This is a genomic window from Nocardioides sp. InS609-2, assembly GCF_023208195.1.
In the GTDB taxonomy this organism is placed as follows: Bacteria; Actinomycetota; Actinomycetes; order Propionibacteriales; family Nocardioidaceae; genus Nocardioides.
In genome coordinates this window covers 3,190,644-3,246,258 of the sequence record NZ_CP060034.1, presented here as the reverse complement: position 1 = coordinate 3,246,258, position 55,615 = coordinate 3,190,644, and the positions used below count along the sequence as shown (strand labels likewise).

Sequence of the window (55,615 nt, the reverse complement as noted above, 5' to 3'; positions counted from 1 at the left end):
CGGTGGAGGCCCGGGCCATCAGCACCGGCAGCGTGGGGACGCCTTCGCGCAGGTCGGTGCCCGGGGTCTTGCCGGAGTCGGCCGACTCGGACGCGATGTCGAGGATGTCGTCACTGAGCTGGAAGGACGCGCCGACGATCTCGCCGTACTGCGTCAGGGCTTCCTCGACCTCGGGGGTCGCACCACCGAAGCGGGCGCCGTAGCGCGCGGACGTCGCGATCAGGGCGCCGGTCTTGCCCGCGACCACCTCGAGGTAGTGGGCGAGCGGGTCCTCGCCCGGGCCGGGCTGGACCGTCTCGAGGATCTGGCCCTCGACGAGCTGGGTGAAGGTCTGCGCCTGGATGCGTACGGCGTCCGCGCCGAGGTCGGCGGTCAGCTCGGATGACTTCGAGAACAGGAAGTCCCCGGTGAGGATCGCGACGTGGTTGTCCCAGCGGGCATTGGCGGAGTCGGCGCCGCGGCGTAGGTCGGCCTCGTCCATCACGTCGTCGTGGTAGAGCGAGGCCAGGTGGGTCAGCTCGACCACGCAGGCCGCGCGGATCACCTCGTCGGACTCGGCGGTGTCGCCCGCTTCGGCCGCGAGCAGCACCAGCAGCGGCCGGAACCGCTTGCCGCCGGCCGCCATCAGGTGGCTGGCTGCCTCCGTGATGAACGGCGCTCGGCTGCGGACGTGCCCGGCCAGCGCCTCCTCGACCTCGGTCATGCGGGCCGCGAGCCGCTCGGCCAGGCCTGGGTCGGTGACGGGAAGGGCGAGGCCGGGAGCGGTTTCGAGCGATGGGTCGGTGGTCACCTGATGAATTCTCCAGCACGTGCCGCGAGATCCAGCAGCGGACCCGGGAGTACGCCGAGCATCAGGGTCGCAGCAGCCCCGACCGCGATGGTCGTGGCGGTGAGAACCGAGGGGTGCGCAACCGACGGACCGTCCCCGACCGGGTCGGCGAAGTACATCAGCACGATGACGCGGACGTAGAGGTAGACGGCGATGATGCTGGACACGATCGCGGCAACCACCACCGGCCACGCCCCGGCGGCCAGGGCGACGGAGAAGACCGCCCACTTGCCGACGAAGCCCGACGTCAGGGGGATGCCGGCCATGGCGAGCAGGAAGAACGCGAAGACGCCGGCGACCACGGGTGACTCCTTGCCGAGACCGGCCCAGCGGCTCAGCGCGGTGGCCTCACCCGCGGAGTCGCGCACCAGCCCGACCACCGCGAAGGCGCCGAGGGTCGAGAGGCCGTAGGTGGCGAGGTAGAACAGCACGGCCTGAAGCGAGGTGATCTCGCCCCGGCTGATGGCGGTGCTCGCCTGCACACCGAGGACGCCGGTGAGGATGAAGCCGGTGTGCGCAACCGACGAGTAGGCCAGCAGTCGCTTGATGTCGGTCTGCGTCAGCGCCAGCACGGCACCGACGAGCATCGTGAGGATCGCGATGACCCACATCATCGGCTGCCATGACCAGCGGTCGGCGCCGAACGCGACGTAGAAGAGTCGCAGGATCGCACCGAACGCGGCGACCTTGGTGCCGGCCGCCATGAACGCGGTGACCGGTGTGGGCGCGCCCTGGTAGACGTCGGGGGTCCAGGCCTGGAAGGGCGCAGCGCCGACCTTGAAGAGCAGGCCGACGGCCAGCAGTCCGAGGCCAACGAGCAGCATCGCGCGGTTGTCGACGTCGTTGCGGACGGCCTCGCTGATCTGGCCGAACTGCATGGAGCCGGTGTAGCCGTAGATCAGCGCCGCGCCGTACAGGAAGAAGCCGGAGGAGAAGGCGCCGAGCAGGAAGTACTTGAGCGCGGCCTCCTGGCTCAGCAGCCGGCGGCGGCGCGCCAGCCCGGTGAGCAGGTAAAGCGGAAGCGACAGCACCTCGAGCGCCACGAACATCGTCAGCAGGTCGTTGGCCGCCGGGAACAGCAGCATGCCGAACACCGCGAACATCAGCAGCGGGTAGACCTCGGTGTGGTCGAGACCTCTGGTCGAGGCGGTGCGCTCGGCCTCGGTGCCGGGCAGAGCGGCTGCCTGGCCGGCGAAGGCGGAGACGCCGCCGTCGAGGTGGCGCTCGGCGAACAGCAGTCCGCCGAGGATCGCCAGCACCAGGATCAGGCCCCAGAGAAACAGCGTGGGACCGTCGAGGGCGAGCGTGCCCCCGACAGCCAGAACGCCACGGGCCGAGCCGTCGGCGTACGTCGGCACCTCACGGGCCACGAACACGACCATGACCAGCGCGGCAGCGAGACCACCGACGGCGAGCACGCTCTGGGAGACGTAGCGGTGTGCACGAGTCACGAACGCCTCGATGAGTACGCCGGCGCACGCGACACCGAAGACGATCAGCAGCGGCGTGAGCTCGAAGTAGTCGACGGTTGGCTTGACGAAGTCGTTCACGGGTGAGCTCCCTCGGCGACGTCGTCGTCAGCGGCGGGCACGGTCGGCGCCTCGTCGTTGACCCCGACGTGTGTCAGCGTCGTCTCGACGTTGGGGTTGATGATGTCGAGCAGCGGCATCGGGTAGAAGCCGAAGAGCACGAGCGCCAGCATCAGCGGCGCGAGTGTGCCCACCTCACGGCGGTCGAGGTCGGTGACGGCCTCGCCCTCGGGCAGCACCGGGCCGGTGAAGGCGCGTTGGTACAGCCACAGCACGTAGACCGCGGACAGCACGATCGCGGTGACGGCGACTGCGCCCGCCCACCAGCTGTGTCCGAACGCGGCGATGATCACCAGCATCTCGGACACGAACGGCGAGAGACCCGGCAGACCGCACGCGGCGAGACCGGCGATGAGGAACAGCCCGGCCAGGACCGGTGCCTTCTTCTCGATGCCGCCCATCTGGCTGATCAGCGAGGTGCCGCGACGACGGATCAGGTAGCCCGCCACGATGAACAGCGCCGCGGTGGCGATGCCGTGGTTGACCATGTAGAGGATCGCGCCGGTGCCGCCCTGCGTGGAGAACACGAAGATGCCGAGCACGATGAAGCCGAAGTGCGACAGCGACGTGAGACCGATCAGGCGCAGGAGGTCGTCCTGGCCGATGGCCACCAGCGCGCCGTACACGATGGAGATCAGGGCGAGCACGACGACGACCGGCGTGGCCCACCGCGACGCGTCGGGCAGCAGCCCGAGGCAGAACCGCAGCATGCCGAACGTGCCGATCTTGTCGAGGATGCAGACAAGCAGCACCGACGTGCCGGTGGTCGCCTTCTCGGTCGTGTCGGCCAGCCAGGTGTGCACCGGGAACATCGGCGCCTTGATCGCGAACGCGATGAAGAACCCGACGAACAGCCACTTCTGCGTGTCGCCGGAGATGTCGAGGGCGGCCAGGTCGGTGATCAGGTAGGACGGCGTGCCCTGGTTGGCGGAGACGACGTACAGGCCGATCACCGAACCGAGCATCACCAGTCCGCCGGCGAGCTGGTAGATCAGGAACTTCGTGGCGGCGCGGCCGCGACCCGTGCGGCCGAACCCCCCGATCAGGAAGTACGCCGGGATCAGCGTCGCCTCGAAGACGACGTAGAAGAGGAACACGTCGGTCGCGGTGAACACCGCGAGGCTCATCGCCTCGAGCGCGAGGGTCCAGGCGAAGAACGTCTTGGTGTTGCCCTCGTCGGAGTCACGCCATGACGCGAGCATCACGATCGGGATGAGTACGACGGTCAGCAGCACCATCAGCAGGCCAAGGCCGTCGACACCGACGGCGTAGTTGGCGCCGAACGCGCCGATCCACTCGTGCTGCTCCGTCGACTGGAAGCCGCCGCCGGCCGAGAAGTCGGCGGCCACGATCACGGCCGGCACCAGCGCCAGCACGGCGAAGCCGAGGCCGACCTGCTTGGCCAGCGGCTCGCGCGGGCCGCTCGGCAGGAACGCCGTGACGACAGCACCGACCAACGGGATCAGGATCAGTGTTGTCAACCAGGGAAAGTCGTTCATGCGAGGTTCACCGCCAGCAGTGCGAGTACGACGAGCAGGACGCCGCCGAGCAGGGAGAGTGCGTAGGACCGGACGTAGCCGTTCTGGACCCGGCGGAGCACGCCCGAGAGCCCGCCGAGCGTTGCGGCACCACCCTCGACGGCACCGTCGATGCCGACCCGGTCCATGGTGGTGAGCCCACTGACGAGACGTGAGCCAGGCTGCACCACGAACGCGTCATTGATCGCGTCGCCGTAGATGTCGGCGCGGGCGGCCCGGGTGGCGAAGGAGACGTCCTGCGGAGCAGTGCGCGGCACGTCGCGGCGACCGACGAGCAGCCAGGCGACGGCCACGCCGACGGCCACGACGGCGACGGCCAGCAGGGTGATGACGAGTGCGGGCAGCGGCGGCTCGTGGTGCTCGGCGACTCCGGTCACCGGGCTGAGCCAGTCGACGATCCACTCACCGAGCAGCAGCACACCGCCCAGCACGGACAGCGCGGCGAGCACCATGAGCGGGACCGTCATGACGCGCGGCGACTCGTGCGGGTGCACGCCATTCTCCCAGCGCTTCTCGCCGAAGAAGGTCATCAGCATCAACCGGGTCATGTAGAACGCGGTGATGCCGGCACCGGCCAGGGCGCACAGCCCGACGACCCAGTTGTCGGCGAGCGCGGTCTCGATGATCTTGTCCTTCGACCAGAAGCCTGAGAAGCCCGGGAAGCCGATGATGGCGAGGTAGCCCATCGAGAACGTCAGGAACGTCACCGGCATCGCCTTGCTGAGCGCGCCGTAGTGCCGCATGTCGACGTCGTCGTTCATGCCGTGCATGACCGAGCCGGCGCCGAGGAACATGTTGGCCTTGAAGAAGCCATGCGTCAGCAGGTGGAAGATCGCGAACGGGTAGCCCGCGGTGCCGAGGCCAGCGGCCAGCATCATGTAGCCGATCTGGCTCATGGTCGAGCCGGCCAGCGCCTTCTTGATGTCGTCCTTGGCACAACCGATGACCGCACCCCACAGCAGCGTGACGACACCTACGACGACGACCGCGGTCTGCGCCGTGGGCGCGAGCTCGAAGATGAAGTTGGAGCGGGTGACGAGGTAGACGCCGGCGGTGACCATCGTCGCGGCGTGGATGAGCGCCGACACCGGGGTCGGGCCCTCCATGGCGTCGAGGAGCCAGGACTGCAGCGGGACCTGGGCCGACTTGCCGCACGCGCCGAGCAGGAGCAGCAGGCCGATCGCGGTGAGGGTGCCTTCGGAGGCGCCACCCGCAGCTGCGCTGATGCCGGAGAAGTCGGTGGTGCCGAACGTCGCGAACATCAGCGCGATCGCCAGCGACAGGCCGATGTCACCGACGCGGTTGACGACGAACGCCTTCTTGGCTGCGGCAGCGGCGGAGTGCTTGTGCTGCCAGAAGCCGATCAGCAGGTACGACGCGAGGCCGACCCCCTCCCAGCCGAGGAACAGGCCGAGGAAATTGGCCGACAGCACCAGCATCAGCATGGCGGCGACGAACAGGTTGAGGTAGCCGAAGAATCGGCGACGACGCTCGTCGTGCTCCATGTAGCCGACGGAGTAGACGTGGATCAGCGAGCCCACACCGGTGATCAGCAGCAGGAACACCGCCGAGAGCGGGTCGTAGAGCAGGTCCATGCCGACGTCCAGGCCGCCCGCCTGGAACCAGGTGTAGAGGTGCTGGCCGACCTGCCGCTCCTCCTCACCCCGGCCCAGCAGCGTGACGAACAACGCCAGGCTGAGCAGGAAGGATCCGACGGCGGTGGCGGTGCCGAGCAGGTGCCCCCAGCGGTCGAGGGCGCTCTTGCCCGTCGACCGGGTGAGGGGTCCGCCGACGAGGAGGATCACGGCGCCGGCAAGCGGGAGCGCGATCACCAGCCACAGCAGGGAGAAGATCCCGTCAGCTGCGGTCGGGTCGACCACAGGGATGGTCTCTTGGAGTGCGATGGACATGTGCGCAGACCCCTCAGTACTTCAGCAGGCTGGCGTCGTCGACCGAGGCCGAGCGACGGGTCCGGAAGATGGTCATGATGATCGCGAGCCCGATGACGACCTCGGCCGCAGCGACCACCATCACGAAGAAGGCGGCGATCTGGCCGTCGAGGTTGCCGTGCTGCTTGGCGAAGGTGACGAAGGCCAGGTTGCTGGCGTTGAGCATCAGCTCGACGCACATGAACACCACGATGGCGTTGCGCCGGGTGAGCACCCCGATGCAGCCGATCGTGAACAGGATGGCCGAGAGGACGACGTACTCGTTCATCGCTCGTCCTCCTCGGTGTTGGCAGGGGCGCCGGTCTTGCCACCGGTCTCGGGCATCCTCTTCGAGTCGATGCCGAGCTGGCGCTGCACCTCGGTGATGTCGTCGACCATGGCGGGCGCCGAGCGCACCGTGCCCCGGGCCGCGAGCACGCGGGAGATCGAGATCTCCGACGCGGTGCCGTCGGGCAGCAGAGCCGGGGTGTCGACGGCGTTGTGACGCGCGTAGACACCGGGCGAGGGCAGCGGGCCAGGGTGCTTGCCGGTGGTGGCGTAGTCCTGCATCCGGCGGGCCGCCATCGAGGCCTGCGTGGCCTTCGGCTCGAGGCGCTCGCGGTGGGCGAGCACCATCGCGCCGATGGCGGCGGTGATGAGCAGCGCGCTGGTGGCCTCGAACGCGAAGACGTAGCGACCGAACAGGATGTTGGCTAGCGACTGGATGTTGCCACCCTCGTTGGCGTCGTCGAGACCGACGACCGTGCCGAGCGAGATCTGGCCCAGGCCGATGACCAGGACGAGTCCGAGCACCAGGCCGGCCACGATGGCCATCACCCGCTGGCCCCTGATCGTCTCGACCACCGAGTCGGAGGCGTCGACGCCGACGAGCATCAGCACGAAGAGGAACAGCATCAAGATGGCGCCGGTGTAGACGATGATCTGCACGGCGAAGAGGAACGGCGCGTCGAGTACGGCGTACAGGATGGCGAGGCTGATCATCACGACGGCCAGCAGCAGCGCGGCGTGCACCGCCTTGCGGACGAACAGGATGCCGAGAGCGGCGATCACCATGATCGGGGCGAGGATCCAGAAGGCCATCAGTGCGCACCTCCCACCGGGGCGCCCGGCTCGGGTGCGGACCCGGGACCGGAGAAGTTGCCGCGGTAGTAGTCGCCCTCGTCGGTGCCCAGGCGCATCGCGTGCGGAGGCTGCTCCATGCCGGGAAGCAGCGGGGCCAGTAGGTCGCTCTTCTCGTAGATCAGGTCGGCCCGGTTGTTGTCGGCCAGCTCGTACTCGTTGGTCATCGTCAGCGCACGGGTCGGGCACGCCTCGATGCACAGGCCGCAGAGGATGCAGCGCAGGTAGTTGATCTGGTAGACGGCGCCGTAGCGCTCACCGGGGCTGTACCGCTCGCCGTCGGGGGCGTCGGAGTTGGACCCGCCCTCGACGTAGATCGCGTCGGCCGGGCAGGCCCAGGCGCACAGCTCGCAGCCGATGCACTTCTCGAGGCCGTCGGGCCAGCGGTTCAGCTGGTGCCGGCCGTGGAAGCGCGGTGCCGTCGGCATCTTCTCGAAGGGGTACTGCTCGGTGACGACCTTCTTGAACATCGTCCGGAACGTCACGCCGAAACCCGCAACGGGGTCCCAGAACTGCTCCTTCAGGGTCTTCGACTCAGGCTCGGCCATCAGATCTCCTCACCATCGGCGGTCACAGAGGCCGCCGTCGTGGTCGTGCGGAAGGTGAGCGGGACGGCAGCGCCGCGAACGGGGCCGCCTTCGGGCATCGGCGGCACCGGGAAGCCACCGGCGTACGGGTCGACCGGGGCAGCCGGCTCGTCGTCGAGGTCGGCGTCCTTCCGCTTGTCGAGCACGTCGCCGACGAAGAACATCACCAGGAAGATCGCGAACAGCACGCCGATGACACCCAGCACGTAGCGCTGGTCGAGGTCCTCGGAGCCCGAGAGCACGCGGATGGTCGCGACCGCGACGATCCACAGCAGGGAGGCCGGGATGAGCACCTTCCATCCGAACGCCATGAACTGGTCGTAGCGCAGCCGCGGCAGCGAGCCACGCAGCCAGATGAAGAAGAAGATGAAGGCGAGGACCTTGCCGAAGAACCACAGCACGGGCCAGTAGCCCTCGTTGGCGCCGTCCCAGATCGAGATCGGCCACGGCGCGCGCCAGCCGCCCAGGAACAAGGTGGTGGCCAGCGCGGAGACGGTCGCCATGTTGATGTACTCGGCCAGGAAGAACAGCGCGAACTTCAGGCTGGAGTATTCAGTGTGGAAGCCGCCCACCAGCTCGCCCTCGGCCTCGGGGAGGTCGAAGGGCGCGCGGTTGGTCTCGCCCACCATCGAGATGACGTAGATGACGAACGACGGCAGCAGGACGAACGCGAACCAGCCCGGGACGGGGATGTCGAGCCCGAACACGTCGAGCGTGTTGTTGCTCGTCTGCGCCTCGACGATGCCGGACGTCGACATCGACCCGGCGTAGAGGAACACCGCGACGAGCGCGAGACCCATGGCGACCTCGTAGGAGATCATCTGGGCGCTCGAACGCAGGCCACCGAGGAGGGAGTACGTCGACCCGGAGGACCAGCCGCCGAGCACGATGCCGTAGATGCCGATGGAGGCGATCGCCATCACGAAGAGCACTGCGACCGGCATGTCGGTGAGCTGGAGAGGCGTGGTGCGGTCGGTGAACGGCAGCCCGACCTCGGGCCCGAACGGGATCACCGAGAACGTCACGAACGCGGGGATCACCGCGATCACCGGCGCGAGCAGGAAGACCACCTTGTCGGCAGCCTTGGGGATGATGTCCTCCTTCAGCGCGAGCTTCACGCCGTCGGCGAGCGACTGCAGCAGACCGAAGGGGCCGTGCACGTTGGGGCCGATGCGGTGTTGCATCCGGGCCACGACCCGGCGCTCCCACCAGATGTTGAAGAGGGTCAGCACGACCAGGACGATGAAGATGACGACGGCCTTGATGATGACCAGCCACCACGGGTCCTTGCCGAAGGCCGACAGGTCGTCGACCATCGGCAGCAGCGCCGGGACAACACTCAGTGACGAGCTCATGCGCGGACTCCCTTCACCAGGACCGTGCTGCCAGGTGAGGCCAGGTCAGCCAGCACACCGTTGCCGAACGAGTTGGCAGGCACCCAGACGACCCCGTCGGGCAGGTCGGCGACCTCGACCGGGAGGGTGACCGCGCCGCGGTCGCCGGTGAGGGTCGCCTGCGGGACGGTGCCGGGGTCGAGCATGCCGAAGAGGTCGTCGTACGCCGTCTGGCCGAGGCGCGCGACCGGCCTGCGCGCGGTGGCGCGGAGGTGCTCGTCGCCGTCCTGGAGGGAGCCGTTGTCGATCATCTGCTTCCAGGTGGCCAACTTGAGCGAGCCGGCCTTGGCGCGCGTCGTCTTCGGCGGCTTGCCCTGGTCGAACGCCGGGCTGGCGCCGTCCCACGGGCCGAAGGCGACCATCTCGTCCCAGACCTCGGCGACCGTGCGGAAGCCGAGCGGCGTGCCCAGCTCGTCGGCGATGCCGGCGAGGACGCGCAGGTCGGGCAGCGACGCGGGGTTGGCGAACACCGCGTCGAAGCCGCGGGTGAGGGCGTCCCAGGTGACGAACGTGCCGGACTTGTCGGTGACCGGTGCGACCGGGAACACCACGTCGGCGGCCCGCGTCACGTCGGTCTCGCGCAGCTCGAGGGCGACCACGAACGCGGCGTTCTCGATGGCCGCGCGGGTGGCGGCCGGGTCACGGGTGTCGTCGGGGTCGACGCCGCCGATGACGAGGCCCTGCACGTCACCGGAGGAGAGCCCGGCCACGATGGCGTCGGCGTCACGGCCGACCTTGTCGGGCAGTGAGTCGACGCCCCACGCGGCAGCCGCGTCGACGCGGGCGCCGGCATCGGCGACCGGCCGGCCACCGGGCAGCAGGTTGGGCAGGCAGCCGTTCTCGACCGCACCGCGGTCGCCGGCGCGACGCGGCACCCAGACGAGCCGGGCACCGGTGGTGGCGGCCAGGTCGAGAGCCGCGGCCAGCGCACCGGGCGAGGTGGCGAGGCGCTCGCCGACCAGGATCACGCCGCCGCCGTCGAGGGCGACTTCGCCGTCGTTGGCGAGCGCGGCCAGCGCCGCTCCTTCGTCACCGGGCGCGGTCGGCACCAGCCTGCCGTTCATCTTGCTCAGGCCGCGCGTGGTGAAGGGCGCGATGGAAACGACGCGGGTCGTCTTCTTCGACGCCTTGCGGAGCCGCAGGAAGAGCGTGCCGGCTTCGTCCTCGGGCTCGAACCCGGCGAGCACGACGACCGACGCCTTCTCGAGGTCGGCATAGGTGACACCACCCGACAGCGCGACGTGGGCGGCGAGGAACGACGTCTCCTCGACCGAAAGCGGCCGGGAGCGGAAGTCGATGTCGTTGGTGCCGAGCGCGATGCGGGCGAACTTCGAGTAGGCGTAGGCGTCCTCGGCGGTGACACGTCCACCGGTGAGTACGGCGCTCGCACCGGCCGCACGCAGGCCGCGTGCTGCAACGGCGAATGCCTCGGGCCACGACGCGGGCCGGAGCTCACCTGTCTCGTCGTCGCGCACCTGCGGGTGGGTGAGCCGGTCGGTGGCGCGGGCGTAGCCGAACGCGAAACGGTCCTTGTCGGTGATCCACTCCTCGTTGACCTCGGGGTCATTGCCCGCGAGGCGCCGCATGACCTTGCCGCGACGGTGGTCGATGCGGATCGATGCACCACACGCGTCGTGCTCCGCGATCGAGGGACTGGAGACCAGGTCGAACGGGCGCGAGCGGAATCGGTACTCGGCCGAGGTGAGCGCGCCCACCGGGCAGATCTGGATCGCGTTGCCCGAGAAGTAGGACTCGAACGGCTGCTTCTCGTAGATGCCGACCTGCTGGAGGGCACCCCGCTCGATCAGCTCGATGAACGGGTCGCCGGCGATCTCGTTGGAGAAACGGGTGCAGCGGGCACACAGCACGCACCGCTCGCGGTCGAGCAGCACCTGCGGCGAGATGTGGATCGGCTTGGGGAACGTGCGCTTCACGCCGTCGTACCGGGACTCGCCGCGGCCGTTGGACATCGCCTGGTTCTGCAGCGGGCACTCACCGCCCTTGTCGCAGACCGGGCAGTCGAGCGGGTGGTTGACCAGCAGGAACTCCATGATCCCCTGCTGGGCCTTGTCGGCACCCTCGGAGGAGAGCTGGGTCTTCACCTCCATGCCCTCGGTGGCGACCAGGGTGCAGGAGGCCTGCGGCTTCATGCGTCCGGGCGGGCCCTGCATCTGGCGAAGCGAGCCGTCGGGGCCGGGCATCGCCACCTCGACGAGGCACTGGCGGCACGCGCCGACCGGCGCGAGCAGCGGGTGGTCGCAGAACCTCGGGATCTGCACCCCGACCTGCTCGGCCGCCCGGATGACCAGAGTGCCCGGAGGAACGCTGACCGAGACGCCGTCGATCGTCAGCGAGACCAGCGTCGTCTTATCAGGCGTGGTCGTCATCAGGCGTTCGCTCCTGCCGGCGCGAAGAGGGTCGAGGCCGCGGGGTCGAACGGGCAGCCACCGTGGTTGAAGTGCTCGATGAACTCGTCGCGGAAGTATTGGATCGACGACTGGATCGGGCTGACCGCGCCATCGGCGAGCGCGCAGAACGAGCGGCCCAGGATGTTGTCGCACTGGTCGAGCATCGTGTCGAGGTCTTCCTCGGTGCCCTGGCCCTTGTCGAGCCGGGCCAGCGTCTGCACGAGCCACCACGTGCCTTCGCGGCACGGGGTGCACTTGCCGCAGGACTCGTGCTTGTAGAACTCGGTCCAGCGCAGCGTCGCGCGCACGACGCACACCGTCTCGTCGAAGATCTGCAGGGCCCGGGTGCCGAGCATCGAGCCGGCAGCGCCGACGCCTTCGAAGTCAAGGGGTACGTCGAGGTGCTCGGCCGTGAGCAGCGGGGTCGAAGAGCCGCCGGGCGTCCAGAACTTCAGCTCTCGACCGTTGCGCATGCCACCGGCCAGCTCGATCAGCTTGCGCAGGGTGATGCCCAGCGGGGCTTCGTACTGGCCGGGGTTGGTGACGTGGCCCGAAAGGCTGAAGATGCCGAAGCCCTTGGAGCGCTCGGTGCCCATCGAGGAGAACCAGGCCGCGCCGTTGTCGATGATGCTCGGCACCGAGGCGATGGACTCGACGTTGTTGATGACCGTCGGGCTGGCGTAGAGACCGGCCACGGCGGGGAACGGCGGACGCAGGCGAGGCTGGCCGCGGCGACCCTCGAGGCCCTCGAGCAGCGCGGTCTCCTCGCCACAGATGTAGGCGCCGGCACCGGCGTGCACCACGACGTCGAGGTCGAACCCCGAGCCGTGGATGTTCTTGCCGAGGTGACCGGCCAGGTAGGCCTCCTGCACCGCACGCTGCACGCGACGGATGACGTGGAGGACCTCGCCGCGGATGTAGATGAAAGCCGTGTTGGCACGGATCGCGAACGAGCTGATGATGACGCCCTCGACGAGGGTGTGTGGGGTCGCCATCATGAGCGGGATGTCCTTGCAGGTGCCCGGCTCGGACTCGTCCGCGTTGACCACGAGGTACTTGGGCTTGGGGTTGTCCTGAGGGATGAACCCCCACTTCAGGCCCGTGGGGAAGCCGGCGCCGCCGCGGCCGCGCAGACCGGAGTCCTTGACGGCGGAAATTATCGCGTCGGGCCCTCCGAATTCAGGCGAGAGCGCCTTCTTCAGCGCGCCGTAGCCGCCCTGCGCCTCGTAGGAGGCAAGGGTCCAGCTGCGGTCCTGGTCCCAGTTGTTGGTGAGGACCGGGGTGAGTACGTCGGTCACTTCGAGCCGCCTTCCTGCGCAGGTGCGGACTGGGTGGCTGCCGGTTCGGGCGCCGTCCAGCCTCGTTCGCGGGCGATGGCCAGGCCGACCAGCGAGGCCGGTCCGGCGGCTGGGCCCTCGTCAGCCAGGCCGTCGGTGTAACCGGCGAGCACCCGCTCGGCTTCGCGCCACGTGCAGAGCTTCGGGCCCCGGGTGGAGTGCACCTCGGTCCCGGCGCGCAGGTCGTCGACCAGCTGCGTCGCGGACTCCGGGGTCTGGTTGTCCATGAACTCCCAGTTGACCATCACGACCGGGGCGTAGTCGCAGGCCGCGTTGCACTCGACGTGCTCCAAAGTGATGGTCTTGCCGGCTCCGTCATCTGGGGTCGTCTCGTCGTTGCCGACGTCGAGGTGATCCTTGAGCCGCTCGAAGATGACGTCGCCACCCATGACCGCGCACAGCGTGTTGGTGCAGACGCCGACGTGGTAGTCGCCGACCGGCTTGCGCTTGTACATCGTGTAGAACGTCGCGACGCCGCTGACCTCGGCCGCGGTGATGCCGAGGATCTCGGCACAGGCCTCGATGCCCTCGGGGGTGATGCGCCCGGCTGCCGACTGCACGAGGTGCAGCATCGGCAGCAGGCCGGACCGTTTCTGCGGGTAGCGGGCCGCGATCTCCACCAGCTCGGCGTACGTCGTCTCGTCGAGACGCGCTTCGGGCAGAGCAGTCATCGGTCAACGCCTCCCATCACGGGGTCGAGGGACGCGATCGCCACGATCACGTCGGCCACCATGCCGCCTTCACTCATCACACTGGTGGCCTGCAGGTTGGTGAACGACGGGTCGCGGAAGTGCGCGCGGAACGGGCGGGTGCCGCCATCGGAGACGACGTGCGCGCCCAGCTCGCCACGCGGCGACTCGATCGGCACGTAGGCCTGACCGGCGGGCACCCGGAAGCCCTCAGTCACCAGCTTGAAGTGGTGGATCAGGGCCTCCATGGACTCGCCCATGATGTGCTTGATGTGGTCGAGGCTGTTGCCCATGCCGTCGCTGCCGATCGCGAGCTGGCTGGGCCAGGCGATCTTCTTGTCGCCGACCATGACCGGCGCACCCTCGAGGCCAGCCAGCCGTTCGACGGCCTGCTCGATGATCTTGAGCGACTCGTGCATCTCGGCCAGGCGCACCCGGAAGCGGCCGTAGGCGTCGGCGGTGTCCCACGTCTGCACGTCGAAGTCGTAGGTCTCGTAGCCGGAGTAGGGCTCGGTCTTGCGGAGGTCCCAGGCGTAGCCCGTGGCGCGCACCGGCGGGCCCGACAGGCCGAGCGCCAGGCAGCCGGCGAGGTCGAGGTGACCCACGCCGTCGAGGCGGGCCTTGAAGATCGGGTTGGCGTTGCAGAGGGCGGCGTACTCGGGCAGGCGCTTCTTCATCAACACGACGAAGTCGCGGATCTCGTCGAGCGCGCCTGGCGGGATGTCCTGGGCGACGCCGCCCGGGCGGATGAACGCGTGGTTCATGCGCAGGCCGGTGATCAGCTCGAACAGGTCGAGCACGAGCTCACGCTCGCGGAAGCCGATCGTCATCACGGTGAGGGCGCCGATCTCCATGCCACCGGTGGCGATGCAGACCAGATGGGAGGAGATCCGGTTGAGCTCCATGAGCAGGACCCGCATGACCTGAGCCTTCTCGGGGATGTCGTCCTCGATGTCGAGGAGCCGCTCCACGCCGAGCGCGTAGGTCATCTCGTTGTAGAACGGGGAGAGGTAGTCCATCCGCGTGCAGAACGTCGTGCCCTGCACCCAGGTGCGGAACTCCATGTTCTTCTCGATGCCGGTGTGGAGGTAGCCGATGCCGCACCGGGCCTCGGTGACCGTCTCACCCTCGAGCTCGAGGATCAGCCGGAGTACGCCGTGGGTCGAGGGGTGCTGCGGGCCCATGTTGACCACGACGCGCTCGTCGGCGGAGTCGCCCAGGCCCTCGGTGATGGAGTCCCAGTCCTGGCCGGTGACGGTGAACACCTTGCCCTGGCTGGTCTCCGAGGGGTCGGCGTACAAGTCTTCGTTCGTTGCCATTAGTTGTATGACCTCCGCTGGTCGGGCGGCGGGATGCTGCCGCCCTTGTACTCCACGGGAATGCCGCCCAAGGGGTAGTCCTTGCGCTGCGGGTGCCCCGGCCAGTCGTCGGGCATGAGGATCCGGGTAAGGGCGGGGTGGCCGTCGAAGATGATGCCGAACATGTCCCACGTCTCGCGCTCGTGCCAGTCGTTGGTGGGGTAGATGCTCACCAGCGACGGGATGTGCGGGTCGGCGTCAGGGGCGCTGACCTCGAGCCGGATGCGGCGGTTGTGGGTCATCGAGAGCAGGTGGTAGACCGCGTGCAGCTCGCGCCCGGCGTCGTCGGGGTAGTGCACGCCGCTGACGCCGGCGCAGAACTCGAAGCGCAGCTTGTCGTCGTCACGCAGCATCTGCGCGACGAACGCCAGGTCGTCGCGGCGTACGTGGAAGGTGATCTCGCCACGGTGTACGACGACCCGCTCGATCGCGGCGTCGAGCTCGGTCATCTTCAACCGGGCCTCGAGTGCGTCGGCGACCTCGTCGAACCAGCCGCCGTACGGACGCTGGGTCGCACCGGGGTAGACGATCGGGGCGACCAGGCCGCCATAGCCGCTGGTGTCACCAGTGCCGCGGGTGCCGAACATGCCGCGGCGTACGCCGACAGCCTGCTCGACGGTGGCGTCTTCGGGGACCAGGTCGCCCGCCCGCGTTCGGTCTTCGCGAGCCGGGCTCCTCTGCGCGCCGTCCTGCCTGACGGTGGGCGAGTCCTTGGTCGGGACGACGGCCACGGGCTGCTCGTTCGACTTGTCGTCCAACTTCTCGTCGCTCAACGGAGCAGGCCCTTCATGTGCGAGGTGGGCAGCGCCTTGAGGGCCGCGGTCTCGAGCTCCTCGATCTCGGCCCGGCGGTTCGCGCCGAGCTTGGTGGCCTGCACCTGGTCGTGGAGCTTGAGGATCGCGTCGATCAGCATCTCCGGGCGGGGCGGACAGCCGGGGAGATACATGTCGACGGGCACGACGTGGTCGACGCCCTGGACGATCGCGTAGTTGTTGAACATGCCGCCCGAGCTCGCGCAGACACCCATGGCGAGGACGTACTTGGGCTCGGCCATCTGGTCGTAGATCTGGCGCAGGACGGGAGCCATCTTCTGGCTCACGCGGCCGGCGACGATCATCAGGTCGGCCTGACGCGGGCTGGCGCGGAAGACCTCCATGCCGAAGCGGGCCAGGTCGTACTTCGGGCCGCCGGACGTCATCATCTCGATGGCGCAGCAGGCCAGGCCGAACGTGGCGGGCCAGAACGACGCCTTGCGCATGTAGCCGGCGACGCCTTCGACCGTGGTCAGGAGTACGCCGCTCGGCAGCTTCTCTTCGATACCCATCTGTTCAGTCCCATTCCAGTCCGCCGCGGCGCCACACATAGGTGTAGGCCACGAACACGGTGGCGATGAAGAGCACCATCTCGATGAGCCCGAAGAACCCCATCGCGTCGAACTGCACGGCCCACGGGTACAGGAAGATGATCTCGATGTCGAAGACGATGAAGAGCATCGCGGTGATGTAGTACTTGACCGGGAACCGGCCGCCACCGACGGGCTGCGGCGTGGGTTCGATGCCGCACTCGTAGGAGTCGAGCTTGGCCCGGTTGTAGCGCTTTGGCCCGATGACGGCGCTCATGATCACCGAGAAGATCGCGAAGCCCGCCGCGAGGAGGGCCAACGCCAGGACTGGCGTGTAGAGCTCCATGCCGTGCGTTCCCTTCCGTCGAACAGCCCTCGTCTGAGACCCGGGTCATGTGACCTTGTGAAAGTCTTCACGAGTGGCGCAACGCACAGTCTAGGGGGCACCCCCGGTTCCGTCATCCCGGGGTGCCGCGGGCCCGAAAGGCCCGCTGACCTGCGCATTTAACCCATGCTGGTGTTGCGTAATTACAGGCGAAGTCAGGCGGTTGCGCGGTGCAGCGCGACGACGCCGCCGGTGAGGTTGCGCCACTGGGGGTCCTGCCAGCCGGCGTCGGCGATCAGGGCGGCGAGGCCGGCCTGGTCGGGCCAGGCCCGGATCGACTCGGCGAGGTAGACGTACGCGTCGGGGCTCGAGGAGACGGCGCGGGCGACGGGAGGCAGGGCCTTCATCAGGTACTCGATGTAGACGGTGCGAAACGGCGTCCAGGTCGGGTGGCTGAACTCGCACACGACGAGCCGGCCGCCGGGTCGCGTCACCCGGCGCATCTCGCGCAGGCCCGCCAGCGGGTCGACGATGTTGCGCAGGCCGAACGAGATGGTCACCGCGTCGAACGTGTCGTCGGCGAACGGGAGCTCGGTGCCGTCGCCGGCAGCGAACGGGAGGTCAGGGCGCGCGGACTTGCCGACCTGCAGCATGCCGAGCGAGAAGTCGCACGGCACCACATAGGCGCCTTCGTCGGCGAACGGCTGACTCGACGTACCGGTGCCGGCGGCGAGGTCGAGGACCCGCTGCCCCGGCCTCGGGGCGACGGCGTCGATCACGTCGCGGCGCCAGCGCCGGTCCTGGCCCAGGGAGAGCACGTCGTTGGTGACGTCGTACCGCTTGGCGACGGCGTCGAACATGCGACGTACGTCGGTCGGTTTCTTGTCCAGTTCTGCGCGAGCCACGAGCGGGAGCCTACGACCCTCGGGACGGCGACCTCCGGGCAGCAACGCTCGGCAACCCAAATGCGCGGGAAGTGAGTCCTCCTCAGTGACACTGGAACGCTCACGAACCCGGAGGAATGCCATGAAGGCGCTGCGCGCCCTGACGGTGACCGTGTTGACCATCGCGGTGCTCGTTGCCACGACGATCGGCACGGCCTTCGCCGTGCGCTGGTACGCCGACCGGCAGGCCCAGCCGGCTGCCGCAGGTGCCGTCGCGCCGACTCCCACTCCGACGCCGACCAGGCCGGTCCAGACCGGCACCCCGACGACCGCACCCACGCCGAGCGAGCCGCCGGCACCGGAGTTCGTGCTGTCGCAGGGTGACGACGGCGGGCAGGTGCGCGAGCTGCAGCACCGGCTCTTCCAGCTGGCGTGGTGGCCCGAGCTGACGACCGGCACGTACGACGGCGCGACCCGCGAGGCCGTGCGCGGCTTCCAGACGAAGCGTGGCCTCGAGGCCACCGGCCAGGTGGACGACAAGACGTGGAAGCGGCTGACGGCGATGACCGAGACGCCGACGCACGACGAGAAGTTCAACGTGCTCAGGCCCGGCCCTGCGCTGTACGCGACCGGCGCCGAGGGCGAGGAGGTGCGCGGTGTGCAGGCGCGGCTCAAGCAGATCGCGTGGCTCTTCGGCGAGGTGACCGGCAGCTACGACGCCGCGACCGTGGACGCGGTGCGCGGGTTCCAGGGGAAGCGTGAGATCCCGGTGACCGGCGAGGTCGACCAGCGCACGTTCGACCGGCTCGTCGCGATGACCTACACCCCGGCGTACGAAGAGATGCACAACATCGAGCCCAAGCCGGCTGCCCTGGACCCGCGCTGCAAGACCGGGCGGGTGCTCTGCATCGACAAGAGCTCGCAGAGCCTGCGCTGGGTGATCGACGGCAAGGTGCAGGAGACCTTCGAGGTGCGGTTCGGCTCCGACGAGCTCCCCACGCGGGAGGGCGCGTTCTCGGTGTTCTCCAAGTCCCGTGACCACGTCTCGAGCCTGTACGACACGTCGATGCCCTTCGCGATGTTCTTCTCGGGTGGCCAGGCCGTGCACTACTCGCCCGACTTCGCCGCCCACGGCTACGCCGGTGCGTCGCACGGCTGCGTCAACGTGCGCGACTACGACGGGGTCGCGCGGCTCTTCGACCAGGTGCAGATCGGCGACCGGGTCATCGTCTACCGCTCCTGATCGGCGCTCACGAGGCGCGGCGTAGGCTCTGCCCTCGTGACGAGCAGTGTGACCCCCGGCGGCTCCGGCGACCTCGCGGCCAAGCCACTCGTCGTACGCACCGTCCGGATCGACTCGGCCTCGGTGCCCGATCTGCTGGACCGGCTCCCCCAGGGCGACGCCTGCACGTGGCTGCGCAAGGGCGAGGGCCTGGTGGGCTGGGGCATCGCGGCTCGGATCCGCACCACCGGCCCGACGCGTTTCGCCGACGCCGACAAGTGGTGGAGTGAGCAGGTGGGTCGCGCCCACGTGACCGACGAGGTCGGCGAGCCCGGGTCCGGACTGGTCTGCTTCGGCTCCTTCGCGTTCGCCGACGAGCCGGGCGACTCGGTGCTCACCGTGCCGCAGGTCGTGTTCGGCCGACGCGGCGAGACGACGTGGCTGACGACCGTCGGGCCGGGCGACCTCGACCCGTTCGCTCCTGTCGATGCCGCCAGCCCGCCTACCGAGGTGAGCTTCGCCGACGGCGCGCTCAACGGTGAGCAGTGGATGACCGTGGTCGCCGACGCGGTGGCCCGCATCAACCGTGGCGACCTCGAGAAGGTCGTGCTCGCGCGCGACCTCGTCGCGACCGCCACCGAGGCCATCGACGTGCGCTGGCCGCTGCGCCGGCTCGCCACCGACTACCCGATGTGCTGGACCTTCCACGTCGACGGCCTGTTCGGCGCCACCCCCGAGATGCTCGTCCGCCGCGAGCGCGGGCTGGTCACCTCCCGCGTGCTGGCCGGCACCATCCGCCGCACCGGCCACGACGACCGCGACCTCGCCCTGGCCGCGACGCTGGCCCGCAGCAGCAAGGACCTCGAGGAGCACGAGTACGCCGTCCGCTCGGTCGCCGACGCCCTCGACCCGCACTGCTCGTCGATGAACGTGCCCGAGACGCCGTTCGTGCTGCACCTCCCCAACGTCATGCACCTGGCCACCGACGTGGCCGGCGTCGCCCAGGATGCCGACACCGTCTCGAGCCTCCGGCTGGCCGAGGCGCTGCACCCCTCGGCTGCCGTCGGCGGCACGCCCACCATGGCCGCCGTCGCGCTCATCGCCGAGATCGAGGGCATGGACCGCGGCCGCTACGCCGGCGCGGTCGGCTGGATGGACGCCACCGGCGACGGCGAGTGGGGCATCGCGCTGCGCTCGGCCCTGCTCGACGGCGACACCGTGCGACTGTTCGCCGGCTGCGGCATCGTCGGCGACTCCGATCCCGAGGCCGAGCTGGCCGAGTCACAGGCCAAGCTCGTGCCGGTGCGCGACGCGCTCACCACCAGCTGAGATGCGGGTCGCCGTTGCGGCGGTCGCCACCCTGCTCTGGTGCGCTTTCGGCCTGGCCTTCGGCAGCTCCGGGCTCAGCTCCGAACGGCTGGGCTGGCTCTGGATGGCGCTCGTGTACGCCGCGGGGCTGGCGCTCGAGGACGGCGGCTGGTCCGCCAGCGGCGACAACACGTGGAAGCACGGGATCTACCAGGCGACGATGACGCAGAACACCTCGCTCGACGAGGTCGGGTTGTCGGTGAGCTACAGCGGGAGGTCGTGACCGTCCTCGGGGCGGGCGTACTCCTGGTCGGCCTCGCTGAGGAATCGGGCCAGGTGGGTGTCGAGGATGCCGAGCCCCTCGGGCGAGTAGACCTTGTCGTGGATGGCCAGGTTGCGCGGCGCCCCGACTGCGAGGGCGAAGTCGATCGCCTCGGAGACCTTCTGCCACGGCGCACAGATCGGCGCGCACAGCACGTCGACGTCCTCGTCGGGCGGCGTCAGCGCGTCGCCGGGGTGATAGACGCGCTGGTCGCCGAGCGTCAGCACGTAGCCGGAGTTGAAGAAGCGCGGCAGGTCGGGATGGATCACCGCGTGCAGCTCGCCGACCGCACGGACCGGCACACCTGCCACCTCGAACCGCTCATCGGGTGACACGACGGTCACCCGCTCGAGCAGGTCGGGGGCGTCCTCCCGGATCCGCGCCGCCACCGCGTCGATCGTGAAGATCGGCGCATCGCACGCGCGGAGGTGGTCGGGCAGGTAGTGGTCGGGGTGCTCGTGGGTGATGAGCACTCCGTCGGCGCCGTCGGTCGCACCGGCCGCGGTGAACACTCCGGGATCCAGCACCAGCGAGCGGCCGCCGTACTCGAGGCGCACACAGGAGTGGCCGAACTTGATGATCCGCATGCTCCAGACTAGGCGCGTGCTCATTCCTCCGCCCGGCGTCAGCCTGCGCCTCGCGACGCTCGACGACGTGGCCGCGCTCGCCCTGCTCCACCAGCAGTGCTGGCGTGAGGCCTACTCCCCCATCGTCGACGGAGAACTGCTCGAGGCCCAGCTCGACCTGAAGCGGTCCGAGGACAACTGGCGGACCCAGATCGAGAACGGCCGCAAGCGGCTGATCGCGGTGCGCGACGGCGTACCGATCGGCTTCGCCGCCTCGGGACCGGGCCGAGACGACGACCTACCGACGCCGCGCGAGCTCTACGCGTTGTACGTCGCCGAGGCCGAGTGGGGAAGCGGTGTCGGGCGCCTGCTGCTCGCCGAGGAGCTGCGCGGCGAGTCCGCGTCGCTGTGGGTGCTGGAGGACAACGAGCGGGCCCGTGACTTCTACGCCCGGCACGGATTCGAGCGGGACGGGGCGCGCAAGAAGTACGACGAGCTCGATGTGTGGGAGATCCGCATGGTGCGTCGGGTCGACCATCCGGTGCGCGCCTGACCGATCGGACGGACGCCTCGCGCAACGACGACCAAAGCAATGGGATTCCGACTCGCCGGCTATGGTGGATGCGTCGCCGCCACCGTTCTTGGGGCTGGCGGCTTGACCCACACCCAACGCCCGAACAGGACTCATTCATGTCTGGACGCCGACTCATCGTCGGGAGCATGGCCGCATTGTTGATGCCCGCCTCTCTGCTCCTGGCCTCCCAAGCCAACTCCGAGACGCAGGTCTCTGCCTCGTCTCTGCCCACCAAGGCCCAGGTCACAAAGGCCAAGACCCGCATCTCGATCCAGGTGCTGCCGCAGATCTCGCAGTACGGCAAGAAGGTCTCGAACCCCAACTCGGCCAAGGCCGCCGTCGCCGTCAAGGTGAGGGGCGCGCGCACGGGCTCCAAGGTCCTGCTGCAGGTCAAGTCGGGATCGGCCTGGAAGAAGGCCGGCAAGGCCTTCACCGACCGCAAGGGTCTCGCCGAGTTCACCACCGCCGCGACTCGCAGCGGCAAGGCCGTCGAGCTCCGCGCCAAGGTCGGCAAGGTCACGAGCAAGTCCGTGAGCAACGAGAAGTGGCTCGACCCGATGTACACCGACGAGTTCAGCGGCTCCACGCTCAGCGACCAGTGGAAGCACCGCATCCCCGACTACAACACCGAGGGATTCCGCGCCTGCTCGAAGGGTGGCCCCGAGGCAGTCAACGTCGGCGGCGGCTCCGTCCGGCTCAGCGTCATCAAGGACCCCTACCGGTCCGACCTGTGCACCGCGAAGCAGGACGGCAGGGTCCTCGGCAAGTACGCCTACCGCCTCAACGGCCACATCGCCACCGAGGACAAGGTCTCCTTCAAGTACGGCGTCGCAGCCGCTCGCATGAAGTTCCAGCAGATGCGCGGCCAGCACGCCAGCTTCTGGCTGCAGCCCGACTCCGACGAGCCGGGTGGCGCGGAGATCGACGTCATCGAGTACTTCGGCAAGGGTGCTGCCAAGGGCGGCCTCACCAGCTTCACCTACCACCGCGACAGCAAGAACAAGCTCGTCAAGACCGGTGACTGGCTCAAGGACTCCGACCGCTTCCTCGCCAACAAGAGGGACGCCTGGTACAAGGCGTACCACGTCTTCTCGGTCGAGTGGACGCCCCGCGCCTACATCTTCCGCATTGACGGCAAGGAGAGCTACCGCAGCACCAAGGGCATCTCCAACCAGCCCGAGTTCCCGATCCTGTCCCTGCTCAGCTCGGACTACGAGATCCCGAACATCGGCAGCGACAAGAAGCTCCCCCAGCACTCGTACGTCGACTGGGTGCGCATCTGGCAGTCCTGAGCCCCGGCTCAGCCTTCGCAACATCCGCACATCGCGTCGTACCTTCGGGTGCGGCGCGATGCTGCATTTGCCCTGTGTCGTTCCGTTCGCGCTGCTACGTTGCGGCAGCCACTATCGGACTTCACGGGGGACGGTCATGACGAGTCAGGCAGTTGCGGGTACGGCGCTGACGTTGATCCTGTTGGGCAGTACGGCGGTGTCGTGTGGCGCCGAGACGGCGGCACCGGCCAGCGCCACTGGGAAAGCGAGCTCCAGCACAGCCCGGCTGGTGCACACGGACCAGGAACTGGCTCACCTCACGGACTCCGCACAGCTGACGACGCCCATTCTCGCCGAGGGACGGGTCGTAGACGCGTCCGGGGCGCCCGCCGCCGACGTCAGGCTCGTTGTCCTGGGCTGGCCCGCCATGACCGACGCAGCGGACGGCGAAGAGTTCACGCTCCCGCCCGTTGCGTATGCGTCGGCGGGCGAGGACGGGAGGTTCGCCCTCCACATCAGCGACCCCGACCTCCTGGCTCCGCTCGCGGACGATGACTCAGGCCTCGTCGATGTGGAGATCTTGGTGGAGGACTCGCGCATCGAGCTGCCGTTCAACTTCACCGTCGCACTGGTGGACGCAACCGACGGCACGACCACGATCGAGCTACCCGACGAGTCCGAGGAACTCCCGGTCGTCGTGGAGCTGAGCCCGGGCGGCTCCGTCACCCCGGCGGACAACGGCGAGCTCTTCATGGAGGCACCGGCCATCGGCTGAGGTCAGAGCTCAGTCGCGAGCACGTGGATCGGCACTCCGCTGTCGGCGACCGTCCGCTTCCAGACGGAGAGACCGACCTTCTCCGCCACCCGCTGTGACGGGACGTTGTCGGGGTTCGTAATCGCGATCAGCCAGTCGACGCCGCGCGACCGCGCGAAGTCACGGCACGCGGTGGCCGCCTCGGTGGCGAGCCCTTCGCCCTGGCGCGCGGGCAGCACGTGGTAACCGATCTCGAGGTGTTGCTCGCCGTCCACGCTCTGCCAAGTCAGCCCACAGTCACCGACGAAGCCGCCGTCGGCGTCGTGAAGGATCCACAGCCCGAAGCCGTCCCGGGCGTAGTTGTCCTCGTTCCAGCGGATCCAGTCCGCCGTTTCGTCCCGGGTCTTGGGGTGCGGGTAGAAGGTCATCACGGCTGGATCGCCCAGCAACTGGGCCATCTCGTCGAGGTCGCCGGCGTGCATCCGCCGGAAGGTCAGGCGGGGCGAGGTGGGGACGTGCTCAGGCATCGCAGCACCCTAGGCGCAGCAGCAGGAGGTCTGTCCGACGCAAGGCTCCCGCTTGGTTACGCCGTCTGGTGGTGCACGTAGCACCAGCGCCAGTTCTCGCCGCGCTCGGCGGTCTGCATCACCGGGTGGCGGGTCTGGTGGAAGTGACCGGTGGCGTGCTGGGCGGGCGAGGAGTCGCAGCACCCGATCTGGCCGCATTCCAGGCACTGGCGCAGCGCGACCCACGTCGCGCCGTCGGCGAGACACTGGGCGCACACGGGCGAGGGCTCGGTCTCGGCGGGTTGGTACGCCGATAGCTCGGGGCACTCCTCGGAGTGGATGCCGCCGCCCTGCGCGCCCTTGAGCTCGTTGCGGGACTCGGTGGCGACGTCGAGCATCGACTCCTCGATGTCGAGCATCGACAAGACCTCCGAGACCACCTCCGAGGCGACCGTGCCGCCGGATCGGATCTCCAGCACCCGCGCTCGCTCGGCGTCGATCATCTCCAGGCGCACCCGGGCGTAGAGCTCGCTCGGTGTCTCCGTCTCGGCCATGGTCGAGAGTCGTTCCCACGCGGCGAAGTTGCGCTGGTCGACGCGCTGGCGGATCAGCGCGATGACCTCGTGCGGGTCGTCGTACTCGAGCTCCTCGAGCTTCTCGAAGCCGGCCTTGGACGCCTGCTGCAGCAGCGTCGCGCGGGCCAGCGCGTCGGAGGCGGGATCGGGCGGGGGGACGTTGAGTCGCCTGGCCAGCCAGGGCAGCGAGAGGCCCTGGATGAACAGCGTGCCGGCCACCACCGTGAACGCGACGATGAGCAGCACCTCGCGGTGCTCGACATCGTCCGGGATGACGAAGGCCGCGGCCAGTGTCACGACGCCGCGCATGCCGGCCCAGCCGAGGATGAACGTGTAGGTCCACGGCGGCCGGTTGCCGTCGCGGTCGGCGCCGGGACGCACGAGCAGGTAGCGCGCGGGAAAGACCCAGGCCAGCCGCAGCACGATCACGGCGGCCAGCGTCGTACCGCAGATCAGGGCCACGCGACCCCACCCAACCCCGCCGGCGTCGACGTCCTCGAAGATCCAGCGGGCCTGCAGGCCGATGAGCAGGAACACGGCGTTCTCGAGCATGAAGGCGACGGTGCGCCAGTTCATCCGCTCGGCGATCCGGCTCTGCGCGGTCTGGATGATCGGCGCCTTGTGGCCCAGCAGCAGGCCCGCGACCACCACCGCGATGACGCCGGAGGCGTGCACCCGCTCGGCGCTGATGTAGGCGGCGAACGGCACCACGAACGAGATGGCGGTGTCGAGCACCGGGTCCTCGACCCGCTTGCGTACCCGCGCGACCACGATGAAGAGCAGGATGCCGATGGCGGCGCCGCCGACAGCCGCGATGACGAAGTCCCCGCCCACCTCGAAAGCCGTGACGCCGCCGGTTCCCGCCGCGATGGCGGTACGCAAGGCGACCAGGGCCGTCGCGTCGTTCATCAGCGACTCGCCCTCGAGGATCGTGACGATCCGGCGCGGCAGGCCGATGCTGCGGCCGATCGCCGTCGCGGCCACCGCGTCGGGCGGCGCGACGACCGCCCCGATCGCGAACGCGGCCCACCAGCTCACGTCGGGCAGGAGCGAGTGGACGAGCACGGCGACGCCGACCGTCGTGAAGACCACCAGCCCGACCGAGAGCAGCGTGATCGCCCGGCGGTTGGCGTTGAAGTCGACGAGAGACGTCTGTACGGCGGCGGCGTAGAGCAACGGCGGCAGCAACCCCAGCAGCACGACCTCGTGGCCGAGCTGGATCTCCGGCAGCATCGGCAGGTAGGAGCCCGCGACGCCCACCGCGATCAGCAGTAGGGGTGCCGGCAGCGAGAGTCGGCTCGCGACCGCCGTCCCGGTCAGGACGACGACGGCAAGGGCCACCAGCAGGAAGGCGATTTCCACGGGTCCAGTGTGACGGACGACCAGCGGGGGTCTCGATACGCTCGCTGCGCTCGCTACTCGACCGACGAACGTTCGGCCACCCAGAGCATCGGATCTCCCCAGCCGAGCTCGCCGACCCCGTGCTTGCCGAAGGCCAGCACCACGAGCGTGCGGCGATGGGCGGCGAAGGTGAGGACGTGCGCGATCATCCCGCCGTACGTGAAGACCGTCGCGGGCTCGCACAGCGCGTCGACGAACGTGTCGTCGAGCCGCGCTGCGTCGACGACCTCGTGCACGTGGGCGAGGTACGCCGGTCCTTCGTCGGCGAGCCGCTGCCGCAGCGACGAGAGCGACTCGTGCTCCTCGACCGACCAGTCGTAGTCACGGGTCGCCATCGCGGCGTTCCACATGCCCATCTGGCCGACCAGCCGCGACAGCAGCGAGCGGATCGTCTGCTCGTCGTCGTCGACGCTCACCGCGATCGGCTCGTCGAGCTGCTCGTCGGTGAGGCGCTCGGCCAGCCGGATCATCTCGCCCGTCAGCCAGATGTGGTGCTCGACCATCTTCGTCATCAGTTCCATGGCAGTGACCTCGTCTCGCGCGGGCAGCCGCAGGCTGCCGGGTGGATGGAAGTGGACATCGCTCGGTGCCTCGATCTGGATGTGTCCCGGCCTCTTGCGCCACGTCGCCGGCGGCACGGTGTACACCTTGGTGAACGCCCGCGTGAACGCCTCGTGCGATCCGTAGCCCGCCTCGACGGCGATGTCGATCAGGGGCGCGGAGGTGGTGATCATCCGGTACGCCGCCCGCTCGAGGAGGATGCGCCGGCGGAACGCCGCCGGCGGCTCTCCCGCGACCGAGCGGATCATCCGGTCGAAGTGGAACCGCGAGAAACCCAGTCGAGCGGCCCATTCGTCGCCCGACGCGGTCGCCGCGTCTTCGTCGGTCCCGGTCGAGGAGAGCGCCTCGGTCAGGTGGTCAACGAACCCGGCGAAGGTGTCGGTGGCAACGCTCATGGCACGAGGATGTCGGCTCCCGCGCGAGCCGTCTTGATCACGCTTGCGGACCAGGGTCGGGCGTCAGCGTGCCGACGCCCGTGTTGTAGTGCGTCTCGTATCTGAAGCGCAGGTCCTGGCCCGACGGGGGCAGCAGGAGCGAGGCCACCTGGCCGACGATGTCGCCCTCGAGGTGCACGCTGAGGTGCACGTTGCGGTCGGCCGGCGCCTCGAACGTCACCGGCCCCCACACCACGACGTACTGCCGGCCGTCGACGCTGACGATCGGCCGGTACTTCTTCCCGACCACCGAGTTGCCGGTGGTCAGGCCGACGGTGAGAGTACGCCGCGGGCCGGTGTGCCACTCGACGTACGGGATCACGCCAGGGGTGGAGGAGAGGGACGGGGAGCCGGTTTCGGTCATGGGGCCATGATGCCCAGACATCCGGAGATCATGTCGTCATGGCTTCGTAAGGGTTCCCGGCCACTACGCTGGTCGCCGGCATCTAGGTTGGGGGCGTGACCTCCACCGACCTGATCCTCCCCTGCCGCGACGAGGGTCCGGCGCTGCGCGCGCTGCTGCCGAGGGTGCCGGCTGGGTTCTCGGTGATCGTTGTCGACAACGGGTCCAGCGACGACACGGCTGAGGTCGCCCGCGAGCTGGGTGCGCTGGTGGTCACCGAGTCGCGACCCGGGTACGGCGCGGCCGTGCACGCCGGGCTGCTCGCGGCCACCGCCGACTACGTGGCCTTCATGGACGGCGACGGGTCGTTCGACCCCGACGAGCTGGTGCCGATGGTGGCCGACGTCGCGGAAGGCCGGGCCGACATCGCGGTCGGCCGGCGCCGCCCGGTCTCTGCGGGTGTCTGGCCGTGGCACGCGCGCGTCGGCAACACGATCATCGTCGCGTGGCTGCGCCGTCGCATCCAGATGGACGCATCCGACATCGCCCCGATGCGCGTGTGCCGACGCGAGGCGCTGCTGGCACTCGACGTACAGGATCGGCGGTTCGGTTACCCGGTCGAGCTGCTGCAGAAGGCCACGCTCGCCGGCTGGCGCTTCGTGGAGCGCGACGTCAGCTATCACCCGCGCGCCGAGGGCACGCGGTCGAAGGTTTCCGGATCGGTGAGCGGCACCGCCCGCACCGCACGCGACTTCTGGAAGGTGCTGCAGCGATGAAGATCCTGCTCGTGGCCAAGGCACCCGTGCCGGGCCAGGCCAAGACCCGGCTGGGCCAGCACATCGGGCACGACGTGGCTGCCGACGTGGCAGCTGCCGCGCTGGCCGACACCATCGAGACGTGCAACCTCTCCGGCGCGGAGCGACACCTCGCCCTGGCCGGCAACCTCGTCGACGGGGAGCGCGCCGACGAGCTGCGCGACCTGCTCGTTGGCTGGGACGTCACCGTGCAGCGCGGCGACGGGTTCGCCGAACGCCTGGTCAACGCGCACCTCGACGCCGGCCCCGGCGCGGTCGTGCAGATCGGCATGGACACGCCCCAGGTCACGGTCGCCGCACTGACCGCGGTCGTCGACGGACTGGCCGACCACGACGCCGTCGTCGGCCCCGCCGAGGACGGCGGCTGGTGGGCACTCGGCCGCACCGACCCCAACGTGGCGCGCGCTCTCGCCGGCGTACCCATGTCGACTCCGACCACCTGCCAGGACACCGTGGCCGCCCTGCGCGCTGCCGGTCACACCGTCGGCGAAGCGGGCAGCCTGCTCGACGTCGACAGCCTCGACGACGCCCGCCGGGTCGCCGCCGAGATCCCCGACAGCCACTTCGCACGAGCCTGGGGTGACCGATGAACGAGGTGCCGTTCTCCACCGTCTTCGCGCTGGCCCTGCGGGGCGAGCAGACGCACGTCGTCCGGGTCGGGGACGAGCCGGTCGCGCTGCCCGTCGGCGAGTGGACCCAGCCTGCCGACGTCAACGACCACCGGATGCTCGACCTGTGCATCGGGCCGACGCTCGACGTCGGCTGCGGCCCCGGCCGGATGACCGCCGAGCTCGCCAATCGCGGCCATGTCGTCCTGGGCATCGACGTGGTGCACGAGGCGGTCGGCCAGACCCGTGAGCGCGGCGGAGCTGCGATGCTCCGCGACGTGTTCGACGAGCTGCCCGGCGAGGGCCGATGGGAGTCCGCACTCCTCGCCGACGGCAACGTCGGCATCGGCGGCGACCCGGTCGCCCTGCTGCACCGGCTGAGCAACGTCATCGACCCGCGCGGGCGCGTGGTCGTCGAGGTGGCCCGGCCCGGTGTCCTCGCCAGCACCCACTGGGCCGCGCTGCAGACCGGCGAGCAGCGCAGCCGACCGTTCAAATGGTCGGTCGTTGGCGTCGACTCCATCGAGGCCACCGCCGCCGAGGCCGGGCTGGCCGTCGCCTCGGTCGAGCGAATCGGTGAGCGACGCTGGGTCGCCGTACTCCAGGGGGCGGTGTGAAAACCCCACTGGTCCCCGCCCCGGAGCACTTCACCTCGCGGCTGCGCAGCCCCCACGTCGCCGCGCGGGTCGGGCTGTGGCTCGGCATCTGCTTCGGCATCTGCTTCCTCACCGGACTGATCAGCCACTACGCCCAGAACCCCACCCAGCCGGTGCCGTTCCCAGCCAGCCCGTCGTGGGGCTACCGCGTCACCCAGGGGCTGCACGTGACCACCGGCACCGCCGCGATCCCGCTGCTGCTGGTCAAGCTGTGGAGCGTGCTGCCGAAGTTCTTCGAGCGCCCGCCGCTGCGTGACGCGCGCCGGCTGCTCCTCCACGGCCTCGAACGCGCCTCGATCGGCGTGCTCGTCGCGGCGGGCATCTTCATGCTCACGACGGGGCTGATGAACGCGTCGCAGTGGTACCCGTGGGGGTTCTCCTTCCGCGCCACCCACTACGCCGTCGCGTGGATTGCGATCGGCTCGCTCGTCGTGCACATCGCGGTCAAGCTGCCGATCATCCGCGACGTGCTGGCCGGCGACGTCGACGAGACCCGTCACGACCGGCCGACCGCCGTCAACGAAGGAGCCGTGTCCCGACGGGGTCTGCTGCGCACGACGTGGCTCGCCAGCGGCATCGCTGTGGTCGCGTCCGTCGGCAGCACCGTGCCGCTGCTGCGGGACGTCTCGGTCTTCGGGGTGCGGTCCGGTGACGGGCCCGCTGGCATCCCGATCAACAAGTCGGCCGTTTCGGCCAAGGTGACCGCCAGCGCCACCAGCGCGTCGTACCGGCTGGAGATCGCGTACGGCGACCGCTCGGTGTCACTGACCCGCGACGACCTGCTCGCCCTGCCCCAGCACAGCGAGATCCTGCCGATCGCCTGCGTGGAGGGCTGGAGCGCCAGCGGCTCGTGGACGGGCGTGCGGATGCGCGACCTGCTCGACCTCGTCGAGGCGCCGGCGGGCGACGTACGCGTCGAGTCGCTGCAGGAGTCGGGGCCGTTCCGGATCACGACGCTGCAGGACAACTTCGCCCGCGACGACCGCACCCTGCTCGCCCTCACGCTCAACGGCGAGACCCTGGCCATCGACCACGGCTTCCCGTGCCGCCTGATCGCGCCCAACCGGCCCGGGGTGCTCCAGACGAAGTGGGTCACCCGGCTGGAGGTCTTCGCATGAGGACCCGACTGGCGCTGATCGGCCTCGGCACCCTCGTCGGTGTGTATGGCGCGTGGTTGCTGCTGTCGCGCCAGGACTTCGACCAGCTGCGCAGTGTCGCGGTGTGGTTCGTGGCGGGGGTGCTGCTGCACGACGTGCTGCTGTCGGGCGTGGTGATCGCGCTGGGCCTGGTGGGCAGCCGGCTGCTGCCCATGTCTCTCCGTCGACCGGCCACGATCGCGCTGATCGTGATCGGGACTGTGACGGTCGCTGCGGTGCCGGTGCTCGGGCGCTTCGGTGCGAGGGCCGACAACGCGACGCTGCTCGACCGAAACTACATTGTCGGGTGGGTGGTGTTCGCGGTGCTGGTGCTCGGCGCGCTTGCCTTGCCCTGGTTTAGAGGCTGGTTTCGAGGCTCGTTTCGCTCGCACCTCAACCGACGGGACAAGGCTTGAGGATGCCGCGGATGCTGGTCGTCGAGGACGACGTGACGGTGCGCGAGGTGGTGGTCTCCTACCTGCGTGCGGCCGGGCACGACGTGACCGAGGCGGCCGACGGCCTGACCGCGCTCGAGATCATGGAGAAGACGCCTGCCGACCTGGTGGTGCTCGACCTGATGATGCCCGGCATCGACGGCCTCGAGGTGTGCCGGCGGCTGCGCCGGGCGGGCGACGTGCCGATCGTGATGCTGACCGCGCTGGGCAACGAGCAGGACCGCGTGATCGGGCTCGAGCTGGGCGCCGACGATTACATCACCAAGCCGTTCAGCCCCCGCGAGCTGGTGCTGCGCGTCGACTCGATCCTGCGTCGCGCCGGCAGCGCACCAGAGGGGCCGGTGCTGCTGACCGATGGCGACCTGGTCATCGACGCCGCGCGCCACGAGGCCAGGCTGGACGGCGTCGTACTCCCGCTGACGGGTCGTGAGTTCGACCTGCTGTGCCACCTGGTCGCACACCCGGGCCGGGCCTACTCGCGCGACGAGCTGCTGCGCGAGGTCTGGGGTTGGACCGTGGGCGACCAGTCGACGGTGACCGTGCACGTCCGGAGGCTCCGGGAGAAGGTGGAGTCCGACCCCACCAGTCCGGTGCGACTGGTGACCGTGTGGGGCGTGGGCTACCGATGGGAGAACGCATGAACGGCGATCAGTTCGAGATCCTGGTGGTGGCCCTGATGGCCGCCGTCGCCATCGGCGCGCTGGGATTGGTCGTCGGCTGGCTGCTGCGCACCGCGTCGGTCCGGTGGCAGCTCGGTCTGGTGGCTGCGGTGTCGGTGCTGTCGGTGCTCGCCGGGGTGCTGGCCGTGGCGCAGCGGATGCTGCTCATGCCGCACGACCTCAAAGTGGTCACGATCGTCACCATCGCCGCAGCAGCGAGCTCGTTCCTGGTGGCGTTCGCGCTGGGCGCGGCGCTGGTGCGCTGGTCGCGCGGACTGCAGGAGGAAGTACGTCGCGTCGGCACCGGCGTGGCGGCCCGGCCGTCGACCGGGCCACGTGAGTTCCAGGAGCTGTCGGCCGAGCTGGCCACCACGGTGGCGCGGCTCGACGAGTCGCGCGCCCGGGAGACGCGGCTGGAGAGCTCGCGTCGTGAGCTGGTGTCGTGGGTGAGCCACGACCTGCGCACGCCGCTGGCCGGGATGCGCGCGATGACCGAGGCGCTCGAGGACGGGATGGCGCCCGACCCGGCGCGCTACCACCGCCAGATCCGTGCCGAGGTCGATCGGATGGTGCGTATGGTCGACGACCTCTTCGAGCTGTCGCGCCTGCACGCCGGGGTGTTCACGATAACGCCACAGGAGGTCGCGCTGGGCGACCTGGTCAGCGAGGCGCTGGCCGGTGCCGATCCGGTGGCGCGAGCCCGCGGCGTACGCCTCGGAGGCAATGTCGACTACGGCCTCCAGGTGCTCGCCGATCCCGAAGGACTCTCCCGCGTGCTGGCCAACCTGCTGATGAACGGCATCCGGCACACGCCCGCCAACGGAGTCGTCCAGGTCACCGGTCGCGCGGTCGCGGGCGGTGTCGAGCTCAGCGTCACCGACGGCTGTGGAGGCATCCTCGAGGAGGACCTCACGCGGGTGTTCGACGTGGCCTGGCGCGGCGCCGCCGCCCGCACTCCGGAACCCGACCCGGCCGACGCCCACACCGCCCGCGCCGGCCTGGGGCTGGCGATCGTGAAGGGCATCGTCGAGGCCCACCGCGGTGTCGTCGAGGTCGTCAACGAGCCCGGCGTGCCGGGCTGCCGGTTCCTCGTCCGGCTGCCGGCCTGAGCACGATGGTCGCTCGTCATCGGGCAGCCCTCACCGGGCTGATGATCGGGCTCGTCGTCGTCGCGGCCTCGATGGCGATCCCGGCCCTCTTCGGCTGGGACGTCGTCACCCGGCGCGACGACCAGGTCGAGTTCCCGCCCCTGCACGGCTTCTGGCATCCGACGTTCGCCCCGATGAGCGTCGTAGCGGTGCTGCTCGCCGCGGCCGCGTGGTGGTGGGCTCCACGGCTGGCCGAGCGGTTGTCGTGGCGGCGCCTGCTTCTCGCGTCGTACGTCGCGGGGCTGGCGTGGCTGCTCGCGCTGGCGTGGGTCGATGGGCCAGACGGCATCTCGCGGGCGCTGGGCAACCCGTTCGAGTACCTCGAGACGGCGCGGGCGACCGACGACATCGCGTTGATGCTGAGCACGTTCACCGATCGCATCTCCTACGGAACCGACGACAACTGGGTCACGCACGTCGCCGGTCACCCGCCGGGGGTGCTGCTGTTCTTCGTCGGACTGGTGCGCATCGGGCTCGGTGGTGACCTCTCGGCCGGGCTGGTCGTCACGGCCATTGCGGCCACCACCTCGCTGGCGGTGATGTCCACGCTGCGCACCCTGGGCGCCGAGGCGACGGCTCGGAAAGCCGCACCGTTCCTGGTGTTCACGCCCTCCGCCGTCTTCATGGCCGTCTCGGCGGACGCGATGTTCGCTGCCGTAGCGGCTTGGGGGCTGGCCGCACTGGCCTACGCGACCGGTGCGTCGGGGTGGCGATTCGGCCTGTGGTCGGTGGTCGGCGGACTACTGCTCGGGTTGTGCATGTTTCTGTCCTACGGCCTGCCTCTTCTCGGCCTGTTGGCAGTGTCTGTGCTGCTGCTGGGCCGGTCGTGGCGGCCGCTGCTGCCTGCCCTGCTTGCCGCTCTCATCGTGACAGCCGCGTTCGCGCTCGCGGGGTTCGCCTGGTGGGAGGCCTACCCGGTGCTGGTCGAGCGCTACCGGGAAGGCGTCGCCGCCGATCGCCCGCAGGCCTACTGGGTCTGGGGCAACTTCGGGGCGCTGCTGATCTCTGGCGGTCCACTGCTCGGCGCCGGGCTCGCGCACGCTGCCTCGCGCTGGCGTCGTACGGACCGGGCGGGCGTCCTGCTCGCCGGCGTCGCCCTGGTGGTGATCGCCGCCGCCGACCTGTCGGGGATGTCGAAGTCGGAGGTCGAGCGGATCTGGCTGCCGTTCATCCCGTACCTGACCCTGACCCTCGCCGTCCTTCCCTCAGTCTGGCGGCGATGGGGGCTCGCGTTGCAGCTCGCCACCGCGCTGTTGGTGCAGCACCTGCTCTACACGAGCTGGTGATCGGTCTCGCCTACGCCCGCAGCGGCGCGGTCGCGAACTCCCGCAGACCGTCCTCCGGGCTCACCTCGGCGGTGAAGCCCAGTTCAGCCGCGGCCAACGAGGGCGACGCCACGATGTGCCGTACGTCGCCGAGCCGGTAGCCGCCGGTGACCTCCGGCTCGATAGCGTGACCGGTGCCCACTGCGACCTGCCGGGCCACGTCGAGGATCGACACGGGCTGTCCGGAGCAGACGTTGTAGGCGGCGTACGTCGAGTCGTCGGCCTCGACAACTGCACGCAGCGCCAGCACGTTGGCCCGGGCCACGTCGCGGACGTGCACGAAGTCGCGCATCTGCCCGCCGTCCTCGTAGACCTGCGGCGCCTCGCCACGTTCGAGCGAGGAGCGGAACATCGCCGCGACTCCGGAGTACGGCGTGTCCTTGGGCATTCCGGGCCCGTAGACGTTGTGGTATCTCAGCGCGACAGCGGCCGCCCCGGCCTGCCGGACCCACGCGGACGCGTAGTGCTCCTGGGCCAGCTTGCTCGCGGCGTACGTGCTGCGCGGGTCGAGGCGGGCGTCCTCGTCGACCAGCTCCCAGGTCAACGGCTCGCCGCAGACCGAACAGTGGTTCTCGAAGTCCCCACCGTCGAGGGCGGCGACCGCGCGCGGCCCGGGCACCTGGGCGCCATGGGTCGGGCAGGCGTAGCGGCCCTCGCCGTAGACCACCATCGACGACGCCACGACCAGCCGGCCGACACCGGCTTCGTGCATCGCTGCCATCAGGGCGGCGGTGCCGAGGTCGTTGTGGGCGGCGTACTCCGGCAGGTCGGACACGGCGACGCCCGCACCCACGAGCGCGGACTGGTGGCAGACGACGTCGACGCCGTGCAGCAGGGCGGCCCACTCGCCGGAGGTGGCAGCGTCTCGTACGTCGAGGGTGTGCGTGCCCTCCGGGGCCTCGGCGCTGCCGTGGGCGTTGGCCAGCATGATGTCGACGGGCACGACCTCGTCGCCGGCCGCGGACAGCTGGGCGCCGATCACGGAGCCGATGAACCCTGCGGAGCCGGTCAGCAGGACCTTCACAGGCTGCGCCCGTCACTGGGCACCGTGTAGGTGAGCTCGACGTCGTCTGCCCAGGTGGAGCAGGTGCAGCCGTCGGGGTCGGGCAGCGCCTCGATTGCGGTGCGCAGGATGCCGCCGAGCCTGTCGAGGTTCTGCTTGAACATCGCAAAGACCTCTTCCTGGCCGACGCCCTCGCCCGACTCGGCGCCGGCGTCCATGTCGGTCACCAGCGCGATCGCGGCGTAGCACTGGCGCATCTCGCGGGCCAGCATCGCCTCAGGCGCACCGGTCATGTTGATCAGGTCCCAACCCTGAGCGGCGTAGTAGCGCGACTCCGCGCGGGTGGAGAACCGCGGACCCTCGACAACGACCATCGCCCCGCCGCCGGTGATGCCGGCATCGGCGCCGGTCACCGCGGCGCTGACACCCGGGCAGTAGGGATCGGCGAACGGCAGGTGGACAGCGCCGGTCTCGACGTACGACGAGACGCGGCGGTGGGTGCGGTCGACGAGCTGGTCGGGCACGAGGATGTCGCCCGGCTCGACGCGCGCACCGAGTCCGCCGACGGCACACGGCGCGAGCACCTGGCGGACGCCGAGCGAGCGCAGCGCCCACATGTTCGCGCGGTAGTTGATCGCGTGCGGCGGGTACTGGTGGTGCGACCCGTGCCGCGGCAGGAACGCCACGCTGCGGCCGGCCACGGTCCCGATCGCCACCGACGCCGACGGGTCGCCGTACGGCGTCTCGATGCGGTGCTCGCTGGGCTCGTCGAGGAAGGAGTAGAAGCCGGTGCCGCCGATGACGGCGATGTCGGCGCGCTGGATGGGTGCGTTCACGCGGCCACTCTGCCAGCCCTGCTCTCCGCCGACGACGGATGGGACACGCGCAGCGTCATCCGAGGGCTCGTGGCCTCGCTAGGTCACTCGTGTCACTTGACACTGTGACCCTGGGACTGGGATCGGCCTTCCTGCTCAGGATCCCGCCGCCGGCGGCGACCACCCGACGTCGGCCGCCCAGCGCTCGGCTGCGTCCATGACCAGGTCGCATACCGGATCCTTGACGGCGTAGTAGGCGTCCACGTCTTCGGGGCGCAGCCGCGCCAGGGCCGCCTTCACCTGGGCGTAGGCCTCGGCGGCCACCCGCGAGTGGCGCAGGTAGTCGCAGAAGAGCAGGGCGTAGCGCTGGTTGGCCCGACCGGTCGCGCGCACGTGCAGGTGCGTCGGCCGCCACGACGCCGGCGCGCGGAAGTAGCGCTTCTCCCACTCCGCGGGATCCGGGTCGCCGCCGGGAGGCACGTGGTCGGTCGCGATGTCTGTCGACGTGGCCCCGAGCTGTTCGAAGGCGGGCACGAGGCGCGGGTCGTCGAGGTCGCCGACGCTGACCTGGACGTCGATGACGTCCTTGGCAGCCAGGCCCGGCACCGAGGTGGAGCCGATGTGGTCGATGCGGACGGCGGCATCGCCCAAGGCGTCACGCAGGAGCCTCTCAACGCCTGCGAACTCGGCCGGCCAGCTCTCGTCGTACGGCTGGATGACGATCCTGGCAGTGGTCACTCAGGCGAGTCTGGCACCAGCGCGCGGATCCTGGCGTCGAGGTCACGGCGATTGTCGCGGCGTACCCGCACCTCCACGACCTCGACCCCACCGTTGGGCGAGGCCAGGGCCTGCTCGAGCTCGGGCAGCGACTCGACCCGCCAGTGCGGGGTCCGGGTGGCCGCGCACAGGGCGGCCAGGTCGACGTGGTGCGGGGTGCCGAAGAGACGGTCGTAGGCACGGGAGTACGACGGGTCGCCCTGCTCGAGCATCGCGAAGATGGAGCCGCCGTCGTCGTTGACTACCACGATGGTGAGGTCGGGTCGTGTCTCGGCCGGGCCCATCACCAGTCCGCCGGCATCGTGCAGGAACGTCACGTCTCCCATCAGCGCGAAGGTCCGCTCCGACGAGCGGCCGAGGGCAGCACCGATCGCCGTGGAGACGGTGCCGTCGATGCCGGCGAGGCCGCGGTTGGCGATCACCTTGCGGCGGGCGCCCACCTCGTACCTCGGCACCATCAGATCGAGGTCGCGGATCGGACTGGAGGCGCCGACGACGAGCAGTCCGCCCGGAGGCAGCGCATTCGCCACGGCACCGGCCACTTCGTACGGCGTGAGGTCGGGCTCGGTGGCGAGCAGCGCGTCGAGCTGGGCGGCGACCGAGGCGTCGGCGGCGTGCCACTCGTCGATCCACCCGGACTCCCCCGGCTCGCAGGCCAGCATGTCGAACTCGACGTCCACGTCGAACGGCCGCTCCGCCCACATTCCCGCCGCCCGCTGCGCCCAGACCTCGATGTCCGGGCGTCCCAGCAACTGGGTGATCGGGCGGGAGAGGGTCGGGTGGCCGTAGACGACGACGCGCCCGATGCGGCTGGCGAGGTCGCCGTCGAGCAGCAACCGGTAGCAGCGCAAGGCGCTATCGCCGGTGCGCGAGCCGCTCGACGGCTCGGCGAACAGCGGCCAGCCGGCCCGTTCCGCCAGCACCCGCGCGGGAGGTCCGGCGTCGTCACCGGCCACCACGACGGTAAGGGGTCCGGGCCGGATGGGTGTGCCGTCGCCGTACTTCGGCCACCGGCGTTCGCGAGTCGGCGGCGCGTCGGGCAGCCAACCGAGCTCGTCGTCATCGGGCAGCAACGGGTCGTCGAGCTGCACGTTCAGGTGGGTTGGCCCGTTGGCGACGAGCTCGATTTCGTCGGTGGCCAGGTCCTGAGTCGCCACCAGCGGTCCGAAGACGCCCACCTGGTCGGTGGTCTGGTTGGCGTTGGTGCCGCGCAGCCGCGCCGGGCGGTCCGCGGTGACCACGACCAGGCCGACCGCCGCGTGCGCGGCCTCGAGCACCGCCGGGTGGAGGTTGGCGACGGCCGTACCCGACGTACACACAACTGCCGCGCGGGCGCCGACCTTCGTCAGGCCGAGGGCGAGAAAGGCGGCCGAGCGTTCGTCGAGCCGGGAGTGCAGCCGGATCCGGCCGGCCTCGGCGGCGGCGTACGCAGCGAACGACACCGGCGCGTTGCGCGAGCCTGGCGCAACCACGACGTCGGTGACTCCGGCCGCGACGAGGCGGGCGACGATGCCGCGGGCGAGGTCGGTCGAGGCGTTGGTCACGAGTGGCGATCCTGCCGTACGCCGCGCACCTCGCGGAGGCGGCGCTCCCAGTGCGCCACCCGTTCGGGTTCGGCGGCGAGGCGGGCGAGGGCTTCCTCGTCGACCACCGGGACCGTGACCGGGAGCCAGCCATTCAGCGGCAACAGCGGGTCGACCACCACGTCGTCGTGGAAGAGCTGCACCGTCGCGAGCCCGCACGCGTGGTCGAGACTCGGCAAGGCGGCGGCCAGGGCGACGCCGGCGGCGATGCCGACCGACGTCTCGAGAGCCGACGAGACGACGACCGGGAGGCCGATGTCCTCGGCGATCCGCAGGCACGCGCGCACCCCGCCGAGCGGTTGCACCTTGAGTACGGCGATGTCGGCGGCCTCGAGGTCGCGCACCCGATAGGGGTCCTCGGCGCCCCGGATCGACTCGTCCGCGGCGATGGGCACGTCGACGCGGCGGCGTACGCGGGCCAGGTCCTCGACCTCGGCGCACGGCTGCTCGACGTACTCGAGACCACCGGCAGCCCGATCCAGCACGGGGATCGACGACACGGCCTCGTCGAGCGACCAGAGCCCGTTGACGTCGATGCGGATCAGGCCGGTCGGGCCGAGGGCGTCGCGCACAGCTTCGACGCGAGCCTGATCGTCGGCGAGGGTCTGGCCGGGCTCGGCGACCTTGACCTTGGCAGTGGTGCAGCCGCCGGCGATCACGATCTGATGAGCACGCTCGGCGTCGACGGCCGGGACGGTGACGTTGACCGGCACCCGGTCGCGCAACGGCACCGGCCAGTCGCCGGCGGCGGCCTCCTCGGCACAGCGCAGCCACGGCTCGGCGACCTCGGGCGGGTACTCCAGGAACGGGCTCCACTCTCCCCACCCGCTCTCGCCGCGCAGCAGCACGCCCTCGCGCACGGTGATGCCGCGGAACCGGGTGCGCATCGGGATCGAGAAGACGTTCATGCCAGCCCCTTCAGCGCTAGTTGCCTCAGGGCGACGCGGTCGACCTTGCCGTTGACGAGCAACGGCAGCTCATCGAGCACGACGACCTGCCGGGGCGCCCACGCGCGCGGGTGCTCGGCGGACACCCAGTCGCGGGCCTCGTCGAGTGTGAGCCTGCCCGAGACGAACGCCACCACCCGCTGCCCCCACTCGGGGTCCTCGATGCCGAGCACCTCGCCGGCCCCGACGTCCGGGTGCATGCGGAGCCGGGCCGCCACGACGGGCAGCGGCACATTGACTCCCCCACTGATGACCACGTCGTCGAGGCGGCCGAGCACCTGGAGGTGGCCGTCCTCGTCGAGGCGACCGGCGTCGCTGGTGAGGTACCACCCGTCGACGAGCGTCTGCGCCGTCAGCTCGGGGTCGCCGTCGTACCCGGAGAAGAGGGTGGGCCCGCCGATCCGGATCCGCGCGTCGGCGCCGAGCGTCAGCGCGACGCCGTCGAGCGGCAGACCGTCGTACACACAACCGCCCGCGGTCTCGCTCGCGCCGTACGTCGCGACGAGGTGCAGACCTGCGTCCTCGGCGCGGGCTCGCAGCGCCGGGTCGATCGGGCCGCCGCCGAGCAGGATCGTGTGCATCGCGCGCAGGACGGCAACGTCGTCGGGAGAGTCGAGCAACCGGTGCAGCTGGGTGGGCACGAGTGAGGTGAACTCCGCGTCGCCCCACCCGTCGAGCACCGGCTCGTGGCCGGCGACTAGCGAGCGCACGACGACCTGAACCCCCGCGACGTACGACGAGGGCAGGGCCAACGCCCAGCGGCCGGTGTGGCCGAGCCGGCGGGCGGATGCAGTGGCCGAGGCGAGTACGGCGTCGCGCGTCAGCACCACACGCTTGGGGACCCCGGTCGAGCCCGACGTGGTGATGAGCAACCGGTCGGGATCGTCGGCGTGCAGCCACTGCGCCAACGCGTCGACGGCAGCAACCGGGTCGTCGGGCGGCCGCAGGAAACTCACGCGACGCACGCTAGTCGCAGTGGGAGAATCGTCGGCGATGACCTCACGACTTCCGGGATGGGTGGAGCGGATGCTGCCGCCGAGCCCCCTCGCCCGCCGGCTCAGTTTCCAGTCGGTGCTCTTCGCGTTCGGCGAGGGCACATTCCTTACGGGCAGCGCGGTCTTCTTCACCCAGATCGTGGGGCTCTCGGCGGCGCAGGTCGGCCTCGGCATCACGATCGCGGGACTCACGAGCTTCTTCTTCGCCGTACCGCTGGGCAAGTTCGCCGACCGGATCGGCCCCAAGCAGGCGTGGGCGCTGGCGGCGCTGGGTGAGGCGCTGCTCTACCTGGTCTGGCCCTGGATCGGCGGTTTCGCGGCCTTCGTCGGCACTCTCGTCCTGCTCGAGATCGTCGGCGGACTCGGGCACGCGGGCCGGCAGGCCTACACGCTCGACGTCTTCACCCGCGAGGAGCGGGTGCGGTCGATGGCGTTCATGCGGAGCGCGCTCAACATCGGCTTCACGGTGGGCGCACTCTTCGGCGGCCTCGCGCTCGCGCTCGACAGCGACGCGGTGATCCGCGCCGTACCCGTGCTGACAGCGGTGATCCTCGGCCTCAACGGCTTCCTCATCTCGCGGCTGCCGGACGCGCAGCACGCAGAGGTGGAGGTCGCCGCCCCGGCCGAGGAGGCCATGAAGACCGGCGCGCTGCGCAACAAGGGCTTCCTCGCGATGAGCTTCTTCGACGGTGTCCTGGGCACCAACCAGGTGCTGCTCAATGTGGTGATCCCGTTGTGGCTGGTCGAGGAGACCGATGCGCCGCGGGTGCTGCTGGCGTGGCTGTTCGCCACCAACACGGTGCTCGCCGTACTCCTCCAGGTCGCGGCCGCGCGCGGTGCCGACACGGTGCCCGGCGCGCTGCGGGCCAGCCGCATCAGCTCGCTGTTCTTCGTCGCGTCGTGCCTGATCGTGCTGGTCACCCACGACACCGTCGGCTGGATCACGATCGTGCTCGTCTGGGTCGGGCACGTCACCGTCACCGGTGCCGAGCTCTTCCAGTCGGCCGGCGCGTGGGGTCTGCAGGCGGAGCTGTCCGATCCCCAGAAGCGCGGCGAGTACGCCGGCGCGTCCAGCCTCGGCTACACCGCCGGCTCGGTCTGGGCGCCCGCGCTGTACACGTACCTCGCCATGGAGTGGGGCACGCCGGGCTGGCTCGTGATCGCGGGCATCGTCGTGCTCGCGACCGTCGGCATCCACCCGTCGGCCCACGCGGCCGGGCGATACCTGTCCCGCGAGAGCACGGCCGCGCCCGCCTGATTGGATACCCGGGTGACCACCACCGCCGACTGGATCGCCGGGGCGCGCCCGCGCACCCTGCCCGCCGCCATCGCTCCCGTGCTCGCGGGCACCGGCGTCGCGACGTACGCCGACGGGCTGGTGTGGTGGAAGGCGCTGCTCGCGCTGGCGGTCAGCCTGGCGCTGCAGGTGGGCGTCAACTACGCCAACGACTACTCCGACGGCATCCGCGGCACCGACGACGCGCGGGTGGGGCCGATGCGGCTGGTCGGGTCTGCGACGGCGACTCCGCGCGCCGTGAAGGCGGCGGCGTTCCTCGCGTTCGGTGTCGCAGCGGTCGCCGGGCTCGTGCTCGCTGCGACAACGGCCTGGTGGCTGGTCGCCGTCGGGCTGATCTGCATCGTGGCGGCGTGGTTCTACACCGGCGGGTCGAAGCCCTACGGCTACCTCGGCCTCGGCGAGGTCATGGTGTTCGTCTTCTTCGGCCTGGTCGCGGTGGTCGGTACGACGTACGTCCAGACCGAGTCCTGGCAGTGGCCCGCCCTGTACGCCGGCATCGGCGTCGGCGCGCTCGCCTGCGCGATCCTGGTGGCCAACAACCTGCGCGACATCCACACCGATGTGGAGTCAGGGAAGCGCACGCTCGCCGTCCGCATCGGCGAGCAGCGCTCCCGCTACCTCTACCTGCTCCTCGTGCTCGCCGCCGCGTTCGCGATCGTCGCCATCGCCGCCGCGACCACCTGGTGGGTGCTCGGCGCGCTGGCCTTCCTCGTCGTCGCGACCCCGCCGACCCGCGCCGTACTCCGTGGCGCCAGCGGCCCCGGCCTCATCCCCGTCCTTGCCCAGACCGGCCTCGCCCAGCTGTGGTGGGCCGGGCTCGTGGTGGTGTTCCTGCTGGTGCCCTGAGGGGCGGTTGCGACTGCCGCTTTCTGTCGGGACACCCGGCTGACCGGGTATCACGTCGCCTTGAGTGCGTTGCAACGACACCAGGGCGAGTGGAACGACGCCGAAGGTCGGCCTCACGCCTCCTTCGGCTTACGACGCGCGAGCAGGCGCCGGATTCGCCTCGCCGTCACCTCGGGTTGCGACAGATCAGCCCAGCTGATGCGGATGCACACCCAGCCAGTCAGCAGACACACACGTTCCTCGCGCTTCTTCTCGCGCATCAGGAACTGGTCGAGTGTCTCGCCCTCACGGCGGAAACGCACGTACTTCTCACGACCGTCGAACTCCACGAAGACGCCGTACTCTGGCCACGCGAAGTCGAGGCGAGCCACGCGACGGCCTGCTTCGTATACCCAGACCTGGGGCTTCGGGCGTGGCAGGTGCTGGTTCCAGCACAGGTAGAGGAACCGGCTCTCCCCCGGCGACTCGATCCGGTGGTCCGCCAGCCGCATGACGAGATCGGCGGCGAGACTGTGGGGCCAGAAGCGGAAGTCATTGACGAGCGCCGATATCGCCTGCTGTGTCGTCGCCTTGGCATGCAGCAGGCCGTTGACCGTGACCAGAGCTGATTCCACGGAGGCAACGGTCGTCACCTCCACCGCGACCCTGGTAGCCGAGGTGACGGGTACGCCGTTGAGCGTGACGACATGCTCCTGGGGCAGTGCCCCACGGTGATGGACGAGACCCGCTTCTCGTCTCCCAGCCTTCCCGTCGGTGCGCGTGAGGTGCACCTGGTTGAGTGGGACGCCCCACACTGGCGCACCGTGCTCGATTGCAGCCGACTGATGGCTGAGGACCGACGTCGGATGCGCTGTGCGTAGCACGGCGCGCGCCAGGACACGGTGCTGATCAGCGCGCGACAGCGACCCCCACAGCGCGCCCGAGCAGTAGGCACCACGACGGACGCGATGCCACTCTTCCGACTTCACTTGGGCCGCTATCGCCCGGTCGCTGTAGCCTTCTGCCATCGCTTCGCGTCGAAGGAAGACGACGCCGTGCAGGTCGATGTACTCATTCGCGATTGCCATGACATGACATTGCCCGGCACCGCCAGCCCTTGCACTCGCCGTTCCGCCGCCTGTGGATAACCCTCGTCAACGGCGAACTGCGGCGTCGCTCCTCGCGCTGCGTGTGCGTTGCAACGACGCCGAGCCGACGTGACACCCGGCTGACCGGGTATCACTGCAAACCAGCGACCCCCTACTCCGAGTCCTCGCCCCCACGCCGCTGGTCGAAGGCAGCGGTCGCCCGGCGCGCCCGCCCCTCGACCCGCTGGGCAAAGGCCTCGCGCTGGCGGTTGAGCAGGAAGTACGACGCGACGCCGGACAGCATGAAGGCCAGCACCACCGACCAGATGGAGTGGACGCTGTCCGTGCCGGCCACGAGCGCCCAGACACCGATCACGATGAGCAGGGACGCAACGAACAGGACGAGGCGCAGGGCGGTGTAGACGACGAACTCTTTCACCCGTCCAGCCTAGGCGTGATCCCAAGCCAGAAAAATCGGGAGGACAAGACATGAGCGCCCTCACCAGACACGGCATACATTGGTGAGGTGCTGAAGTTCCTGCTGGTCGTCTTCATCTTCGCTCTCCTGGTCTACCTGCTCGTCCGGGTGATCGAGCGGCGAGGCGTGCAGGGAATGCCGCAGCGCCCCCAGAAGCCGCGCAAGCCGCAGCGGCCTTCGTCGCCTGACGACGACCCGGACTTCCTGCGTGATCTCGACCGCAAGAACCGCAAGAAGCGTCAGAAGGACGAGCCGGACTCCACCTGATCGACCGCGCTGTGCAGAGGCGCAGCGCTCTCGGCGTAGGAGTGCTGCGACGTCGTCGAGAAGAAGTTGATCCCGATGAAGTTGAACCACAGCGTCGCCAGCCCCAGCATCGCCAGCCACGCCGCCTTCCGGCCGCGCCAGCCGGCGGTGGTACGGGCGTGGAGGTACGCCGCGTAGACGACCCAGGTGATGAACGCCCAGACCTCCTTGGGGTCCCAGTTCCAGTAGGAGCTCCACGCCTGGTGCGCCCAGATCGGGCCGGTGATCAGCGCGGCGAACGTCCACACCGGGAAGCCGAACGCGTGCATCCGGTAGGAGATCCGGTCGAGCCCGCGCAGGTCGGGCACCCGCGCGAGGTAGCCCGTGGTCTTCTCGGCTCGGTTGCCGCGTGACTTCAGCAGGTAGAGCAGTGAGGCGATGCCGCCGAGGGTGAACGCGCCGGTCGCGATGACCGCGGACACCACGTGGATGACCAGCCACGTCGAGTTGAGCGCCTCGGTGAGCGGCGCGACGGGGTCGTAGAGCCACAGCACGGCCGCCATCAGCACCGCGATCACGAAGCCGGTGACGATCGGCGCCATCCAGTCGAGCCCGAACCGGCGGTAGAACGCCAGGTAGAACAGCGCGACGAAGAAGCAGCCCGCGACCGTGAACTCGTACATGTTGCCCCAGGGCACCCGGTTGGGGTCGGCGGCCATGCCCCGGCCGACGAGCCCGACGAAGTGCACAGCCACGGCAATGACGGTGAGGAGTACGCCGAGCCGCCCGAGCATCGCGGTCCGCCCGGTCTCGACCTCGGTGTCGGCGGGCAGCTTGCGCAGCGACGCCCATTGACCGAGGTGGCACAAGAACGCGAGGAAGTAGACCGCCCCGGCGACGGCGACAGCCTGGTTGCTGAGGGTCTCCCACGACTGGTCGCTCACACGTCCTCCTTGATGGCTTCCATGATCTCGGTGAGCTCCTCCGCGACGTCGCCACCGTCGCTGCGGTCGAGGCCACCGAGCTCGACAAGTGTCTGCTCTTCCTCGCGACGGACACGAATCCACACCCGCCGCGGCCGGATGAACAGCGAACCCAGCAGGCCGAGCAGCGCGAGGCTGACTCCGGAGAGGGCGACCAGCTTGCCCGGGGTACGACTGATCTGGATCTTGTTCCAGCGCTCGAGGCTCTCGAACTTCACCGACCCGGCACCGCCCGGCAGCTTCACGGTGTCGCCGATGCGCATGTCGAGCCGGAGCATCGACCCGTCGGCCTTGGTGACGAGCTTCGCGTTGGCCTTGTCGAGCACGTAGATCGACTGCCCTGCTCCGGTGTCCATGCCCAGGTCGCCGGTGTAGACCTGCATCGACAGCAGCGGGTCGAGGTCCTGGCCGAACGCGGAGTAGGGGCCGCCCTGCTTGCCCGGCGCGAACGCGAACGTCGGGTAGAGCTGGCCCTCCAGACCGATCTGGGTCGGCTGCGCATCGGGCGCCTTCACCACCCCGAACGACTCGAAGGTCTGGTCGGTCGGGAGAAACACAGTAGGTCCGCTGTAGGTGACGTTGCCGTCGCCGTCGGTGATCGTGATGACCGGCGCATAACCGTGCCCGATCAGGAAGACCTCGGTGGAGCCGATGGTCAGCGGGTGGTTGACCTTGAGGCCGTAGGACCTCTCCGGAGCGTCGGGCGACTCGCGATAGTTCAGGTGCGAGACGAACTTCTGCGCCATCCCCTTGCGCGGCCCGCTGGTCAGCCAGTTGACGTCGAAGTCGGTCACGTCGAACGAGAACGGCTCCATCCACTTCTGCTGGAACAGGCTGCCCGGCAGGAAGTCGTCATAGCTGCGTACGTCGTTGGAGAAGCTGCTGCCGACCACGACGATCGTGCCGCCCTTGTAGCCGAACAGGCTGCCCACCCCGAAGCCCACCAGCACCACGACGACCGAGATGTGGAAGACCAGGTTGCCTGCCTCGCGCAGGAACCCACGCTCCGCGGCCACCGTGCTCGCCGTCGTGTCGACCCGGAAGCGCCGCTTGCGCAGCACCTTCGCCGCCCGCGCGAGCACGTCGTCCACCCCCTCGGTCGTCGTGTACGACGCGTGGTGCGGCAGCCGGTCGAGCCGCCGGGGCGCTTGAGGGGGGCGGGCACCCATGGCCCGCCAGTAGACGAAGGTGCGCGGGATGATGCAGCCGACCAGCGAGATCATCAGCAGCAGGTAGATCGCGGCGAACCACGGGGAGTCGTAGACAGAGAAGAGCCCGAGCTTCTCGTAGATCGGGGTCAGCTTCGGGTGCGCGTCCTGCCAGTTCGAGGTCTTCAGCGAGTCGACGTCCGACTGCGGGATGACGGAGCCCGGCACGGCCGCCAGCGCGAGAAGCAGCAGCAGGATCAGCGCGGTCCGCATGGAGGTGAGCTGCCGCCACGACCAGCGCGCCATCTCGCGCAGGGTCAGCTCGCCGGAGCGCCGGGTCAGCTCGGGCTCGCTCATACGGGCGCCTCCGTGCCGAGGATGAGGTTGATCTGCAGCCAGGTCACCATGTCGTCCCACAGCCCACTGACCAGCAGGATCCCGACGGCGACCAACATCAGCCCGCCGACGCGCATCACCCACACCTGGTGGCGACGTACCCAGGCAAACGCGCCGAGCGCGCGCCGGTAGGCCAGCCCCGCGACGATGAACGGCAACCCGAGACCCAGCGCGTAGACCCCGGACAGGAGTGCGCCCCGGCCTGCGGTGGCCTCGTTGATCGACAGCGTGCTGATGGCGCCCAGCGTCGGGCCGATGCAGGGCGTCCAGCCGAGGCCGAACAGCACGCCGAGCAGGGGTGCGGCGGCCAGACCGACCGCCGGCACCTGGTGGATGCGCCAGTCGCGCTGGAGCCACGGCACCAGGCCCGCGAACGCCAGCCCCAGCACGATCGTCAGCGAGCCCAGCACCACTGTGATCTCGCGCTGGTAGTCGATCAGCCAGTAGCCGAGAGCCCCCGACAGCGTGCCGATCACGACGAACACCGCCGAGAAGCCGAGCACGAAGAGCACCGAGCCGAGCAGCATCCGGCCCCGGTGCTGGCCGGCCTCACCCGAGGCCAGGTCGGCGCCCGAGAGGCCGGTCGCGTAGGAGAGGTAGCCGGGCAGCAGCGGGATCACACACGGCGAGAAGAACGAGATGAGACCGGCGACGAGCGCGACCGGAAGCGCCAGGACCAGGGATCCGGAGAAGGCCTGTTCTCGGAACCAGTCACCCATCTTCGGCGGCCACCTCGTCGACGAGGTCGGTCAGCGTCTGGGTCGACGGGATCGAGCCGATGATCGAGGCCGCGACGCGCCCCTTGCGGTCGAGCACGACAGTCGACGGGATCGACCGTGGAGTCAGCGTGCCGTAGAAGGCGAGCAGCGCCTTGCCGTCCGGGGAGTAGATCGACGGGAAGGGCACCTCGAAGTTGCGCACGAAGGCCTTCGACTGATCGGCCGACGCGTCCCGGATGTTGATCCCGAGGTACGACGCGGCGTTGCCGGACTCGTTGGCGGCCGCGACCAGGTCGGGCATCTCGGCCCGGCACGGCGGGCACCACGAGCCCCATACGTTGATGACGACGACCTGACCACGCTGGTCCGCCAGGTCGACCGGGTTGCCGTCGAGGTCTTCGCCGCGGAGGTTGATCGGGTCGTCGCGATCGGTGGGATCGACCTGCTCGACGCGACCGTCACCGGTGACGTAGCCCTTGTCGCCGGTGCCCGACATCGAGTTGCAGCCGGTCAGCACGAGCAGGCCGCCCAGCAGCAGGGTGACGAGGCGGGTCACGACGGTCGCTTCGGATCGGGCGCGCCGCCGGCAGAGAACGGCGCCGACTTGTCCTTGACCGGGATCAGGTCACCGGCCGGCTCGGAGTAGCTCACCTGGGAGAGCGTTTCACCGGTGAAGTGCAGCGACGTCAGCGAGCAGAGGGTGCACTCGCGGTTCTTGGGGTGGTGCAGGTACGACCGCTTCTCGACGTGCAGCCGCGTCGTCCAGATCGGCAGCTGGTGCGACACGATCACCGCCTCGTGGCCGCGCGCGTCGTCGCGGGCGTCGCGCACGGCGGCCATCATCCGGGACGCCATCACGTCGTACGGCTCGCCCCACGACGGCTTCAGCGGGTTGTAGAGGTGCCGCCACAGCCGCGGCCGCTTGATGATCGTCAGTGCGCCCCGACCGAAGTTGATGCCCTCGAAGCGGTTGACCGACTCGATGACGCGGTCGTCGGTGACGATGCTCAGCCCGCGCCGTTCGGAGAGCGGCGCGGCGGTCTCCTGCGCGCGCTCGAGCGGCGAGACGCGCAGGTGCACGATGTCGCGGTCACCGATCGAGTCGGCGATGCGCTGCGCCATCGTGTGGCCCAGCTCGGACAGGTGAAAGCCCGGGCGACGCCCGTAGAGCACGCCTTCGGGGTTGTGCACCTCACCGTGACGGAGCAGGTGGACGATCGTCTTCTCCTGCGTCACGTTCAGCGTCCTTCCGGGGAAGCAGCAGCTGCCCGGGCGGCGCCCGGCAGCGCATCGAGCACGGTCTGTACGGCGCGGTCGTCATGGGCCGAGGAGAGGAACCACGCCTCGTACGCCGACGGTGGCAGGTAGACGCCCGCATCGAGCATCGCGTGGAAGAACGCCGCATAGGCAGCGGTGTCCTGGGTGGCGGCGTCGGCGAAGTCGCGCACCGGCGACCCTGTGAAGAAGACGGAGAACATCGTGCCCGCAGCCTGTACGACGTGCGGCACGCCCGCAGCCGCGAGCGCCTCGGCGGCGGCCCCACGGATCGTCGTACCGGCGGAGCCGATGTGGTCGTAGACCTCGTCAGTGGCCAGGCGCAGAGTGGCCAGGCCGGCGGTGGTGGCGATCGGGTTCCCCGAGAGCGTGCCGGCCTGGTAGACCGGTCCCTCGGGGGAGAGCCGTGACATCACGTCGCGACGGCCGCCGAACGCCGCGGCCGGGAAGCCGCCGCCCATCACCTTGCCGAACGTCATCAGGTCGGGGGTCCAGCCCTCCTCGACACCGTCGAGGCCCCAGCCGCCCTGACTGGTCGCCCGGAAGCCGGTCATCACCTCGTCCGAGATGAAGAGCGCGCCGGCCTCGCGGCAGCTGAGGGCGAGGAACTCGTTGAAGCCTGGCTCGGGCGGCACGACGCCCATGTTGCCGGGCACTGCCTCGGTGATCAGAGCCGCGATGCGCGGGCCGTGCTCGGCGAACGCGGCCTTCACGGCAGCACGGTCGTTGTAGGGCAGCACCAGCGTCAGCTCGGTCGACGACGCCGGCACGCCGGGGCTGCCGGGCACCGCGAACTCCTGGTGGGTCGCCACGCCCGAGCCGGCCGACGCCAGCAGCGAGTCGACGTGGCCGTGATAGCAGCCGGCGAACTTCACGATCACGTCGCGGCCGGTGAAGCCCCGCGCCAGCCGGATCGCCGACATGGTCGCCTCGGTGCCCGAGGACACGAAGCGCACCGCCTCGACGGGGGTGCGGCCGACGATCTCCTCGGCGAGCTCGACCTCGGGCTCGGTCGGAGTGCCGTACGACGTCCCGCGGGCCACCGCAGCCGAGACAGCCGCCATCACCTCGGGGTGGGCATGGCCGAGCAGCATCGGCCCCCACGAGCAGATCAGGTCGACGTACTCGTTGCCGTCGACGTCGGTCAGCCAGGCCCCCTGCGCCGAGCGGATGAAGCGCGGGGTGCCGCCTACGGCATTGAACGCCCGGACCGGCGAGTTCACCCCACCCGGGGTCACCGCACGGGCGCGATCGAAGAGCGCGGCCGAGGCCGGAGCGGGTGTCGGGGTCACCCGGTCATTGTCTCGTAGCACCCAACCCGGCGAGACGACGGGTGGACGCGCCGCCCTACCCGGCCTACATTCGACACGGACGGCGAACAACGGGTCCGGGCGTTTGGCGTCATACGTGAGCGGGCAGACCGTCTCAAACGTAACTCCGTGTGACACCATTCGTTGGATCACCATCGCCCCCGCTTCGGCAGGGCGGTGGCGGGGATGATCAGCACCACGAGGGAGAGCGCGCGACATGTCTGCACCACGCTTCGGACGAATCCAGAAGGCCACGGCCATCGTGCCGCTGGCGCTGCTGTCGGCTGCGTGGACCGCGAGCCTGGCCGGAGTCGGCGCGGGCACCGCCTCCGCCGACGGAGATGTCACCACCCTTCCCGACGGCACCACCGTGCCCTCTCAGGCCATCGAGGCGCCGGCCAGCGTGTCGGTCCCCGGCATCGTCGCCCCCGGCATCGGCAGCAGCAGCGCCCAGAGCGTGGTGGCCTCGGCCTCCCCCAGCGGCATCCCGGCCGCCGCGCTGGCCGCCTACCAGCGCGCCGAAGCCGTCATCAACTCCGCCGACCAGGGCTGCCAGGTGCCGTGGCAGCTGATCGCCGCGATCGGTCGCGTCGAGTCCGACCACGGCCGCTACGCCGGCAACGTCCTCGACGACAACGGCCTGGCCCAGCCCGGCATCTACGGCGTGCCGCTCAACGGCAAGACCAACACCCAGAAGATCACCGACACCGACGCCGGCCAGCTCGACAACGACACGACGTTCGACCGCGCAGTCGGCCCGATGCAGTTCATCCCGTCCACCTGGGCAGTCGTCGGGGTCGACGGCGACAGCGACGGCAAGCGCAACCCGCAGGACATCGACGACGCTGCGCTCGCGACCGGGGTCTACCTGTGCTCGGGCGACGAGGACCTCTCCGGTGAGGCCGGCCAGCGCGCCAGCGTCTACCGCTACAACCACAGCAACGACTACGTCGACCTCGTGCTGTCGATCATGAACGCCTACATCGATGGCGACTACCTCTCGGTGCCCAACACGACGACCTCGGCCCGCGTCTTCCTGCCCGACACCACCGGCCCTACCGGCACGGGCGACAATCGTGGCGGCAAGGGCGACGGCAAGGGGAAGGGCAAGGGCGATGACGGTGGCGACGACGACACGTCCACGCCGACGCCGACCGCCGACCCCACCAAGGTCCCGACGGTCGCGCCGACGAAGGACCCCACCAAGGACCCCACCAAGGTGCCGACCGCAGGGCCCACGACCTCCGTCCCCACCCGCCTGCCGACGATCCTGCCGACCGAGCTGCCCACCGTCGCGGTGCCCACGGTCGGCCCGGTCCTGACGTACGCCGAGGCGCAGGCCCAGTGCATCGCGTCGGGCATCACGGTGCTCCAGGTCACCCAGCTCAACAACTGCATCAACAACCTGCTCAATCCCTGAGCTGAGCAGCGCCGACCGAGGCACGAGGTCGCACGAGCGCGTCGTGAGCTGAGCAGCACCGACCGAGGCACGAGGTCGGTGCGTGGGCTCAGCCAGGTAGAGCAAGCGACGCCACCGAGGAACGAGGTCGCACGAGCGCGTCGAAACCCCGGCAGGTTTCCGTACACCTCGACCTCCGAGGGATCTCGCCGGGCGCTGGCCCCCGGTCGCTGCCCGGCCGCTCCCGCACACACGGCGGGGGACAGGCGTGCCGTGTCGCCGCGGTGGGGCAGGCTTTGGTACTTCGCCGTTGCGCGGCGCCACGGCGCGCTTTTAGCCCCCGCCGTGTCTGCGTGCGCCGCCGGACCGATCGTGGGCCACTTGGTGTGTCGCGGTCAGCGGGCGAGCAGGCGAGCGGCTTCGGCCGCCCAGTACGTCAGCACCACATCAGCGCCGGCCCGCCGGATCGAGGTGAGCGTCTCCAAGATCGCGGCCTCGCGGTCGATCCAGCCGTTGGCGGCAGCCGCCTCGACCATGGCGTACTCGCCGGAGATGTTGTACGCGGCGACCGGCACGTCCACCGCATCGCGCACTCGTCGTACGACGTCGAGGTAGGCCAGGGCCGGCTTCACCATGACGATGTCGGCACCCTCGGCGACGTCGAGAAGCGCCTCACGGACGCCCTCGACGGCGTTGGCGGGGTCCTGCTGGTAGGTGCGGCGGTCGCCGTCGAGCGAGGAGCCGATGGCCTCGCGGAAGGGGCCGAAGAACGCCGAGGCGTACTTGGCGGAGTAGGCCAGGATCGAGACGTCGGAGTGCTCCACGCTGTCGAGGGCGGAGCGCACGACCTTGACCTGGCCGTCCATCATGCCGCTGGGCCCGACCATGTCGACGCCGGCGTTGGCCTGCGCGATCGCCATCTGCGCGTACGCCTCGAGCGTCCGGTCGTTGTCGACCTGGCCGTCGACGCTGAGCAGGCCGCAGTGGCCGTGGTCGGTGAACTCGTCGAGGCACAGGTCGCTCATCACCGTCAGCCCGTCACCGACCTCGGCGACGACGTCGGTGATGGCCAGGTTGAGCACGCCCGTGGGGTCGATGGCACCCGACCCGGTGGCGTCCTTGTGCTCTGGGATGCCGAACAGCATCACCCCGCCCAGCCCCAGCTCGGCCGCCTCGGCGGCGGCCTTCAACAGCGAGCTGCGGGTGTGCTGCACGACGCCCGGCATCGAGCTGATCTCGCGCGGCTCGTCGAGCCCCTCACGCACGAACATCGGCAGCACCAGCTGGCGCGCCTCCAGCGAGGTCTCGGCGACCAGCCGACGCAGCGACGGAGTGCGGCGCAGCCGGCGCGGTCGAATGATCGGGCCGGAGATGTCCGGCTCGAATACGGGCGCACCCCCGGTCGCGGCCACTACTTCGAGCTGACCTTCCGGCGACCCGAGGGCTTGCGCTCGGACGGCTTGGTGACCGGCTGACCGGCGTCGAGCATCGCGAGGCGACGCGCGGCACCGAAGTCGGCGAGCGCGTCCACGAGCTCGTGCACGTCGGGGTGCGGAGCGAGTACGTCGACCCGCAGGCCGTGCTCCTCGGCCGTCTTGGCGGTGGCCGGCCCGATGACCGCGATGATCGTCGACGGGTGCGGCTTTCCGGCGATGCCGACCAGGTTGCGCACCGTGCTGGACGAGGTGAAGACGACGGCGTCGAACTTGCCGGTCTTGATCGCGTCGCGGGTCGGCGCCGGCGGCGGGGTGGCCCGCACCGTGCGGTAGGCGGTGACGTCGTCGCACTCCCAGCCAAGGTCGATCAGGCCGGCGACGAGAGTCTCGGTGGCGATGTCGGCGCGCGGCAGGAACACCCGGTTGATGGGGTCGAGCACGTCGTCGTACTCGGGCCAGTCGGCCAGCAGGCCGGCAGCGGACTGCTCGCCCGACGGCACCAGGTCGGCACGCAGGCCCCAGGCAGCGATGGCCTCGGCGGTCTTGTCACCGACGGCGGCGATCTTGAGTCCGGAGAAGGCGCGGGCGTCTAGGCCGTACTCCTCGAACTTCTCGCGCACGGCCTTGACGGCGTTGACGGACGTGAAGGCGATCCACTCGTAGCGGCCCTCGACCAGGCCGCGCACGGCCTTGTCCATCTGAAGCGGGTTGCGGGGCGGCTCGACCGAGATGGTCGGGACCTCCTCCGGCACCGCGCCGTAGCCACGCAGGCGGCTGGAGACGGTGCCGGCCTGCTCCTTGGTGCGGGGCACGAGCACGCGCCAGCCGAAGAGCGGCTTGGTCTCGAACCACGACAGCGTCTCGCGCAGGTCGACGACGTCGCCGACCACGATGATGGCGGGCGGCGCGACGCGGGCGGCGCGGACGTCGGCGGCCACCTGCTCGAGGGTGGACACCAGGGTGGCCTGCTCGGTGGTGGTGCCCACGCGGGTCACTGCGACCGGCGTCTGCGGCGAACGCCCGGCCGCGACCAGGGCGCCGGCGGTCTCGCCGATCGAGCCGACGCCCGACAGCAGCACCAGGGTGCGGTCGTCGGCGTACAGGCTCCAGTCGACGTTGCCGCCGCAGGTCACCACGGCGACCTCGCGGTTGGTCTTGGTGGTCAGCGGGATGCCGGCGTACGCCGGGACGGCCGCCACGGAGGAGACGCCGGGCACGATCTCGAAGCCGATGCCGGCCTTGACGCAGGCCTGCGCCTCTTCGGGACCGGAGGCGTAGAGGAACGGGTCGCCGGTCATCAGGCGCACCACGCGGGCCTTCTTGCCGTACTTGACGACGACCTTCGAGCGGTTGGCGTGGGTGAGCGGCTGACCGTCGTCGCCGAAGCCGCCGTCGACGAACTCGGGTCCGGCCGCGGCCTCGATCTCGATCTCGGTCTCGCCGTCGGTCTCGACCGGGGCGGGGAGCCCCAGGAGGGTGCGCACCAGCTGCTCGTGCTCGGGTGCCTCGGTGACGACCACCTCGGCCTCGCGCAGGAGCTCGACGGCGCGGACCGTCAACAGACCGGGGTCACCGGGGCCACTGCCGACGAACGACACCCAGCCTCGAACCGTGGCGGTACTGGCGGGAGCGGTGGTCTTGCCTCGAGTCATGCGCGCTGCTTCCTCACTGTGCATTCAATGCTGGTGGCCCTACTTCTTGCGGAGCTTCTGGTGACATCAGGTCTGCTGCTCCGTCGGCAAGCATTTCGCTCGCCAGCCGGGTTCCGACGCCCACGGCGTCGTCGGGCGCACCGGTCGCGCTCATCCGCACCGACCACCCGCCGTCGAGGGTCAGGGCAATCGCCCTGATCCACAACTCGTCGCCGTCTTCGCCTTCGACGACCTCGGCCAGTGCTCCCAGCGGTGCGGAGCACCCGGCCTCGAGTGTCGCCAGCACGGCCCGCTCGGCCTCGATGGCAACCCTCGTGGGGCGATCGTCCAACGTCGCGAGCGCTTCCACCAATTCGGCGGCGTCGCTGCGGCATTCGATGGCGAGCGCACCCTGGCCCGGAGCGGGCAACATCTGGAGCGGATCGAGCAACTCGGTGACCTCGTCGAGCCGGCCCAGACGGGCGAGCCCGGCGCGAGCCAGGAGGACCGCGTCGTACTCACCTTCGGCCACCTTGCGGATGCGGGTGTCGACGTTGCCGCGGATGCCGACGACGTCGAGACCCAGGCCCAGCGCACCGATCTGGGCGGCGCGACGCGGGCTGCCGGTGCCGACCCGGGCGCCGGGTGGGAGCTCGCCGAGGGTGAGCCCGTCGCGGGCGATGACGACGTCGCGCGGGTCCTCGCGAGGGGGTACGGCGACCAGCGTGATGCCGTCTGCGGGGGTCGTCGGCAGGTCCTTGAGCGAGTGCACCGCGATGTCGACCTGGCCGCCGAGCAGCGCGTCGCGCAGGGCGCTCACGAAGACGCCGGTGCCACCGAGCTGGGCCAGCGGGGCACTGCTGCGGTCGCCTTCGGTGCTGACCTCGACGAGCTCGACCTCACGGCCGAGTCGCTCGCGGATCATCGTCGCCACGAGGCCGGACTGGGTGGTGGCCAGGGCAGAGGCGCGGGTCCCGAGGCGCAGTGGCGCGGTCATCGCTTCTCCTCCGCTGGGTTGACGGCGGCCCGGGTCACGGCGTCGACCGCCTCGGGGTCGAGCGAGAAGAGCTCGGCCAGCGCCGCGGCGTACGACACGGCACCCGTCTCGTTGGCCAGCTCCTTGACCCGCACTGTCGGCTGGTGGAGCAGCTTGTCGGCGACCCGGCGCAGCGTGTGCAGGACCTCCGCGCGGGTGGCGGCGTCGAGGCCGGGCCGCCGGGCGTCGAGGCGGGCCATCTCGGAGTCGACGACCCCGGTCGCCATCGAGCGCAGCGCGA

At 70.0% G+C, this 55,615-nt stretch carries 57 protein-coding genes (2 of these 57 only partly in view); 18 read left to right on the top strand and 39 right to left on the bottom strand.

Annotated elements, in window-relative coordinates:
• The 16 genes from H4Q84_RS16780 to H4Q84_RS16705 all read right to left on the bottom strand — a co-directional run.
• Positions 1-703: the 5' portion of a polyprenyl synthetase family protein gene (locus H4Q84_RS16780; protein ID WP_248583671.1), read on the bottom strand. The gene continues 230 nt to the left of window position 1, outside the view; 703 of the gene's 933 nt are visible here — the first part of the coding sequence; it begins with the start codon at positions 701-703; its stop codon lies off the left edge, out of view.
• Positions 704-786: 83 nt separating this feature from the next.
• Positions 787-2,379: an NADH-quinone oxidoreductase subunit NuoN gene (gene nuoN / locus H4Q84_RS16775; RefSeq protein ID WP_248580225.1), complete on the bottom strand. Its 1,593-nt coding sequence runs from the start codon at positions 2,377-2,379 to the stop codon at positions 787-789.
• Positions 2,376-3,917 (bottom strand): NADH-quinone oxidoreductase subunit M, encoded by a 1,542-nt coding sequence (locus H4Q84_RS16770; RefSeq protein ID WP_248580224.1) that lies wholly within the window; start codon positions 3,915-3,917, stop codon positions 2,376-2,378. Before H4Q84_RS16770 ends, nuoN begins: the two co-directional genes overlap by 4 nt.
• Positions 3,914-5,866 carry an NADH-quinone oxidoreductase subunit L gene (gene nuoL / locus H4Q84_RS16765; protein WP_248580223.1) on the bottom strand — a complete coding sequence of 651 codons (1,953 nt, stop codon included), beginning with the start codon at positions 5,864-5,866 and terminating at the stop codon, positions 3,914-3,916. The genes H4Q84_RS16770 and nuoL overlap by 4 nt, the downstream gene beginning before the upstream one ends.
• Positions 5,867-5,879: 13 nt before the next feature.
• Entirely contained in the window at positions 5,880-6,173 is a 294-nt protein-coding gene (gene nuoK, locus H4Q84_RS16760; RefSeq protein WP_248580222.1) for an NADH-quinone oxidoreductase subunit NuoK, read from the bottom strand.
• Complete coding sequence (locus H4Q84_RS16755; protein ID WP_248580221.1) at positions 6,170-6,985, bottom strand: NADH-quinone oxidoreductase subunit J; 816 nt, start codon at positions 6,983-6,985, stop codon at positions 6,170-6,172. The genes nuoK and H4Q84_RS16755 overlap by 4 nt, the downstream gene beginning before the upstream one ends.
• Complete coding sequence (gene nuoI, locus H4Q84_RS16750; protein ID WP_248580220.1) at positions 6,985-7,572, bottom strand: NADH-quinone oxidoreductase subunit NuoI; 588 nt, start codon at positions 7,570-7,572, stop codon at positions 6,985-6,987. Before nuoI ends, H4Q84_RS16755 begins: the two co-directional genes overlap by 1 nt.
• Positions 7,572-8,966 carry an NADH-quinone oxidoreductase subunit NuoH gene (nuoH, locus tag H4Q84_RS16745; protein ID WP_248580219.1) on the bottom strand — a complete coding sequence of 465 codons (1,395 nt, stop codon included), beginning with the start codon at positions 8,964-8,966 and terminating at the stop codon, positions 7,572-7,574. Before nuoH ends, nuoI begins: the two co-directional genes overlap by 1 nt.
• Complete coding sequence (locus H4Q84_RS16740) at positions 8,963-11,392, bottom strand: NADH-quinone oxidoreductase subunit G (RefSeq protein ID WP_248580218.1); 2,430 nt, start codon at positions 11,390-11,392, stop codon at positions 8,963-8,965. Before H4Q84_RS16740 ends, nuoH begins: the two co-directional genes overlap by 4 nt.
• Positions 11,392-12,711 (bottom strand): NADH-quinone oxidoreductase subunit NuoF, encoded by a 1,320-nt coding sequence (nuoF, locus tag H4Q84_RS16735; RefSeq protein WP_248580217.1) that lies wholly within the window; start codon positions 12,709-12,711, stop codon positions 11,392-11,394. Before nuoF ends, H4Q84_RS16740 begins: the two co-directional genes overlap by 1 nt.
• Positions 12,708-13,421, bottom strand: a complete 714-nt coding sequence (gene nuoE / locus H4Q84_RS16730) for an NADH-quinone oxidoreductase subunit NuoE (protein ID WP_248580216.1) — start codon at positions 13,419-13,421, stop codon at positions 12,708-12,710. Before nuoE ends, nuoF begins: the two co-directional genes overlap by 4 nt.
• Positions 13,418-14,758 (bottom strand): NADH-quinone oxidoreductase subunit D, encoded by a 1,341-nt coding sequence (locus H4Q84_RS16725; RefSeq protein WP_248580215.1) that lies wholly within the window; start codon positions 14,756-14,758, stop codon positions 13,418-13,420. Before H4Q84_RS16725 ends, nuoE begins: the two co-directional genes overlap by 4 nt.
• Positions 14,758-15,435: an NADH-quinone oxidoreductase subunit C gene (locus H4Q84_RS16720; RefSeq protein WP_248583670.1), complete on the bottom strand. Its 678-nt coding sequence runs from the start codon at positions 15,433-15,435 to the stop codon at positions 14,758-14,760. Before H4Q84_RS16720 ends, H4Q84_RS16725 begins: the two co-directional genes overlap by 1 nt.
• Before the next feature lie 131 nt (positions 15,436-15,566).
• A complete protein-coding gene (locus tag H4Q84_RS16715; RefSeq protein ID WP_248580214.1) occupies positions 15,567-16,121 on the bottom strand; it encodes an NADH-quinone oxidoreductase subunit B in 555 nt (184 codons plus the stop codon).
• 4 nt (positions 16,122-16,125) lie between these two features.
• Positions 16,126-16,485 carry an NADH-quinone oxidoreductase subunit A gene (locus tag H4Q84_RS16710; RefSeq protein ID WP_248580213.1) on the bottom strand — a complete coding sequence of 120 codons (360 nt, stop codon included), beginning with the start codon at positions 16,483-16,485 and terminating at the stop codon, positions 16,126-16,128.
• A 194-nt stretch (positions 16,486-16,679) separates the two neighbouring features.
• Complete coding sequence (locus H4Q84_RS16705; RefSeq protein ID WP_248580212.1) at positions 16,680-17,369, bottom strand: demethylmenaquinone methyltransferase; 690 nt, start codon at positions 17,367-17,369, stop codon at positions 16,680-16,682.
• 121 nt (positions 17,370-17,490) lie between these two features.
• Between H4Q84_RS16705 and H4Q84_RS16700 the strand changes: the two genes are divergently transcribed.
• From H4Q84_RS16700 to H4Q84_RS16690, 3 genes are read left to right on the top strand one after another with little or no spacing between them, the layout of a single operon-like run.
• Positions 17,491-18,591 (top strand): peptidoglycan-binding protein, encoded by a 1,101-nt coding sequence (locus tag H4Q84_RS16700; protein ID WP_248580211.1) that lies wholly within the window; start codon positions 17,491-17,493, stop codon positions 18,589-18,591.
• 36 nt (positions 18,592-18,627) lie between these two features.
• A complete protein-coding gene (locus tag H4Q84_RS16695) occupies positions 18,628-19,899 on the top strand; it encodes an isochorismate synthase (RefSeq protein WP_248580210.1) in 1,272 nt (423 codons plus the stop codon).
• A gap of 1 nt (position 19,900) precedes the next feature.
• Positions 19,901-20,161 carry a hypothetical protein gene (locus H4Q84_RS16690; protein WP_248580209.1) on the top strand — a complete coding sequence of 87 codons (261 nt, stop codon included), beginning with the start codon at positions 19,901-19,903 and terminating at the stop codon, positions 20,159-20,161.
• Here the strand turns inward: H4Q84_RS16690 and H4Q84_RS16685 are convergent.
• A complete protein-coding gene (locus H4Q84_RS16685; RefSeq protein WP_248580208.1) occupies positions 20,143-20,787 on the bottom strand; it encodes an MBL fold metallo-hydrolase in 645 nt (214 codons plus the stop codon). The genes H4Q84_RS16690 and H4Q84_RS16685 overlap by 19 nt on opposite strands.
• Before the next feature lie 16 nt (positions 20,788-20,803).
• On the opposite strand from H4Q84_RS16685, the gene H4Q84_RS16680 reads away from it, so the two are divergent.
• From H4Q84_RS16680 to H4Q84_RS16670, 3 genes are all read left to right on the top strand, one after another.
• Positions 20,804-21,319: a GNAT family N-acetyltransferase gene (locus H4Q84_RS16680; RefSeq protein WP_248580207.1), complete on the top strand. Its 516-nt coding sequence runs from the start codon at positions 20,804-20,806 to the stop codon at positions 21,317-21,319.
• A 167-nt stretch (positions 21,320-21,486) separates the two neighbouring features.
• On the top strand, positions 21,487-22,632 hold the full coding sequence (locus tag H4Q84_RS16675; RefSeq protein WP_248580206.1) for a glycoside hydrolase family 16 protein: 1,146 nt from the start codon (positions 21,487-21,489) through the stop codon (positions 22,630-22,632).
• Between the two features lie 136 nt (positions 22,633-22,768).
• Positions 22,769-23,386: a hypothetical protein gene (locus tag H4Q84_RS16670; protein WP_248580205.1), complete on the top strand. Its 618-nt coding sequence runs from the start codon at positions 22,769-22,771 to the stop codon at positions 23,384-23,386.
• Positions 23,387-23,388: 2 nt separating this feature from the next.
• On the opposite strand, the gene H4Q84_RS16665 is transcribed toward H4Q84_RS16670, so the two are convergent.
• Genes H4Q84_RS16665 through H4Q84_RS16650 form a run of 4 tightly spaced genes read right to left on the bottom strand, consistent with a single transcriptional unit; the run spans position 23,389 to position 27,206 of the window.
• Positions 23,389-23,892: a GNAT family N-acetyltransferase gene (locus H4Q84_RS16665; protein WP_248580204.1), complete on the bottom strand. Its 504-nt coding sequence runs from the start codon at positions 23,890-23,892 to the stop codon at positions 23,389-23,391.
• Positions 23,893-23,948: 56 nt separating this feature from the next.
• A complete protein-coding gene (locus H4Q84_RS16660) occupies positions 23,949-25,808 on the bottom strand; it encodes a Na+/H+ antiporter (RefSeq protein WP_248580203.1) in 1,860 nt (619 codons plus the stop codon).
• A gap of 53 nt (positions 25,809-25,861) precedes the next feature.
• The gene (locus H4Q84_RS16655) at positions 25,862-26,803 is read right to left on the bottom strand and encodes a helix-turn-helix domain-containing protein (protein WP_248580202.1); all 942 of its coding nucleotides are present in this window, start codon (positions 26,801-26,803) and stop codon (positions 25,862-25,864) included.
• A gap of 37 nt (positions 26,804-26,840) precedes the next feature.
• The gene (locus H4Q84_RS16650) at positions 26,841-27,206 is read right to left on the bottom strand and encodes a hypothetical protein (protein ID WP_248580201.1); all 366 of its coding nucleotides are present in this window, start codon (positions 27,204-27,206) and stop codon (positions 26,841-26,843) included.
• Between the two features lie 95 nt (positions 27,207-27,301).
• On the opposite strand from H4Q84_RS16650, the gene H4Q84_RS16645 reads away from it, so the two are divergent.
• From H4Q84_RS16645 to H4Q84_RS16610, 8 genes are read left to right on the top strand one after another with little or no spacing between them, the layout of a single operon-like run.
• Complete coding sequence (locus tag H4Q84_RS16645) at positions 27,302-27,961, top strand: glycosyltransferase family 2 protein (protein ID WP_248580200.1); 660 nt, start codon at positions 27,302-27,304, stop codon at positions 27,959-27,961.
• Positions 27,958-28,590 carry a DUF2064 domain-containing protein gene (locus H4Q84_RS16640; RefSeq protein WP_248580199.1) on the top strand — a complete coding sequence of 211 codons (633 nt, stop codon included), beginning with the start codon at positions 27,958-27,960 and terminating at the stop codon, positions 28,588-28,590. The genes H4Q84_RS16645 and H4Q84_RS16640 overlap by 4 nt, the downstream gene beginning before the upstream one ends.
• Positions 28,587-29,225 carry a class I SAM-dependent methyltransferase gene (locus H4Q84_RS16635; protein ID WP_248580198.1) on the top strand — a complete coding sequence of 213 codons (639 nt, stop codon included), beginning with the start codon at positions 28,587-28,589 and terminating at the stop codon, positions 29,223-29,225. The genes H4Q84_RS16640 and H4Q84_RS16635 overlap by 4 nt, the downstream gene beginning before the upstream one ends.
• Positions 29,222-30,382, top strand: coding sequence for a molybdopterin-dependent oxidoreductase (locus H4Q84_RS16630; RefSeq protein ID WP_248580197.1), 1,161 nt, complete (start codon positions 29,222-29,224; stop codon positions 30,380-30,382). Before H4Q84_RS16635 ends, H4Q84_RS16630 begins: the two co-directional genes overlap by 4 nt.
• Positions 30,379-30,816, top strand: coding sequence for a hypothetical protein (locus H4Q84_RS16625; RefSeq protein WP_248580196.1), 438 nt, complete (start codon positions 30,379-30,381; stop codon positions 30,814-30,816). Before H4Q84_RS16630 ends, H4Q84_RS16625 begins: the two co-directional genes overlap by 4 nt.
• A 2-nt stretch (positions 30,817-30,818) precedes the next feature.
• Positions 30,819-31,496 (top strand): response regulator transcription factor, encoded by a 678-nt coding sequence (locus tag H4Q84_RS16620; protein ID WP_248580195.1) that lies wholly within the window; start codon positions 30,819-30,821, stop codon positions 31,494-31,496.
• Positions 31,493-32,623: a HAMP domain-containing sensor histidine kinase gene (locus H4Q84_RS16615; RefSeq protein ID WP_248580194.1), complete on the top strand. Its 1,131-nt coding sequence runs from the start codon at positions 31,493-31,495 to the stop codon at positions 32,621-32,623. The genes H4Q84_RS16620 and H4Q84_RS16615 overlap by 4 nt, the downstream gene beginning before the upstream one ends.
• Before the next feature lie 5 nt (positions 32,624-32,628).
• Positions 32,629-33,948, top strand: a complete 1,320-nt coding sequence (locus tag H4Q84_RS16610) for a hypothetical protein (RefSeq protein WP_248580193.1) — start codon at positions 32,629-32,631, stop codon at positions 33,946-33,948.
• A 10-nt stretch (positions 33,949-33,958) separates the two neighbouring features.
• On the opposite strand, the gene H4Q84_RS16605 is transcribed toward H4Q84_RS16610, so the two are convergent.
• The 6 genes from H4Q84_RS16605 to H4Q84_RS16580 all read right to left on the bottom strand — a co-directional run bounded on the left by H4Q84_RS16605 (position 33,959) and on the right by H4Q84_RS16580 (position 40,068).
• Positions 33,959-35,011 carry an NAD-dependent epimerase/dehydratase family protein gene (locus H4Q84_RS16605; protein WP_248580192.1) on the bottom strand — a complete coding sequence of 351 codons (1,053 nt, stop codon included), beginning with the start codon at positions 35,009-35,011 and terminating at the stop codon, positions 33,959-33,961.
• Positions 35,008-35,826, bottom strand: coding sequence for an S-methyl-5'-thioadenosine phosphorylase (locus H4Q84_RS16600; protein WP_248580191.1), 819 nt, complete (start codon positions 35,824-35,826; stop codon positions 35,008-35,010). Before H4Q84_RS16600 ends, H4Q84_RS16605 begins: the two co-directional genes overlap by 4 nt.
• Positions 35,827-35,961: 135 nt before the next feature.
• Complete coding sequence (locus H4Q84_RS16595) at positions 35,962-36,543, bottom strand: GrpB family protein (protein WP_248580190.1); 582 nt, start codon at positions 36,541-36,543, stop codon at positions 35,962-35,964.
• On the bottom strand, positions 36,540-38,126 hold the full coding sequence (gene menD / locus H4Q84_RS16590; RefSeq protein WP_248580189.1) for a 2-succinyl-5-enolpyruvyl-6-hydroxy-3-cyclohexene-1-carboxylic-acid synthase: 1,587 nt from the start codon (positions 38,124-38,126) through the stop codon (positions 36,540-36,542). The genes H4Q84_RS16595 and menD overlap by 4 nt, the downstream gene beginning before the upstream one ends.
• On the bottom strand, positions 38,123-39,073 hold the full coding sequence (locus H4Q84_RS16585; protein ID WP_248580188.1) for an o-succinylbenzoate synthase: 951 nt from the start codon (positions 39,071-39,073) through the stop codon (positions 38,123-38,125). The genes menD and H4Q84_RS16585 overlap by 4 nt, the downstream gene beginning before the upstream one ends.
• Positions 39,070-40,068 carry an AMP-binding protein gene (locus H4Q84_RS16580; protein ID WP_248580187.1) on the bottom strand — a complete coding sequence of 333 codons (999 nt, stop codon included), beginning with the start codon at positions 40,066-40,068 and terminating at the stop codon, positions 39,070-39,072. The genes H4Q84_RS16585 and H4Q84_RS16580 overlap by 4 nt, the downstream gene beginning before the upstream one ends.
• A 37-nt stretch (positions 40,069-40,105) precedes the next feature.
• Here H4Q84_RS16580 and H4Q84_RS16575 point away from each other — a divergent pair, with 37 nt between their 5' ends.
• Together H4Q84_RS16575 and H4Q84_RS16570 are read left to right on the top strand one after the other, a co-directional pair.
• Positions 40,106-41,365: an MFS transporter gene (locus H4Q84_RS16575; RefSeq protein WP_248580186.1), complete on the top strand. Its 1,260-nt coding sequence runs from the start codon at positions 40,106-40,108 to the stop codon at positions 41,363-41,365.
• Positions 41,366-41,377: 12 nt separating this feature from the next.
• Entirely contained in the window at positions 41,378-42,250 is an 873-nt protein-coding gene (locus H4Q84_RS16570) for a 1,4-dihydroxy-2-naphthoate polyprenyltransferase (RefSeq protein WP_248580185.1), read from the top strand.
• Positions 42,251-42,363: 113 nt separating this feature from the next.
• Here the strand turns inward: H4Q84_RS16570 and H4Q84_RS16565 are convergent, their stop codons facing one another.
• Both H4Q84_RS16565 and H4Q84_RS16560 read right to left on the bottom strand, forming a co-directional pair.
• Positions 42,364-42,888: a hypothetical protein gene (locus tag H4Q84_RS16565; RefSeq protein WP_248580184.1), complete on the bottom strand. Its 525-nt coding sequence runs from the start codon at positions 42,886-42,888 to the stop codon at positions 42,364-42,366.
• Between the two features lie 601 nt (positions 42,889-43,489).
• Complete coding sequence (locus H4Q84_RS16560) at positions 43,490-43,756, bottom strand: DUF4229 domain-containing protein (RefSeq protein WP_248580183.1); 267 nt, start codon at positions 43,754-43,756, stop codon at positions 43,490-43,492.
• An 87-nt stretch (positions 43,757-43,843) separates the two neighbouring features.
• Between H4Q84_RS16560 and H4Q84_RS16555 the strand changes: the two genes are divergently transcribed.
• Positions 43,844-44,062, top strand: coding sequence for a hypothetical protein (locus tag H4Q84_RS16555; protein ID WP_248580182.1), 219 nt, complete (start codon positions 43,844-43,846; stop codon positions 44,060-44,062).
• On the opposite strand, the gene ccsB is transcribed toward H4Q84_RS16555, so the two are convergent.
• From ccsB to hemL, 6 genes are read right to left on the bottom strand one after another with little or no spacing between them, the layout of a single operon-like run.
• Complete coding sequence (gene ccsB / locus H4Q84_RS16550; RefSeq protein ID WP_248580181.1) at positions 44,035-44,985, bottom strand: c-type cytochrome biogenesis protein CcsB; 951 nt, start codon at positions 44,983-44,985, stop codon at positions 44,035-44,037. The genes H4Q84_RS16555 and ccsB overlap by 28 nt on opposite strands.
• Positions 44,982-46,529, bottom strand: a complete 1,548-nt coding sequence (locus H4Q84_RS16545) for a cytochrome c biogenesis protein ResB (RefSeq protein ID WP_248580180.1) — start codon at positions 46,527-46,529, stop codon at positions 44,982-44,984. Before H4Q84_RS16545 ends, ccsB begins: the two co-directional genes overlap by 4 nt.
• Complete coding sequence (locus H4Q84_RS16540; protein WP_248580179.1) at positions 46,526-47,287, bottom strand: cytochrome c biogenesis protein CcdA; 762 nt, start codon at positions 47,285-47,287, stop codon at positions 46,526-46,528. Before H4Q84_RS16540 ends, H4Q84_RS16545 begins: the two co-directional genes overlap by 4 nt.
• Positions 47,280-47,843: a TlpA disulfide reductase family protein gene (locus H4Q84_RS16535; RefSeq protein ID WP_248580178.1), complete on the bottom strand. Its 564-nt coding sequence runs from the start codon at positions 47,841-47,843 to the stop codon at positions 47,280-47,282. The genes H4Q84_RS16540 and H4Q84_RS16535 overlap by 8 nt, the downstream gene beginning before the upstream one ends.
• Complete coding sequence (locus H4Q84_RS16530; RefSeq protein ID WP_248583669.1) at positions 47,840-48,529, bottom strand: histidine phosphatase family protein; 690 nt, start codon at positions 48,527-48,529, stop codon at positions 47,840-47,842. Before H4Q84_RS16530 ends, H4Q84_RS16535 begins: the two co-directional genes overlap by 4 nt.
• Positions 48,526-49,854 (bottom strand): glutamate-1-semialdehyde 2,1-aminomutase, encoded by a 1,329-nt coding sequence (gene hemL, locus H4Q84_RS16525; RefSeq protein WP_248580177.1) that lies wholly within the window; start codon positions 49,852-49,854, stop codon positions 48,526-48,528. Before hemL ends, H4Q84_RS16530 begins: the two co-directional genes overlap by 4 nt.
• A 235-nt stretch (positions 49,855-50,089) precedes the next feature.
• On the opposite strand from hemL, the gene H4Q84_RS16520 reads away from it, so the two are divergent.
• Positions 50,090-51,292, top strand: a complete 1,203-nt coding sequence (locus tag H4Q84_RS16520) for a lytic murein transglycosylase (RefSeq protein ID WP_248580176.1) — start codon at positions 50,090-50,092, stop codon at positions 51,290-51,292.
• Between the two features lie 374 nt (positions 51,293-51,666).
• Here H4Q84_RS16520 and hemB read toward each other — a convergent pair whose 3' ends face one another.
• The 4 genes in view from hemB to H4Q84_RS16500 are tightly spaced (at most 13 nt apart) and all read right to left on the bottom strand, a layout consistent with a single transcriptional unit that may run on beyond the window.
• Positions 51,667-52,683 (bottom strand): porphobilinogen synthase, encoded by a 1,017-nt coding sequence (gene hemB, locus H4Q84_RS16515; RefSeq protein WP_248580175.1) that lies wholly within the window; start codon positions 52,681-52,683, stop codon positions 51,667-51,669.
• Entirely contained in the window at positions 52,683-54,359 is a 1,677-nt protein-coding gene (locus tag H4Q84_RS16510; RefSeq protein ID WP_248580174.1) for a uroporphyrinogen-III synthase, read from the bottom strand. Before H4Q84_RS16510 ends, hemB begins: the two co-directional genes overlap by 1 nt.
• A 13-nt stretch (positions 54,360-54,372) precedes the next feature.
• Positions 54,373-55,335, bottom strand: coding sequence for a hydroxymethylbilane synthase (gene hemC, locus H4Q84_RS16505; RefSeq protein WP_248580173.1), 963 nt, complete (start codon positions 55,333-55,335; stop codon positions 54,373-54,375).
• Positions 55,332-55,615, bottom strand: the end of a protein-coding gene (locus tag H4Q84_RS16500) for a glutamyl-tRNA reductase (protein WP_248580172.1). The gene runs 1,027 nt beyond the window's last position; only the last 284 of its 1,311 coding nucleotides appear in the window; its start codon lies beyond the right edge, outside the window; the stop codon is at positions 55,332-55,334. Before H4Q84_RS16500 ends, hemC begins: the two co-directional genes overlap by 4 nt.

Excerpts from the sequence above, each read along its gene's own strand:
- nuoL (WP_248580223.1), bottom strand. The coding sequence starts at position 5,866 with ATGTCCATCGCACTCCAAGAGACCATCCCTGTGGTCGACCCGACCGCA.
- hemC (WP_248580173.1), bottom strand. The coding sequence starts at position 55,335 with ATGACCGCGCCACTGCGCCTCGGGACCCGCGCCTCTGCCCTGGCCACC.
- H4Q84_RS16770 (WP_248580224.1), bottom strand. The coding sequence starts at position 3,917 with ATGAACGACTTTCCCTGGTTGACAACACTGATCCTGATCCCGTTGGTC.
- H4Q84_RS16725 (WP_248580215.1), bottom strand. The coding sequence starts at position 14,758 with ATGGCAACGAACGAAGACTTGTACGCCGACCCCTCGGAGACCAGCCAG.
- H4Q84_RS16670 (WP_248580205.1), top strand. The coding sequence starts at position 22,769 with ATGACGAGTCAGGCAGTTGCGGGTACGGCGCTGACGTTGATCCTGTTG.
- H4Q84_RS16715 (WP_248580214.1), bottom strand. The coding sequence starts at position 16,121 with ATGGGTATCGAAGAGAAGCTGCCGAGCGGCGTACTCCTGACCACGGTC.
- H4Q84_RS16545 (WP_248580180.1), bottom strand. The coding sequence starts at position 46,529 with ATGAGCGAGCCCGAGCTGACCCGGCGCTCCGGCGAGCTGACCCTGCGC.
- H4Q84_RS16740 (WP_248580218.1), bottom strand. The coding sequence starts at position 11,392 with ATGACGACCACGCCTGATAAGACGACGCTGGTCTCGCTGACGATCGAC.
- H4Q84_RS16650 (WP_248580201.1), bottom strand. The coding sequence starts at position 27,206 with ATGACCGAAACCGGCTCCCCGTCCCTCTCCTCCACCCCTGGCGTGATC.
- nuoI (WP_248580220.1), bottom strand. The coding sequence starts at position 7,572 with ATGGCCGAGCCTGAGTCGAAGACCCTGAAGGAGCAGTTCTGGGACCCC.
- H4Q84_RS16665 (WP_248580204.1), bottom strand. The coding sequence starts at position 23,892 with ATGCCTGAGCACGTCCCCACCTCGCCCCGCCTGACCTTCCGGCGGATG.
- H4Q84_RS16690 (WP_248580209.1), top strand. The coding sequence starts at position 19,901 with ATGCGGGTCGCCGTTGCGGCGGTCGCCACCCTGCTCTGGTGCGCTTTC.
- nuoE (WP_248580216.1), bottom strand. The coding sequence starts at position 13,421 with ATGACTGCTCTGCCCGAAGCGCGTCTCGACGAGACGACGTACGCCGAG.
- H4Q84_RS16700 (WP_248580211.1), top strand. The coding sequence starts at position 17,491 with ATGAAGGCGCTGCGCGCCCTGACGGTGACCGTGTTGACCATCGCGGTG.
- H4Q84_RS16685 (WP_248580208.1), bottom strand. The coding sequence starts at position 20,787 with ATGCGGATCATCAAGTTCGGCCACTCCTGTGTGCGCCTCGAGTACGGC.
- H4Q84_RS16640 (WP_248580199.1), top strand. The coding sequence starts at position 27,958 with ATGAAGATCCTGCTCGTGGCCAAGGCACCCGTGCCGGGCCAGGCCAAG.
- H4Q84_RS16755 (WP_248580221.1), bottom strand. The coding sequence starts at position 6,985 with ATGGCCTTCTGGATCCTCGCCCCGATCATGGTGATCGCCGCTCTCGGC.
- H4Q84_RS16620 (WP_248580195.1), top strand. The coding sequence starts at position 30,819 with ATGCCGCGGATGCTGGTCGTCGAGGACGACGTGACGGTGCGCGAGGTG.
- H4Q84_RS16510 (WP_248580174.1), bottom strand. The coding sequence starts at position 54,359 with ATGACTCGAGGCAAGACCACCGCTCCCGCCAGTACCGCCACGGTTCGA.
- H4Q84_RS16675 (WP_248580206.1), top strand. The coding sequence starts at position 21,487 with ATGGCCGCATTGTTGATGCCCGCCTCTCTGCTCCTGGCCTCCCAAGCC.
- H4Q84_RS16540 (WP_248580179.1), bottom strand. The coding sequence starts at position 47,287 with ATGGGTGACTGGTTCCGAGAACAGGCCTTCTCCGGATCCCTGGTCCTG.
- H4Q84_RS16575 (WP_248580186.1), top strand. The coding sequence starts at position 40,106 with ATGACCTCACGACTTCCGGGATGGGTGGAGCGGATGCTGCCGCCGAGC.
- H4Q84_RS16585 (WP_248580188.1), bottom strand. The coding sequence starts at position 39,073 with ATGAACGTCTTCTCGATCCCGATGCGCACCCGGTTCCGCGGCATCACC.
- H4Q84_RS16520 (WP_248580176.1), top strand. The coding sequence starts at position 50,090 with ATGTCTGCACCACGCTTCGGACGAATCCAGAAGGCCACGGCCATCGTG.
- H4Q84_RS16610 (WP_248580193.1), top strand. The coding sequence starts at position 32,629 with ATGGTCGCTCGTCATCGGGCAGCCCTCACCGGGCTGATGATCGGGCTC.
- H4Q84_RS16615 (WP_248580194.1), top strand. The coding sequence starts at position 31,493 with ATGAACGGCGATCAGTTCGAGATCCTGGTGGTGGCCCTGATGGCCGCC.
- H4Q84_RS16625 (WP_248580196.1), top strand. The coding sequence starts at position 30,379 with ATGAGGACCCGACTGGCGCTGATCGGCCTCGGCACCCTCGTCGGTGTG.
- H4Q84_RS16710 (WP_248580213.1), bottom strand. The coding sequence starts at position 16,485 with ATGGAGCTCTACACGCCAGTCCTGGCGTTGGCCCTCCTCGCGGCGGGC.
- nuoK (WP_248580222.1), bottom strand. The coding sequence starts at position 6,173 with ATGAACGAGTACGTCGTCCTCTCGGCCATCCTGTTCACGATCGGCTGC.
- nuoH (WP_248580219.1), bottom strand. The coding sequence starts at position 8,966 with ATGAGCTCGTCACTGAGTGTTGTCCCGGCGCTGCTGCCGATGGTCGAC.
- H4Q84_RS16655 (WP_248580202.1), bottom strand. The coding sequence starts at position 26,803 with ATGAGCGTTGCCACCGACACCTTCGCCGGGTTCGTTGACCACCTGACC.
- H4Q84_RS16635 (WP_248580198.1), top strand. The coding sequence starts at position 28,587 with ATGAACGAGGTGCCGTTCTCCACCGTCTTCGCGCTGGCCCTGCGGGGC.